Origin of the sequence: Pseudoalteromonas holothuriae (genome assembly GCF_945859825.1) — a bacterium.
In the GTDB taxonomy this organism is placed as follows: Bacteria; Pseudomonadota; Gammaproteobacteria; order Enterobacterales; family Alteromonadaceae; genus Pseudoalteromonas; species Pseudoalteromonas holothuriae.
Window position 1 is genome coordinate 1 of sequence record NZ_CAMAPC010000016.1, and the last position, 57,671, is coordinate 57,671.

The 57,671-nt window shown below is 39.9% G+C and carries 47 protein-coding genes (1 of these 47 running past the window's edge); 20 read left to right on the forward strand and 27 right to left on the reverse strand.

Annotation, left to right across the window (positions count from 1 at the left end; translation table 11 throughout):
* Nucleotides 1-5,782 (reverse strand): DUF6531 domain-containing protein (locus OCI93_RS16210; protein WP_261626829.1); only part of this gene is annotated, 5,782 nt, incomplete at its 3' end.
* A 204-nt stretch (nt 5,783-5,986) separates the two neighbouring features.
* Here OCI93_RS16210 and OCI93_RS16215 point away from each other — a divergent pair.
* Both OCI93_RS16215 and OCI93_RS16220 read left to right on the forward strand, forming a co-directional pair.
* Nucleotides 5,987-7,345 (forward strand): hypothetical protein, encoded by a 1,359-nt coding sequence (locus OCI93_RS16215; protein ID WP_261594506.1) that lies wholly within the window; start codon nt 5,987-5,989, stop codon nt 7,343-7,345.
* A 205-nt stretch (nt 7,346-7,550) separates the two neighbouring features.
* Nucleotides 7,551-8,336 (forward strand): prolyl hydroxylase family protein, encoded by a 786-nt coding sequence (locus tag OCI93_RS16220; protein ID WP_261626830.1) that lies wholly within the window; start codon nt 7,551-7,553, stop codon nt 8,334-8,336.
* Nucleotides 8,337-8,529: 193 nt separating this feature from the next.
* Here OCI93_RS16220 and arfB read toward each other — a convergent pair whose 3' ends face one another.
* The 4 genes from arfB to OCI93_RS16240 all read right to left on the reverse strand — a co-directional run bounded on the left by arfB (nt 8,530) and on the right by OCI93_RS16240 (nt 11,991).
* On the reverse strand, nt 8,530-8,943 hold the full coding sequence (gene arfB, locus OCI93_RS16225) for an alternative ribosome rescue aminoacyl-tRNA hydrolase ArfB (protein WP_261594504.1): 414 nt from the start codon (nt 8,941-8,943) through the stop codon (nt 8,530-8,532).
* A 66-nt stretch (nt 8,944-9,009) separates the two neighbouring features.
* A complete protein-coding gene (locus OCI93_RS16230) occupies nt 9,010-9,699 on the reverse strand; it encodes an ABC transporter ATP-binding protein (RefSeq protein ID WP_261594503.1) in 690 nt (229 codons plus the stop codon).
* Between the two features lie 13 nt (nt 9,700-9,712).
* Nucleotides 9,713-10,993, reverse strand: a complete 1,281-nt coding sequence (locus tag OCI93_RS16235) for an efflux RND transporter periplasmic adaptor subunit (protein ID WP_261594502.1) — start codon at nt 10,991-10,993, stop codon at nt 9,713-9,715.
* A gap of 179 nt (nt 10,994-11,172) precedes the next feature.
* Entirely contained in the window at nt 11,173-11,991 is an 819-nt protein-coding gene (locus tag OCI93_RS16240) for a coiled-coil domain-containing protein (RefSeq protein ID WP_261594501.1), read from the reverse strand.
* 102 nt (nt 11,992-12,093) lie between these two features.
* Between OCI93_RS16240 and OCI93_RS16245 the strand changes: the two genes are divergently transcribed.
* A complete protein-coding gene (locus tag OCI93_RS16245; protein WP_261594500.1) occupies nt 12,094-12,987 on the forward strand; it encodes a response regulator in 894 nt (297 codons plus the stop codon).
* 4 nt (nt 12,988-12,991) lie between these two features.
* Here the strand turns inward: OCI93_RS16245 and OCI93_RS16250 are convergent, their stop codons facing one another.
* Nucleotides 12,992-13,426 carry a hypothetical protein gene (locus OCI93_RS16250; protein ID WP_261594499.1) on the reverse strand — a complete coding sequence of 145 codons (435 nt, stop codon included), beginning with the start codon at nt 13,424-13,426 and terminating at the stop codon, nt 12,992-12,994.
* A 363-nt stretch (nt 13,427-13,789) separates the two neighbouring features.
* Nucleotides 13,790-14,095, reverse strand: a complete 306-nt coding sequence (locus OCI93_RS16255; protein WP_261594498.1) for a hypothetical protein — start codon at nt 14,093-14,095, stop codon at nt 13,790-13,792.
* Between the two features lie 124 nt (nt 14,096-14,219).
* Between OCI93_RS16255 and nhaR the strand changes: the two genes are divergently transcribed.
* The gene (gene nhaR / locus OCI93_RS16260) at nt 14,220-15,113 is read left to right on the forward strand and encodes a transcriptional activator NhaR (protein ID WP_261594497.1); all 894 of its coding nucleotides are present in this window, start codon (nt 14,220-14,222) and stop codon (nt 15,111-15,113) included.
* 4 nt (nt 15,114-15,117) lie between these two features.
* Here nhaR and OCI93_RS16265 read toward each other — a convergent pair whose 3' ends face one another.
* The gene (locus OCI93_RS16265; RefSeq protein WP_261594496.1) at nt 15,118-16,302 is read right to left on the reverse strand and encodes a histidine kinase; all 1,185 of its coding nucleotides are present in this window, start codon (nt 16,300-16,302) and stop codon (nt 15,118-15,120) included.
* Nucleotides 16,295-16,966 (reverse strand): response regulator transcription factor, encoded by a 672-nt coding sequence (locus OCI93_RS16270; protein ID WP_261594495.1) that lies wholly within the window; start codon nt 16,964-16,966, stop codon nt 16,295-16,297. Before OCI93_RS16270 ends, OCI93_RS16265 begins: the two co-directional genes overlap by 8 nt.
* A 71-nt stretch (nt 16,967-17,037) precedes the next feature.
* On the opposite strand from OCI93_RS16270, the gene OCI93_RS16275 reads away from it, so the two are divergent.
* Nucleotides 17,038-18,756: an amidohydrolase gene (locus OCI93_RS16275; RefSeq protein WP_261594494.1), complete on the forward strand. Its 1,719-nt coding sequence runs from the start codon at nt 17,038-17,040 to the stop codon at nt 18,754-18,756.
* A gap of 124 nt (nt 18,757-18,880) precedes the next feature.
* Nucleotides 18,881-19,816, forward strand: coding sequence for a class I SAM-dependent methyltransferase (locus OCI93_RS16280; RefSeq protein WP_261594493.1), 936 nt, complete (start codon nt 18,881-18,883; stop codon nt 19,814-19,816).
* Between the two features lie 6 nt (nt 19,817-19,822).
* On the opposite strand, the gene OCI93_RS16285 is transcribed toward OCI93_RS16280, so the two are convergent.
* Nucleotides 19,823-20,797 carry a hypothetical protein gene (locus OCI93_RS16285; protein WP_261594492.1) on the reverse strand — a complete coding sequence of 325 codons (975 nt, stop codon included), beginning with the start codon at nt 20,795-20,797 and terminating at the stop codon, nt 19,823-19,825.
* 165 nt (nt 20,798-20,962) lie between these two features.
* Between OCI93_RS16285 and OCI93_RS16290 the strand changes: the two genes are divergently transcribed.
* From OCI93_RS16290 to OCI93_RS16305, 4 genes are all read left to right on the forward strand, one after another.
* The gene (locus tag OCI93_RS16290) at nt 20,963-21,802 is read left to right on the forward strand and encodes a pirin family protein (protein ID WP_261626831.1); all 840 of its coding nucleotides are present in this window, start codon (nt 20,963-20,965) and stop codon (nt 21,800-21,802) included.
* A gap of 13 nt (nt 21,803-21,815) precedes the next feature.
* Nucleotides 21,816-22,796: a glutathione S-transferase family protein gene (locus OCI93_RS16295; protein WP_261594490.1), complete on the forward strand. Its 981-nt coding sequence runs from the start codon at nt 21,816-21,818 to the stop codon at nt 22,794-22,796.
* A gap of 197 nt (nt 22,797-22,993) precedes the next feature.
* Nucleotides 22,994-23,890 (forward strand): GGDEF domain-containing response regulator, encoded by an 897-nt coding sequence (locus OCI93_RS16300; protein ID WP_261626832.1) that lies wholly within the window; start codon nt 22,994-22,996, stop codon nt 23,888-23,890.
* The gene (locus OCI93_RS16305) at nt 23,891-27,331 is read left to right on the forward strand and encodes an ATP-binding protein (RefSeq protein ID WP_261626833.1); all 3,441 of its coding nucleotides are present in this window, start codon (nt 23,891-23,893) and stop codon (nt 27,329-27,331) included.
* 59 nt (nt 27,332-27,390) lie between these two features.
* Here the strand turns inward: OCI93_RS16305 and OCI93_RS16310 are convergent, their stop codons facing one another.
* A complete protein-coding gene (locus tag OCI93_RS16310; RefSeq protein WP_261594487.1) occupies nt 27,391-27,957 on the reverse strand; it encodes a DJ-1/PfpI family protein in 567 nt (188 codons plus the stop codon).
* A 185-nt stretch (nt 27,958-28,142) separates the two neighbouring features.
* On the opposite strand from OCI93_RS16310, the gene OCI93_RS16315 reads away from it, so the two are divergent.
* The 3 genes from OCI93_RS16315 to OCI93_RS16325 all read left to right on the forward strand — a co-directional run bounded on the left by OCI93_RS16315 (nt 28,143) and on the right by OCI93_RS16325 (nt 31,705).
* Nucleotides 28,143-30,296: a M3 family metallopeptidase gene (locus tag OCI93_RS16315; protein WP_261594511.1), complete on the forward strand. Its 2,154-nt coding sequence runs from the start codon at nt 28,143-28,145 to the stop codon at nt 30,294-30,296.
* Nucleotides 30,297-30,754: 458 nt separating this feature from the next.
* Entirely contained in the window at nt 30,755-30,940 is a 186-nt protein-coding gene (locus tag OCI93_RS16320; protein ID WP_261594486.1) for a hypothetical protein, read from the forward strand.
* A 306-nt stretch (nt 30,941-31,246) separates the two neighbouring features.
* Nucleotides 31,247-31,705 (forward strand): GNAT family N-acetyltransferase, encoded by a 459-nt coding sequence (locus tag OCI93_RS16325; RefSeq protein ID WP_261594485.1) that lies wholly within the window; start codon nt 31,247-31,249, stop codon nt 31,703-31,705.
* A 140-nt stretch (nt 31,706-31,845) separates the two neighbouring features.
* On the opposite strand, the gene OCI93_RS16330 is transcribed toward OCI93_RS16325, so the two are convergent.
* The 3 genes from OCI93_RS16330 to OCI93_RS16340 all read right to left on the reverse strand — a co-directional run bounded on the left by OCI93_RS16330 (nt 31,846) and on the right by OCI93_RS16340 (nt 33,954).
* Complete coding sequence (locus OCI93_RS16330) at nt 31,846-32,403, reverse strand: DUF3833 domain-containing protein (protein WP_261594484.1); 558 nt, start codon at nt 32,401-32,403, stop codon at nt 31,846-31,848.
* 9 nt (nt 32,404-32,412) lie between these two features.
* Nucleotides 32,413-32,925, reverse strand: coding sequence for a chalcone isomerase family protein (locus OCI93_RS16335; protein ID WP_261594483.1), 513 nt, complete (start codon nt 32,923-32,925; stop codon nt 32,413-32,415).
* 87 nt (nt 32,926-33,012) lie between these two features.
* Nucleotides 33,013-33,954: a LysR family transcriptional regulator gene (locus OCI93_RS16340; protein WP_261594482.1), complete on the reverse strand. Its 942-nt coding sequence runs from the start codon at nt 33,952-33,954 to the stop codon at nt 33,013-33,015.
* A gap of 58 nt (nt 33,955-34,012) precedes the next feature.
* Here OCI93_RS16340 and OCI93_RS16345 point away from each other — a divergent pair, with 58 nt between their 5' ends.
* Nucleotides 34,013-34,498 (forward strand): GNAT family N-acetyltransferase, encoded by a 486-nt coding sequence (locus OCI93_RS16345; RefSeq protein ID WP_261594481.1) that lies wholly within the window; start codon nt 34,013-34,015, stop codon nt 34,496-34,498.
* A 38-nt stretch (nt 34,499-34,536) separates the two neighbouring features.
* Here the strand turns inward: OCI93_RS16345 and OCI93_RS16350 are convergent, their stop codons facing one another.
* The 4 genes from OCI93_RS16350 to OCI93_RS16365 form a co-directional block, all read right to left on the reverse strand.
* Nucleotides 34,537-35,112, reverse strand: coding sequence for a uracil-DNA glycosylase family protein (locus tag OCI93_RS16350; protein ID WP_261626856.1), 576 nt, complete (start codon nt 35,110-35,112; stop codon nt 34,537-34,539).
* 889 nt (nt 35,113-36,001) lie between these two features.
* Complete coding sequence (locus OCI93_RS16355) at nt 36,002-37,645, reverse strand: hypothetical protein (RefSeq protein ID WP_261626834.1); 1,644 nt, start codon at nt 37,643-37,645, stop codon at nt 36,002-36,004.
* 70 nt (nt 37,646-37,715) lie between these two features.
* Nucleotides 37,716-39,611, reverse strand: coding sequence for a PhoX family protein (locus tag OCI93_RS16360; RefSeq protein ID WP_261594479.1), 1,896 nt, complete (start codon nt 39,609-39,611; stop codon nt 37,716-37,718).
* Nucleotides 39,612-39,791: 180 nt separating this feature from the next.
* The gene (locus OCI93_RS16365; RefSeq protein ID WP_261594478.1) at nt 39,792-40,319 is read right to left on the reverse strand and encodes a lipocalin family protein; all 528 of its coding nucleotides are present in this window, start codon (nt 40,317-40,319) and stop codon (nt 39,792-39,794) included.
* Nucleotides 40,320-40,420: 101 nt separating this feature from the next.
* On the opposite strand from OCI93_RS16365, the gene OCI93_RS16370 reads away from it, so the two are divergent.
* Genes OCI93_RS16370 through OCI93_RS16380 form a run of 3 tightly spaced genes read left to right on the forward strand, consistent with a single transcriptional unit; the run spans nt 40,421 to nt 41,826 of the window.
* Nucleotides 40,421-40,873 carry a YaiI/YqxD family protein gene (locus OCI93_RS16370; protein WP_261594477.1) on the forward strand — a complete coding sequence of 151 codons (453 nt, stop codon included), beginning with the start codon at nt 40,421-40,423 and terminating at the stop codon, nt 40,871-40,873.
* Nucleotides 40,870-41,397 carry a DUF6942 family protein gene (locus OCI93_RS16375; protein ID WP_261594476.1) on the forward strand — a complete coding sequence of 176 codons (528 nt, stop codon included), beginning with the start codon at nt 40,870-40,872 and terminating at the stop codon, nt 41,395-41,397. The genes OCI93_RS16370 and OCI93_RS16375 overlap by 4 nt, the downstream gene beginning before the upstream one ends.
* A gap of 45 nt (nt 41,398-41,442) precedes the next feature.
* On the forward strand, nt 41,443-41,826 hold the full coding sequence (locus tag OCI93_RS16380; RefSeq protein WP_261594475.1) for a response regulator: 384 nt from the start codon (nt 41,443-41,445) through the stop codon (nt 41,824-41,826).
* Here the strand turns inward: OCI93_RS16380 and OCI93_RS16385 are convergent.
* From OCI93_RS16385 to OCI93_RS16400, 4 genes are read right to left on the reverse strand one after another with little or no spacing between them, the layout of a single operon-like run.
* Entirely contained in the window at nt 41,798-42,463 is a 666-nt protein-coding gene (locus OCI93_RS16385) for a class I SAM-dependent methyltransferase (RefSeq protein ID WP_261594474.1), read from the reverse strand. The genes OCI93_RS16380 and OCI93_RS16385 overlap by 29 nt on opposite strands.
* On the reverse strand, nt 42,463-46,125 hold the full coding sequence (locus tag OCI93_RS16390) for an SbcC/MukB-like Walker B domain-containing protein (protein ID WP_261626835.1): 3,663 nt from the start codon (nt 46,123-46,125) through the stop codon (nt 42,463-42,465). The genes OCI93_RS16385 and OCI93_RS16390 overlap by 1 nt, the downstream gene beginning before the upstream one ends.
* Nucleotides 46,122-47,333 (reverse strand): exonuclease SbcCD subunit D C-terminal domain-containing protein, encoded by a 1,212-nt coding sequence (locus OCI93_RS16395; RefSeq protein WP_261626836.1) that lies wholly within the window; start codon nt 47,331-47,333, stop codon nt 46,122-46,124. The genes OCI93_RS16390 and OCI93_RS16395 overlap by 4 nt, the downstream gene beginning before the upstream one ends.
* Before the next feature lie 53 nt (nt 47,334-47,386).
* Entirely contained in the window at nt 47,387-47,626 is a 240-nt protein-coding gene (locus tag OCI93_RS16400; RefSeq protein WP_261594471.1) for a hypothetical protein, read from the reverse strand.
* 464 nt (nt 47,627-48,090) lie between these two features.
* On the opposite strand from OCI93_RS16400, the gene OCI93_RS16405 reads away from it, so the two are divergent.
* From OCI93_RS16405 to OCI93_RS16415, 3 genes are all read left to right on the forward strand, one after another.
* The gene (locus OCI93_RS16405) at nt 48,091-48,726 is read left to right on the forward strand and encodes an HAD family hydrolase (protein WP_410007641.1); all 636 of its coding nucleotides are present in this window, start codon (nt 48,091-48,093) and stop codon (nt 48,724-48,726) included.
* 88 nt (nt 48,727-48,814) lie between these two features.
* Nucleotides 48,815-49,540, forward strand: coding sequence for a YebC/PmpR family DNA-binding transcriptional regulator (locus OCI93_RS16410; protein ID WP_261594470.1), 726 nt, complete (start codon nt 48,815-48,817; stop codon nt 49,538-49,540).
* Between the two features lie 68 nt (nt 49,541-49,608).
* Nucleotides 49,609-49,968 (forward strand): cupin domain-containing protein, encoded by a 360-nt coding sequence (locus OCI93_RS16415; RefSeq protein WP_261626837.1) that lies wholly within the window; start codon nt 49,609-49,611, stop codon nt 49,966-49,968.
* 391 nt (nt 49,969-50,359) lie between these two features.
* Here OCI93_RS16415 and OCI93_RS16420 read toward each other — a convergent pair whose 3' ends face one another.
* The 5 genes from OCI93_RS16420 to OCI93_RS16440 all read right to left on the reverse strand — a co-directional run.
* The gene (locus tag OCI93_RS16420; RefSeq protein WP_261594468.1) at nt 50,360-51,094 is read right to left on the reverse strand and encodes a 5-oxoprolinase subunit PxpA; all 735 of its coding nucleotides are present in this window, start codon (nt 51,092-51,094) and stop codon (nt 50,360-50,362) included.
* Nucleotides 51,095-51,102: 8 nt separating this feature from the next.
* Nucleotides 51,103-52,896: a glycoside hydrolase family 3 protein gene (locus OCI93_RS16425; protein WP_261594467.1), complete on the reverse strand. Its 1,794-nt coding sequence runs from the start codon at nt 52,894-52,896 to the stop codon at nt 51,103-51,105.
* 127 nt (nt 52,897-53,023) lie between these two features.
* Nucleotides 53,024-54,352, reverse strand: a complete 1,329-nt coding sequence (locus OCI93_RS16430) for a sensor histidine kinase (protein WP_261594466.1) — start codon at nt 54,350-54,352, stop codon at nt 53,024-53,026.
* A 17-nt stretch (nt 54,353-54,369) separates the two neighbouring features.
* The gene (locus OCI93_RS16435) at nt 54,370-55,755 is read right to left on the reverse strand and encodes a sigma-54-dependent transcriptional regulator (RefSeq protein WP_261626838.1); all 1,386 of its coding nucleotides are present in this window, start codon (nt 55,753-55,755) and stop codon (nt 54,370-54,372) included.
* An 85-nt stretch (nt 55,756-55,840) separates the two neighbouring features.
* Nucleotides 55,841-57,671, reverse strand: the 3' portion of a protein-coding gene (locus OCI93_RS16440) for an ABC transporter permease (RefSeq protein ID WP_261626839.1). Its footprint extends 605 nt past the window's final position; only the last 1,831 of its 2,436 coding nucleotides appear in the window; its start codon lies beyond the right edge, outside the window; its stop codon occupies nt 55,841-55,843.

The window sequence follows — 57,671 nt, forward strand, 5'->3', positions numbered from 1 at the left end:
CTGCTGTTTGAATGCCCCCACTGACAACGGTATTAATTTGCTCGCTCTTAATGACTTCGCTGCCATGCTTGTTATGCTCAAACGTCGTGGTCAGCTTTAAGCCGCTTGGGTCAACAATACTAGCCGTAACACGGCCTACATTATCGTACTGGGTCTCAACTTGATTGCCATTAGCATCGGTGACTAAGTACACGCGGTTATTTTTATCGTACTGTTTATGTGACTGCACCTCATCGTTGAGTAACGTTTTGATGAGATTACCACTGGCATCATATTCAAACGCGCTGGTGCTCAGGGTATTACCTTGTGTATCAAGTTGTGTTACTGACGCTACTTGCCCTTGGCCGTTACGCGTGGTTTTAACTTGCGCGCCATTTGGTTGGAACACTGTAGTGGTATTCGTGCTGTCTTCGTACTCATAGCGCGTGCTATGCCCTGACGCATTTTTAACTGACAGTTTACGCCCTTGCATATCGTAGCGAGTTTCTATTGTGCGCGTGGCACCATCCACCACTTGTGTGGTACTCACTACCCGACCAATTTTATCATCGGTGCCATTAACGCTGTCACTGATATCAGTCTCATTGCCGTTGCCGTCAATGGTTTTGGTTAAACGACCAAAGGCATCGTATTCTTTATGAGTTGTTTGGGTAAGGCTTGCGGCGTTTAAAGTACTTGACGTTTGCAAGCCGCGCTTATCGTAACCAAACTCGGTATGAATAAGCGCCTTGCCAGCTTCATTGCGCTGTTTATTAAATAGCGTTGCATGGGTTTGTTGTGACTGTTTAACTAGCTGCGCAAAGGCATTGTACTCAAGGATGGTTTTATACCCTTGCGCATCGGTTTTTTCACTGACCAAGCCCCGTGTATCGTAGTCTAGTTGCTCATGAAATTGCTCACTATCGGCTAGCTTGTCTGTTAAATAAGCCGCAACTGTTTTTGTACCATCGCTGGTTTTGTTACTAACAAGGCCCCCAATCAAGCCCGCAGAGCTAATCTGTTCGGCACTTAATTGGGTATGATAACGCAGTACATCGGTACGTTGATTGAACGTGTTATAACGATACTCAGTCACTTGACCTTCGCCGTCAATTTGATAGCGCCTATTGCCTTGCGCATCATAGTAATAACGGGTTTGTGCCCCTTCGCGGTCGCTCGTTAGGCGAATATTGCCTAAAATATCGTATTCGGTGCGGGCACCTTCTTGAGCCGCTTTGCTGTTAATTTGTGCTTGGGTGGCATCCGCGCCAAGCTCTGCATTTTGACTGCCGTCTAAACTAGATACCAAACGCCCTTGTTGGTCATATTGGTAGCGCTCGGTGCTAATATCACCTCGCTTTGCGTCCTTTTTGCTAACCTCTACTAGCTGCCCCATGGCATCGTAGTGATAATGAGTTTCAGATGAATCAGCGCGGAGCTCTCGTTCAACCTGCCCATTGGCATTGTAGGTCCAACGGGTGGTGGTTTTATCCCCATCAGGCAGCGCTAAAGGCATGCCAATGATGTGGTTGCGCACTTGGTTGTGATAAGTGCTTTGTGATTGTTTTTGACCGTCTTTGTTGTAAGTGAAGGTGGTCAGTGCTCCATCCGCTGAGAGCGAGCCAATAACGCGACCTTGACCATCGTAAAAAGTGTGGTGAATGCGGTCGTGGGGTGACTCTATGATATGGCCCGGTAGGCCGGTGTTTTTGTAGCGACGCTGCGCAATTTCATTACCTGCTTTATCGTAGTAATATTGAGTTACATAGCCTTGTGGGTCGGTTTTATATTCCAGCTGACCCGCAGTAGTATAGTGAAAGTAGTCATCTCTAGATGCATCAGATATCGTCACCTTTTGCATATTTATGACACTGCCATTAGCGCCTTTTCTCGGGTTACCTAATGCTTTAAAGTAAACATCGCCATCCCATTGCTCATCAGTAACTTCAATGCGATGGGACCACGTTTTTCCAATTATTTCTGACTGCTTGTACACCTGTAAAGTAATACCATCCTTATCTGTTATCCAACGAGCGACTAAGGTATCATTTGCATTGTAGCTACCAAGATAGCGACTTATTGGGATCGCCTGTCTAGCACTACCTGCCTCGGTATACTTTACTTCCAACTCTCCAGAGTTTAACTTCAAACTATAGCGAAATCGATTCTTTAAAGTGTTATCAAGTGTCGCTAGCAAATAACTGTCTTCAGCTATATCTCCAATAGTAAAAGTAGTTTCTATTACTTTATTGTCTGATAATGAAAATCCTTGCAAGCTCTGATAGCTGGGCCACTGACTACTACTTGTTGCATCCCTTGTAAAAATAACTTGGTCACCCTCAACATTCACCGATTTATGATGACTTAGCTTGAAAGCATCACTAATATGTATATTTTCTATTTTAAATTGGCCGCTTGTTGCGCTTGGTGCTGGCCCTAATGCTTTAAAATAAGTACTGCCATACCAAAGTGTATCGGTTACTTCAATTGAGTGAGTTTTGGCTGTATGTGCACCCAACTCCTCATTATAAACTGTCAGAGTTGCTCCGTTTTGGTGCATATCCCAGCGTACAACAAGCTTGTCACCGGCACTATAATTACCTAAAGATTTATTGCTAACTTCCCTACTGTGATTGTAGTAACTTGCTGCTATTTCACCATCTCTTAATCGCAAACTGTAGCGGAATCGATTGCCACTACTCAACTTTTCAAGGTTGTCTAGTCCTGCCAATAAGTAGCTCTCGTTAGTATTACCAGTTATGCTTATTACCGTTTGAAATGAGCGTCCCTCCATTAATGAAAAAGCGTTTTTCGATGTCATTTCAGGCCAATTCGACTCTGCGGTATCACTATGGCGGAATACAACGCCCCCCGAATTATCCGCATGAAAGCCATCACCCTCTTTATAGTCGAACAGAGATATGCCAGTATCTGATGTTGAAGTTTGTCGTTCAACTGTCTGAAGTTCGCCTAATTGGCTCACTTTCATTTTAATAACGCTACCATTTGCGTCAGGTCTTGGGTTGCCAATAGCCTTAAAATACAGCGAATTTATACCTAAAGCACCTTCCAAATCTGCTGAATTTAGTTTATGAACAATTGCTGTGCTGGCACCTGTTGATTTATTATAAATGGACAGTTTGACACCTAAGCTTGATGTATCCCAGCGAGCAACCCAAGTTTGATTGGCTTGGTATGTGGCTACAGTCTTGTTGATAATTGATTTAGAGTTTTTGTAGTAACTTACCTGTATTTTACCGTCTGTGAAGCGAACGCTATATCTAAAGCGCTTATTGCTGCTTAGTGTGTGTGTATTGTCTAACCCCGCTAGCAAGTATGAGCCAGATGCTTCAGACCCTATTTCTAGTTCCGTTACAATAGTTTTGTTATCAGTCAATGAAAAGTTTCTATTAGAAACTAAATAAGGATATGTTGACCTGGATGTGTTTGCCCGCTCAAATACGAACTGCTCTTTCTCTTCGCGGGTGTGTGAATCGTTATTCTTTAAAGAAAAATGCCCATGAATATTGGGTGTTAAGAGTTGTGCTAATCGTCCTCTTAAAAAAGCATTTTCACTTAAAGGCGCTGCATGACGCTTGGTTGCTACTAGTCGGCCTGTTTTATTGTATATGTATTCTTTACCGTACCCTTGAGCATCTATTTTAAATGCAATCTTACCTGCTGATGTATAGAGCGTATAGCTACTTCGGTTTTCTGCATGATTGTCCTGCTCTTTAAGGTCGTTATCAAGTTGTGCGAGGGTTTTGACCATCGCGCCACCTGAGGAAAGCCACTGTGAGGTGTTGACCTTTTGTGCGTATTGAATGGTTTGTGTTACCCGACCTGCTTGGTCATAGTGTAGACGAGTGACTGCGCCTGTTTTGCTCACCGTGGCTGCTTTATTGCCCGACTCATCATATAAGGTATAGCTAATCGCCCCCTGTTTGTCTTTCGTGGCAACCGCTTGGCCTTCGCGGTTATAGTAAATACGTTCTGTACCATAAATGTTATTACCCAGCGAGGTGCCTTCAACATTCACAACCAATTGCCCTGCTTTGTCAAACACCTGTGTTTGCCACAAGCCATTAGCGTATTGTGTGCCAATGCGTTGGTTGGCATCATCGTAAGTGTAAGTGGTTTGCGCTTGATTGGCGTCGGTTTTGCTGAGCAAGCGCCCTAAGCCATCGTAGCTGTAGGTGGTACTAAAGTCGTTATCTGTGCCTTGGGTAATAACACCACGTGGGGTGGTTTCTTGTAATAACTTACCATGCGCGTCATACACATAGCGTGTGGTGTTGCCATCAATTCCTTGACCCTGGCTGTTTACGCTGTTGTAGCGGGTTACGGTGCTCAGTTGGCCTCTAAAGTCGTAGCTATAATCACTGCGTTGTTGGGTTTTATCTTCAAAGCTCATATAGCTCTGTAGTGCAGTCAGATCTCGTTCAGTACTGCTGTAGAGCGCCTTGGTGTATACATGTTGGCTAACGCGTTGGCCTAAAGCATTGTAACGATACTCTACTACGCTGCTGTCAGCACCTAAAGTAAAGCGCAGACGCTGATTGTTGTCATAAATAAAGTAGTTGGTATTGTCGCCCTTTTGTTCTGATATTAGTTGGTTATACTTGTTATAGCTGTTCGTAATTGTGACCCCATCCGCATCTATTTGAGTCGTTAGGTTACCGATATCGTCATAGAAGAAAGTCTTTTCTTGACCTAAGCCATTTTGAATTTCTATCACTTGCCCCGCGTTATTGTACTCATACTCTTCTCGTACATGCTGACCATCTATGACACGCTCAATGGCCGCGAGCCGCTTGTTTGAATTGAAGTAGTAGTCAATCTGCGAATTACCTAACGTTACACGCGTGTGTGAATCAGACACATATTGATAAGCAGTGGTATTGCCCTGTCCGTCTTGTAGGGTTTTAACGCGGTAATCATCACCATGCGCTTCATAGCCTATAGTCAGTGCCGTACCGTCTGATTGGCTAACAGTGCGAACGCGGTTGCTATCACCGTGGTAGGTGTATTTGGTTTCATACACCTTGCCATCGGCAATAGAATTGTCATCAGGAGTTAAATCGACTTTAACTGATGACAGGCGCTGGTTGCCATCATACCCATAGTACACCCGAGTTTGTGCATTGCTTGTGCCTGCTTGGGTTTGAATGCGCTCAAGTAACCCTTGGGCGTTATACTGGAGTGATGTTGTTTCAGTACCACTGTCTGTTTTAGTGGTAATATGACTTGCTCGGCCTTGTGCATAGGTAATTGTTGTTTCATGACCTTGCTGACTGAGCATCGCTGTTAAGCGACCTTGTGTATCGTAACGCTCTAATTGGTTTTGACCATCAATATTCAGTGTGGCACTGCCATCGCTGCTCAGCGTTAACGTATCATGAGCACCACTGCCCGATGTACTTACATAATGGCCCTTAGCCGCATCATAGTTAAAGCGCTGAGCAAAGCCATCCGCCGTCACCCGTGTAACCACACTGCCCGCTTGGTTCTTTGTGCCTTCAAGTGAGATTGACTTTAAAAACCCTAAGCGCCATTGGTCGTTATTTCCAAGCAAATTGTCACTATCAAAATGTCCCAAACTATTGTAGGTACGCATCACGCCCAAGCCTAAGCCCAGCCCTTTCACTTGTTCATCTTGATTTTGTAGAACTAAATTACCCGTGGCTGCATTAACAAATATATTCTCTGATGCTTGTCCGTGCGCCGCACGATTGTGGTGATCTAGGTGTGAAGAAGTGTTGTTGAAAAGACCTAAGCCTTCGCCTGAAATAATAGCGCTCATTAAATGCTCATTTTATTTTTATTAATCTAAATACCTCTTCCACGTTTTTTTTAAAATGTTTAATATAAATTTGGTTTTTTACGTTTTTTTTAACAAAATTGTATCTATCTGAACAACATGCCCTCATAAAAAGCTAAAAGTGATTTAACTTTTTTGGAAAATGAAGGAAGAGGTAGTAAAGAGAGTTTTAAAGTTGGATATTAAATGACACAGTTAACCACTGCCGTTTGCAATTGGGTTGATGATTGTATTGCACAAGGCGCTGATAAGGAGTTTATTTTTAAAGTGCTTAGTGACGAAGACCCTGACGCACTTTTTGCTTACATAGAAAGTGCACATACGAATAAATTGATGATAAAAGAGAGTGATGTCTCTGAGCATGAGCAAACTCATTTATATGATATTCCACAAAATATATTATTTTTACCGAATGCGAAGGAGTGTCTAATAGGCGACTGTAGATTACTGAAAGTGGATGGTTTTTTAAATGAGCTTGAAACAAATACATTATTAAATAGCACAAGAATGAATATGCTGAATAATAGCCTAGTCACTGAACTTAGCCATTGTGATGACTATAAAAGCACAAAGACCTATGATTTATCATTGGTGGGTGACGTATTAGTAAAAGATATAGATACACGAATTTGTAAGTTAGTTGGCGTTGATAGGGTATGCAGCAGCCCACTATATTTACAAACTTATGAGTGTTTTCAAAGTACACATCAACGTAATGCTATGTTAGACATGAGTATATTCTCTGTTGTGATTTACCTGTCACAAGATATGCATGCAAGAGCAACCCAATTTCCTCAACTTAATAGTGATCTTGTGTTTGAGCAAGGTGATTTTGTATTTTGGCAAAACAAGTTAGTGAGTGGACAAAGTGACGAACAGATGTGTTATTTGCACAACCCCAATCCGGGCAAACAGCAGCATATGTTGGTTAAATATTTTTACTCATATAACAATCGATTACTCTATAAAAAAACGTTAAATGAGATGGTAGAAAACTACACCTTGGATGGGTTCAAAAAAGTAACGTTAGAGGAAGGTTTTGTTAAAAAATTAACCGATTTTTATCATAATAACAAAGAGCTAGATGAAGAAGAGCTTCAAGGTGAAGGCGATTTTATTAAAAGCGAAGTTAAACATATATCACCAAGCCATTTGCTTAAATTATCCGACTCTATGTGTACATATATACATCAAACCATGCAGCCTTTATTGTCGAGTTGGGCGGGTGTAGAGCTTGAACCAACTTATGTATATGGTATAAGAACATATCATAATGGGGCAACTTTAAAACCGCATAGAGATCGCATTGCTACTCATGTTATAAGTTGCATCATTAATGTACACCAAGATATTGATATTGAGTGGCCTCTACAAATTGAAGATAACCTTTATCGAACTCATTCAATGATTTTAAAGCCAGGTGAAGCCATTTTTTACGAAAGCGCTAGGCTTGAACACAGCCGGGTTGAGCCATTGGTTGGAAGAGCGTACGCTAATATATTTTGTCATTTTATACCGACAGGTTATATTCCACCTCAATTGTAATTTGCATAACAGTAAAGTGTTATGCAAATTTTATTAAAACATTGATTATTCTAGCGAGCTAAATGACCCATGTAGAATAACTACATACTGAAACGTTTGCTGCCTAGTTACTAAACCATTTATCAGCCGCAATATCTGGTCATTTATTTAATGCAATTGGTATTACTGGATCCAATAATAATAAAGTGAATCGAAAAGCATAGATATGAGTATTGAAAATTATGAAGAGTGGGTTCAATGGTGCAAGGTTAACCTTCAACGAGGGTGTTGTGTTGAAGAGATGGTACAGCTAATTTGTAAAGAAGGTGTACCGCTAAATTATGTTAAAGAGTTACTAGGCGATGATTACCCTGATCACCTAGATTTCAATTTACTTGCAACTGTTGCTATTACTCGAAATCCAAAAGTAAAAAAAATTGATACAGATAAAGCCCAAATTTTTTGGGTGCCTCACTTTATGATCCCTTCTGAGTGTGAGCAGGTAATATCGATCATAGATTCTAAATTACGTCCTTCAGAAGTAACGGCATCAAATGGTGATGACTTATTTCGAACAAGCAGTACATGCTACTTAGAAGAGCAAAGTCATCCATTTATAAATGTATTAGATATGCGAATTGCTCAGACAATGGGACTACCCAGTTTTAACTCCGAGCCAATACAAGGGCAAAAATATGATATTGGGCAAGAGTTTAAAGCGCATACTGATTTTTTTAATGCGGGTGAACCTGATTATGGGAGGTACACTACACCTTTAGGTCAAAGGACATGGAGTTTTATGGTCTACCTAAATACAACACCTAAAGGTGGCGAGACATTTTTTGAAAAGCTAGACATGGAGTTTTCACCTCAGCAAGGCTGCGCACTCGTTTGGAACAATCTAAATACGTTAGGCTTTGGAAATTCATCAACGTTACATCATGCTAAGCCCGTATTAGAAGGGTGTAAGTATGTTATTACGAAGTGGTTTAGGACGCGTTCATTTGAATAAAATAAGGGATTGCTCATTCACTGTCAGGTAAAATCAAAACTGTATTTTGATATGGCTTTTGCAATGTCTTTTAGTCATTGTATTTTATAAAGAATATCCAGCTAGAACGTGATAACTTAATTTTAGTGAGTTGATGTCTAAACCGCGTATTTAATGTTTGCTCAATACATCAAGTGACGCTTAGTTTTCTGCTTTAAAACTGTACTTTCCCTCTGAGGTTTTTGGTTTGTCCGCGTTTTACTTTACTTTCTACTCGTTTACGTTTTGCGCTTCTCGTTGGTTTGGTTTCACGGCGTGCTTTTTGCATTTTTGTGGCCTCTAAGATGAGGTTTTTGAGCCTTTGTAGTGCCTCTTCTTTATTCATTTCTTGGGTGCGGTGAGACTGCGATTTTATGACCACAACCCCCTCTTTTGTAATACGATTATCGTTGAGTGCTAATAAGCGTTGTTTATAAAACTCAGGCAGTGAAGAGTTTCCGATGTCAAACTTGAGGTGGATGGCACTGGATACTTTATTAACATTCTGACCACCCGCCCCTTGAGCACGAATGGCATTGAGTTCTATTTCCCATGAAGCAATTTCAACATGGTTGGAGATGCGTAACATAATGAGTACTGAGTGGGTTATTCATGCGGTGATCTTATCATATCTAACATAGTGATAAAAATTTGCCTATGCGATAGCTTTTGCTCTAGGCTCGCACTCATCAAGGTAACCATCTTTTATTTGTATTATACGATTAGCAAGTGCAGCTTGTTCATTGTCGTGTGTCACCATGATAATACTGGTGCCTTGCGCATTTATATCTTTAAGTAAAGACATAATGCCATCGGCCATTTTTGAATCTAAATTCCCTGTCGGCTCATCAGCTAAAATCATAGAAGGGGAGCCTGCGACCGCTCGTGCAATGGCAACACGTTGTTGTTGACCACCTGACAGCTGCGATGGATAGTGACTTTTCCTCCCAGCAAGCCCTACTTGTTGCAAAGCTTGCATTATACGTTGGTCACGCTCACTAGCGGTAAATTTTCTATAGCGCAGCGGCATATCGATATTATCGTATAAATTAAGTTCAGGAATAAGGTTAAAGCTTTGAAAAATAAAGCCGATTTTTTCATTACGATAAGACGATTTCTGTTTATCTTTCATGTTAGAAACGTCGTTCCCATCAAGCTCATAAAGGCCAGCACTGTGATCTTCTAGTAAACCTGCAATATTTAAGAAGGTGGTTTTACCTGAGCCTGAGGGCCCTATTACACTGACAAACTCTCCTTGTTCAATGACTAAATTAAAAGGTTGTAAAGCCTGAGTTTTTACGCTGTCTGTAAAGAATGTTTTGGTAATATTTTGCATCTTCAACATACGTCGGTCCTTGTTATTGTAATATGCGCACACTTTGTGCGTCTTTAAAAATCTCTGTATCAGAAACTATCACGCGATCACCTTGCTTTAGACCTGAAATAATTTCTACTTGTGCCAAACTGCGTGACCCTAATTTGACTGGTGTTTTAATCGCTTCCTCGCCGTTTAATACATAAGCAAATTGACCGTTATGGCTATTAATAAACTGCCCTCTGGGTAAAAAAGCTGTATTGTTTTTTTGCTCAAGTATTATACGTGTAGTTAGGCGCTGATTTTGTCTAAGGCCGGTTAGCGTGTTATCTTTAAAGCGAACTTTACCCCTAACGGTCCCTTGAGATATTTCAGGAGAAATAGCAACAAGTTCACCGCTATATTGGGATTGATTAAGTGTGATCTGTGTTTCCATACCAAGCGCTAAGTCATCTGCGTAGCTTTCGGGAATTTGTATCTCTAATTCATATTGGGTGAGATCTATGACTCTTAAGAGTGCTTGATTTTTTGCTACGGCATTTTTTTGTTGAACATTTAAATTACCCACTATTCCTGTAACAGGTGACGCAATTTGTAAGCCATCTACTTGTCGTTTTAATTCTGTGACTTTAACTTTTTGTGATTCCAGCTCAAGCTCACGAGTTTGAATTTCAAATTTCTGGCTCTCTTTGAGTAGCGCAACCTCTTTAAGTACATGCTGATATTCACGCTTTGCATTTTGTAAATCATCTTTGGCTTTTTGATAATCTATATCACTGATTACATTGTCTTTCATTGCTTCTTCAGAGCGCCGCATTTCTCTTTGTGCGGCATTGAGTGCTACTTCAGCTTTGCCAATGAGGTTATCTTGCTGCAGGTTTGACTTTTTTACTTGAATTTTCTCTCGCTCAAGGTGGGTTTTTAATTTGGTTAAATTTGCAAGCTCTTGATTGTAAAGGCTTTTTAGCTCGTGACTTTCTATGTTTGCCAAAGCTTGCCCTTTTACTACGCTATCTCCAGCTTCAACAAGATACGTTACGGTACCTTGGGCAGGGCTATAAAGCACTGGACGCCTAGCCGCAATCACTTTTCCTTGTAATGAAAAGTCTTTGATGAATAGGCCTTTTTCTACTTGAGCAATTCTAAGCTTATCGAGTGCAATGGCACTTTTTCCGCTACTCCAATTTGCAAACGCGGGCGCAATAATAAAATAGGAAAATACAAGCAGCGCAATGAGCCCTGAGATGGTAATGAAGAGGGTTACTTTTGAGTGTTGTTTTTGTATTTGTGTATCTTGAGTGCTGGTATCTGATATATACGTCATATGTAATCCTTTTTCCCATTTGACGGTCAAACTATATTGGCTCTTATTTCAATTCATTTTTAAAATTACGACAGAGACATGATAAAGATATGTAACTAAAATACATTGTTTTTTAAAGTATGTCACTAAAGTTAATTTTTTGTATTGATTTTTTCATCATTCATTTATTTTTTGGAATGTTAGTCCTGATCTGATGATTTACCTCCTTTTTTCTTAGTCAATTCTAAATACCTGCTTTCAATGAATTTTTTCTCTTTTGTAAGGTGCTTTAAAGCTTGTTTTGTTTGTTCAAGCTCAGTTTTTATTTCGTTTAAATCTGTGCCTTCATGTGTGTTGTCTGCTTGCAAAGAAAGTTGCTCTAGCGCTTGGTTCTGTTCGGCAATTTGCTGTTTGTAACTGTTTATTATGTCAGTCATGGTTGCTTTCTCACGCTCAAAGTTTGTTGCCATTTTCTGAATACTTTCAGTGGGAGGCTCTGTTTGTGATTGGATTGCTTCATATTTTTCTTGTAATTGTTGATGCTCTTTTTGTAATGTTTCAATTTCATCATGCTGGCTATATAGCTTCTTTTTGGCATGTTTAAGTATGCCTGTGCTTTTATCTAGGTCGCCTTTTAATTTTCTAATTAGTGCATGAGATTGAATCAGTTTCTGGTTCAGAGCTTTGATAGAAGCTTCTTCTTTGGGCGTTATATGATCTTTTGTTGAGTTGCGAATTTCGTTGAGTTGCTGCTCTAAAGTGTTTTGGATAAGTGACAGTTGCGCAATCGTGTCACTATTATCGTTAACGTAATTGAGCGCATTGTCGACCGATTCTCTACAGATATTTAAAATGTCTTGGTTTTGTGTGTTAGGCTGTTGTTGGATCATGCCCGTTGCAAAGTGTCTAAATTCGCGCAGTATAAGTAGCAAGATGTAAAACCATGCTGCTAAAATGAGTAAACCAATGTTGATGGCGATATACTGGTAAACATCAGCGGGTAAATTGAAACTCTGCATTGTATTTTTTACTTACTTCAATTGGAAACTATTGTTCAGTTTAGTGATACATAAAAAATATGCCTATAATAAAAAACAAGTTTTTGTATAAAGTGGTTAAATGTGAAGATATTAATTGTTGATGATAGCCAAGCAACGTTAGAGATTGTGAGGCGAGCGTTAGAAAAGTTTGGTTATCGAAAGCTATTGATCAGAAAAGCCAGTAGCGTAAAAGGCGCTTTAAAAGAAATCGGCAACTGGCAACCTGATATTGTTTTAACCGACTGGTATATGCCTGATTTGTCAGGGCTAGCGCTGCTGCGAGCAATAAAAAAACGACAATTGAATATGACGGTTGCTATGATCACAACGGTTGATGAGAAGGAGCAAGTAGATGAAGCACTGCAGGCAGGTGCTCGATTTGTACTCTCAAAACCATTTTCAGATCAAGATTTACACGAGCAATTACTGCCGTTGGTTCAAGGCACTGAAGAAAGCCTAATTATGCTTGAGGAAGTCGAAATTAATGGTGAGCTTGCGCTACCAAAGCTTAATCAACTAGAGCGCCTAATTCATAAGCATGTTGATAAAGAGCTTGTTATTCAATCAATAAAACCACAATATTTTGATGAAACGAAAGTGCCATGTGTGATGGCCATGTACGAAGATAGAAATACGCAAAAAGTGAGAGCTGTTGGCTTATTAGATGTGTATGCCACTTGTATATTAGCCAGTAGCCATCATGATATTGATAAACAAGAAATTCACCAAGCAATTCATCAAAATATCCTTTCAAATGACATTTTAGAGTCTTGTAAGCACACTCTCAGTGCGACAGCTTATGCGTTTTTAGATAAGCGTACCCGCATGAGCTTACGTATAAAAGCGGTTAAGTTTATTGGTACCCCTTTTAGGAAGTTAGAATCTCTTTATGAAACGCAATTAGATAGCCGAATTGATTTTAGTTGCCAGCGCGATGGTATGGCACTTGGAAAAGTATTGTTAGTAGGCTTTTAGTTATTTAGGTAAGGACATCTACCAATTGACTGGGATCATTTACGCCGGACTTTTTGAGTGCATCTTGCAGAGCTCTTGATACGCTCAGTAGCTGTATTTGCAATTGCGCTAAGTACTCTGTTTGCTGCTTAACTAAATCTTGTTTTATTTGAGCGTCTAAGTCATTTCTAGATTTGAGGCTTTCAAGGATTTTTTGTTGTTCTTCAATTTGTTCTTTTAACTCTTTCTTCTGCTCTATTAGCGCTTCTATGTGTGCCGGTAATTTTGATTTACTTTTCCCCTTTTCTGATTGTTCAGTTTGTTGTGTTGATAATGTATTCGTATCACGTTGAGATAACCGTAATGGCTTTCCAACCTCTTTGGTCAGCAGGCTATTATTTGATGAGGTGTTTGATTTGGCACTCACTGCGGGTTGATGAATTGTTGGCGTTATTTTCATAATAAGGGAGTATTTAGCTACAGTATATGTGCTTATCGGCAGCGAGCGAAAAAACCTGAGTATGGTCTGTTAAATAGAGTGGCATCCATGCCACTGCAAGTGCTTGGGATGAATGGAACTGATGTAGCTGTAAAATACCTGCTAACGTGCTTACTTTCGCGCTTTATGGAAAAGCAAAAGTAACAAATTAAACGCGTTAACCTTAGTCCTGGATAAGCTATTTAGTCCTCTATCTGCTTTCATTTGTAATAGCTAGCTATGACTGCATAAAAGCATCTTGATATTGAACGAAAAATCATCATTGGATGATAAATTTGGGTATAACGTATTTACTATTTTTAAAACTTTTATCTAAACATGGTGTTAATTAGAAATAGCATATTTTTGTGCCAATAAAGTTTGGCTATTTTGTAGCGCACGTTTTATTGCTTGCAGCATATTGTTGCCTTTTGCTTTGAGCCTAATATCTGGCAGCCCTGGAAGCAGCAAGTTGATTCGACATTGCTTCATAATGCCATGCTGACGAGACTCAATATCGTCAATATGTAGCTCAACAGTGCGAATGTTTAGGGCATATTTATTTAACTGTGCAGCTATCAGTTTTGACAGCCTTACCCTCATTGCTGAGGTCATTATTGTTTTGTCTTTAATTGATAACTTTAGTTTCATAGCTAGGCTCATGTGTTAGTTGATTCAACTTATCGCACTGCAATTGCAGGTACTATGTAAATCTACTAAGGTATATGAAAAGAAAAAAGCTGATTATTTCTTACTTATTGGTAGGTATTAACGAATGATAACCAACATTAATTATAACCATCTGTATTATTTTTGGCAGGTGAGTCGCCATGGTAGCATTGCTGGCGCAAGTAAAATACTACATTTAACCCCACAAACAGTCAGCGCACAGATCACCAGCTTAGAACAACGTCTCGGCAAGTCTTTGTTTTTACGAGAGGGACGAGGTTTACGTTTAACTGAGTTTGGACAAATAACTCAGCAATATGCAGATGATATGTTTACGATTGCGAATGAGTGGCTTGAAACGACCCAAGGCGACATTGGTTCATTATCTCGCACGCTTAAAGTGGGTATATCTGATGCGCTGCCTAAATCATTGGTATCTAAATGGCTTGCTCCTTTGATTGAAAATGAACGCATTGCTAATTTGCATTGTATTGATGGTCAACAAGCCGAGTTACTGGCGCAAATGGCGACGCATAAGCTTGATTTGGTGCTAGCTGATAAACCACTAGATAGTAGCCTCCCTTTTAAAGTGTTTTGCCATGAAATAGGTAAAAGTCAGTTAGGTTTTTTTGGCGCAAGAGATTGGCAGCAAAAGCTACAAGCTAATTATCCAAATACGTTGGCGGATGTGCCAGTTGTATTACCTGCCAAAGCTAGTCCAATGACTAGCTCTATTCATTATTGGTTAGATGAGTTAGGCATTGAAATAAGCATTGCAGGTCATGTCGATGATAGTGCATTAATGGTTGCATTAGGTCAGCAAGGGTTTGGTCTCTTTCCTGCACCTTTATCGGTTAAAGGTGAAATTGAGCGTAACCGTGATGTGTGTTTTATAGGGGCTATTGAAAATGTATATCAGCATTACTATGCCTTTACGCCTGACAGGCTCATTAAAGACTCAATTTATTCTGAGTTTGTGCGCTATGCGCAAAATGCATAATATGTTACATAATTGCCTTGAACCTAATAGTAAGCGTGTACTTACTATTTTTTATTTCATAGCTATGATACCAATTTAATCGCTGGCATATTTGTTTTATTAATAAATTTCCTAGCCCAACGCCAGAAGATGATTTTGTATCTTTTGGCATAGCGTTTTGAAAAATCAACTGTTTAGGCTCTACCATAACAAACAGTGGTGAAGCTCCATGTTGCAGGGCATTTTCAATTGCCTGTGTTATCAGCAGTTCAAATAAAGCAAGGTGTATGGGCTTGATCACTTCAAAAGCATCCAGTGTTAGTTTAATAGGATGGCTGGTACTTGCATGGGTATTTACAACGCGAGTTATGATGCTTCGCAAATCAAGTTGCTGCTTGGCTACTTCATCTTGTTGCCATAACGCGAGCACGGCATTACTAGTTGAGGTAAGTCTAAGTTGAGACAGCTCTAGAGTTTGTAACACATCAATTGCTTCAAAGGGCATATTATCTAGTTGTTGCAGGCGTGATATACCATGTTGGATTTGTGCAAGGGGTGTGCGGACTTCATGGCTCAAATATGCCGATACCAATCGCTCTCGCTGCTGTGCAAATTGCTGCGCCTGGCGTGCAATATTCAAAGCTTGATAAAATGTGTGTAACTCTTCAAATTTACTGACTTGCTCAGTTTGTTTGTTGGTGCTTACAAACGTCTTTAGAGTATTGATTTGCTCTCTTATTTTAAGTGCACTTTTGATCACAATATAAAAAACCGGGATACTGAGTACCGTAATGAGGAGAACGAGCCACGGCATAATAGATAAGGTATCTTCTGAGTTAAAAGAATGTAGGACAAAAATAGGAACCGCGTTCGAGTTCAGTGGTTGCCAAGGTAAAATGTAGGTATCTAATGTTGCTTGATGCAATAAAGTGACTTGGTTTAGTGGTAGCAGCCCCGCACGCCATGCTTGTTGCACCGATAATGGCAAAGAGTCTTGCTGTCGAGTGACTAGCTTAAAGTCGTCACTAAATGGGAGCGTTATTAACTGTTTTTGCGCCAGCTGTGCATCGTAGTATAAGTAATGTTCGGCACTGTCATCAAGCGCAAATTCATAACCGTATTTAGCGATGCCCAACCAGCATACCATCAGTACTAACATCAGCAAGATAATGCGCATACTAAGGTAACGTATTATGGAGGTATTACGCATTAGCCACCCTTAACACAAGTCCTTGCTTTTTTAACGTGTGCAGTAAAGGCACCTCCTCATCACGACTTAAGTTGGTGCGAAGCCGAGTAAGTAGTGATTTATACATATTATTATTCGTATCTTCATCGGGCCAAATATGATTAATAATACAAGACTTGTTAACGGGGTTAGGATAGTGCTCAATGAGAAGAGACAGTAACAGCCATTGCTGTGGGGAAAGTATGATTACTCTTTGTCCTCTAGTAATGATTTTTGCTTGTAAGTCCACGCTTAGTGAGTCGAGTTTAAAGGTGGTACTTTTTTTAACTAAAGTTTTATTTGCCAATAGCTTAATACGAACTGCCAGTTCAGCCAAAGCAAACGGTTTTGTTAAGTAATCTAAGGCACCTAATGAGAAAGCCTTTAATTTATCATCAAGTTTATCCCGCGCACTGAGAAATAAAATTGGCTCATCGCGCGTGCCTTGCCAAAGCTTAGCTAAGCTGAGGCCATCTCCATCGGGCAGGTTGATATCTAATACTATGGCATCGTATTGTTGTTGCTCGCTAATAGCCTGAGCCTGCTTCACTGTGCTGGCATAATCTACTTCAATGCCCTCTTGTGCTAAAAAGTTAATACTGTGCGTTGCGAGCACGGTATCGTCTTCGACCAGTAATATAATCATAGTGTGCCTATACTGTTACCTTGCGGTTACCTCTACTTTGATAGTGTATCCCTAACTTAAAGGAGTCAACTATGAGTCATTCAACTATGTCATTTTTAACCTCAGTACTTTTATTAAGCTGTGCCGTGTCTGGGTGTGGGGATAGCTCTAATACACTATCGCAAACAACCGAAAACACCATCAGTCAACTTGAATCCACCAAGGTATTTGTCAATGGCCAAGTATATACCGTCAATACTGAACAGCCTTGGGCGCAAGCGGTTGTCATTCAAGAGAATAAAATTATTTATGTCGGTGATAATGATAAAGCGAAGAATTATGTGAGTGAAAATACTCAGATAATAGATTTACAAGATAAGATGCTACTGCCTGGTTTCCATGATGTACATATTCACCCTTTGGAGTCTGCATCAGAAGTAACGCAAGTAACTTTACCTAGTTATGCCAGTGAGGATGAATACATTGAATTGTTATATGAGGCAAATGTACAAAACCCAGACACCAGTTGGTTAATAGGTTATGGACATGAAATAGCGACGCTATTGGATATGCAAAGCAACCCATTATTTGTGCTTGACGAAGCGGTGTCAGATCGCCCCGTTATCATTATGGAGCAAACCTCTCATTCAATGTGGGTTAATAGTAAAGCACTGGCAATGGCAGGCATAACGCAAGACAGTAGCGACCCTATTGGCGGCGTACTTGGGCGAGATGAACAAGGTAATCTTAACGGCATTTTATATGATAATGCAGGTAACCAAGTGATGGAGCTTGCTATGCGCTCTCGTTCAGACGCTGCTGAGCAAGACTATTTGGGGTTGCTTGAATACACTATGCCTGAATTGAACAAAGTGGGTATTACGTCAATTAGTGATGCGCGAACATATTGGCAGCGTGGGCACTTACAAACTTGGCAGCGAGTGGCTGATGAGAACAAGTTAACACTGCGAGTTAGCTTAGGGCTTTGGGCTTATCCACAAATGAGTGACGAAAAACAATTAGCCAGTTTAAAGTCACTGTTTAGCCGCCCTGCTGATAGCTTATTGAAAGTGGACCAAGTTAAGTTTTATATGGACGGTATTTTGGTTAACAGTACCGCAGCTATGCATGAATCCTATGAGGTTAATTGGCTTAACCTATATGAAAATAAAGGGCTTAACTACTTTACGCAGTCGCGCTTAGAAAAATATATTAAAGCGCTTGAGCCAGTTGGTTTTGATTTTAATATTCATGGTATTGGTGATAGAGGCATTCATGAGGCACTTAATGCGGTTGAAAACGCATCAAAGGGTACAGCACGTCACCGAGTAACGCATTTAGAAGTTGTTGATCCTGTGGACTTCCCTCGTTTTGCTAAGTTAAATGTGATTGCTGATGCGCAAGTTGCAGGGGAGTTTAGCAAACCTGCTCATTGGCCTGAAAATATTCCGCTAATTGGCATTGAGCGCTCGCAAGACTTAGTGCCTATTAAAAGCCTGCAAAATGCCAGCGCAACCCTTACCCTAAGTAGCGATTGGAACGTGAGTACCTTTAATCCTTTTATAGGATTAAGCCATGCTATTTCACGTGCGCCGCAAAATATTACTTTGGCTCAGGCCATTGCGGCCTATACCATTAATGGCGCTTACGCGATGCGCCAAGAACATTTAGTGGGTAGCATTGAAGTTGGTAAGCGGGCTGATTTAATTGTTTTAGACAAAAACTTATTTGAGTTAGATGCAGAGCAAGTAAAGCAAGCGAAAGTGGTTATGACGTTGCTAGAGGGAGAGATTGTGTACCAATCTAAATAACCTTAACTTTAATTTTGGATAAGCAAAAGAGAGCTTGATGTTGGCACCGAGCGTGAGGGTGAAAGTGGTGCCAATCATAAAATATGCGTACAATGACCCGCCTGTTTACTACTAGTATTATATTATGAAGCCAACTGCCCTCCCCTTACTTGATAAACACCTTCGTCACATTGATGTATTACCCACCGAAGTTCGGCGACTATTTCATGGCCGTGGTCAGTGTTTTCCTGGCCTTGAGCATATTAGTGTTGATTGGTTGTCTGGGCAGGTTTTAATTTCGTTGTTCAAAGAGCCAGAAGTTGGTTTTATTGATGCGCTTAACGTGCTTGTTGCTGGCTGGTTGCAACTGCCTTTGTGGCAAAGCGAGGTGAAAAGTGTGTTATTACACCATAGAAGCCGAGATAATTGTGAGCTGCAAGTATTATGGGGCGCATTGTCTAACGAGCAAGTGGTACAAGAAAACGAACTGACCTATTTATTAGATTTAGGTAACAAGCAAAATAATGGTTTGTTTTTGGATATGCGCTGTGGTCGCAGTTGGGTAAAATCGCACGCCAGTGGTAAAAGTGTTTTAAACCTATTTGCCTATACTTGCGGCTTTTCAGTGGCTGCGATTGCGGGTGGCGCCAAACAGGTGGTCAATTTAGATATGGCTAAAGCGGCTTTAAGTAAAGGTCGAGAAAATCATAGAGCCAACAACCATGACTTAACTAAAGTGAAGTTTTTAGGCCATGAGTTATTTAAATCATGGGGAAAAGTGCGCAAATTTGGGCCTTATGATTTAGTGATAATTGACCCGCCTTCTTTTCAAAAAGGCAGCTTTGCATTGACTAAAGACTATAAAAAAATTCTTCGTCGTTTACCTGAATTGCTCACAGAACAAGGCCAAGTGCTTGCATGTGTGAATGATCCAAGCCTTAACGCGCAGTTTTTAATTGATGAAATGGCCGAGCAAGCACCTAACATGGTATTTGTTGAGCGTTTAGATAACCCGCCAGAGTTTGCTGATATTAACCCTGAAGCGAGTTTAAAAAGCTTGTTATTCACTCAGCGCGCTTAATGTCGACTAAGTGCGTTCTTTAATTGCTTTTGCTAAGTTATGCAGTGCTTCGTCCATCGATACTTGACCATTTATATAGGGTTGCCAGTGTTGTTCAAGCTCTTTTAAGTAATGCCATTTACCCTTATATAAATTGACCTTGTTTGCATAAGGCTGATAATCAGGATTAGCTTTGGCAATGGCTTGACGAGTCACCTCGCCAACGGTGAAAAATAAAATTGGGTGCCAAATACGGCTATGTTGCGCAATACCATAGTCACTAAACACTTGCTCAATATTGTGCTGCAACTGCTTATTTAGATAAAAGGGGACATGGCTTATTTCATGAAATAACAGTTCAAGTGCATACCAATCATTGTTAGTGGCTTGATATGAATTCATATGCGTTACAAACTGTCGCGCAGAGGTAAAGGCACCTTGGCGAGTAAAAGGACGGGCATGAATATAAACACGATGTTCGGGTACACTTATAAGCTCACCTAAAAATAGTTCACTTAGCCTTTGATTAATTTTATCGCCATACACGTCTAGTTTGTTTTGTAGTTGTGTTTGCCACTGCATGTTTTGTTTACAGTGAGTAGGCCAAATATGCGCTTTGTATAAGCCAATAGTTGCAAAATAAGACTGGCTCAGAGCTGTTGTATCTATCTCAACTAAAGGCTTATTGTTGCCAAACCACTCGGTCATGTGTGCTAATTCATTGTTATTAAACAACGGATGAAAACGTTTTTGTTTAGTGAAGGTTTGGTATTGTGTAACGGCGTTTTGTAATGATTGCTTATCCGTATCAGACAGTTGTGTGGTTAATTGGGGCAATGTTTCTGGTTTTCTTGCTGTGAAGGTTAAAAAGCTATGTAAGTTGACTTCAGCTTTATTTATAAATGTGAGGGTTTTCCATTTTATCGGCGTGGTATCACATGCCAATGTCACTGTACTGAGTGCACTAAAAATCAGTGCTGCAAATGACGCGCGTTGTATCATCTATCTGTTCCTTAAATATGTATATTCCTATCCTAGCTTTAAATATAAATAGGTTCAATCAGCTAGTCATTCTTTTAAAAAGAATGAAGGTTGCTATTTTTACTAATTTATATTCGTTTTAAGCTTTGATAATGTTTAGCTATTGAACAGCAACTGGAATGACCGATGAAAGTAATTCGCAGTCAAAAAGCTTACCCTACACGCGATGGCGCAGGGGTTAATATTAGTCGAATAGCGGGGTTTGATGGTAAAAGTCTTGACCCTTATTTGATGATCGATGAACTAAAATCCGATAATGAGAGTGACTATATGGGCGGCTTTCCGGCCCACCCTCATCGAGGTATCGAAACGTTTACTTATATTCGCAAAGGCGGGTTTGAGCATCAAGACCAGATGGGGAACAAAAAAGCTATTCGTGGTGGTGATGTTCAATGGATGAGCACCGGCCGTGGTGTAGTACACAGTGAAATGCCGTTACTTGATGAAGACAATGGTATGCATGGCTTTCAAATTTGGCTAAACATGCCGGCAAAAGACAAAATGCGTTCGCCTAAGTACCAAGATTCGCTTGAGTTTGGTATTCCTAAACTTACTAACAGTGAGCAGGCTGAGCTACGTGCTTTAGCTGGTACCTGGGTGATGGACTCTAACCGCATTGAGGGAGCAATCCAAGGTCTTGCGGGTGATGGCGCGATTGCAGATGTGATATTGCCCCCGTTAAGTGAAACGATTCTTGATGTATCTATGTATGGCAAAGTACTGGTGTATGTCCACACAGGAGGGTTATTAAACACTGAATTTACCGAAGGCTATTTATTGGAAGTGTTACCCACTGAATTGCTGACTTTAAAGGCATCAACAAAAGGGTTAGGAGTATTGGTTTTAGCAGGGCAGCCAATTAACGAAAAAATTGCGCATATGGGACCTTTTGTAATGAATACGCAAGCACAACTTCACGAAGCTGTGCGTGACTATCAACAAGGTAAGTTTGGCGATATTGTTTGAGTAGGAGGAAATTATGGGTTTACTCGTAGATGGAAAATGGCAAGATAAGTGGTATGACACCAGTAAAAATGAAGGTAAATTTGAACGAGAAGCTGCTAAGTTGAGAAGCTGGGTAACTCCCGATGGTTCAGCGGGCCTGACAGGTGATGCCGGTTTTAAAGCGCAATCTGGTCGCTATCATTTATATGTTTCACTGGCCTGTCCTTGGGCGCATCGAGCACTAATCTTTAGAGCACTGAAAGGGCTTGGGGATCATATATCAGTGTCAGTCGTTAGTCCTGATATGCTAGAGAATGGTTGGACCTTTGATACATCAAATGGTAGTTCTGGTGACGATTTATATGATTTTAATTTTATGCATCAGGTATATACGCTTAATGATAGTGATTATTCTGGTCGTGTCACTGTCCCAGTGCTTTGGGATAAGCAGCAAAAGAAAATTGTGAGTAATGAGTCAAGTGAGATCATTCGTATGTTTAATCACGCATTTAATGACATTACGGGTAATCATGATGATTACTACCCTAAAAGTTTGCGTGCAGACATTGATAAAATTAATGAGTTTGTTTATCAAAATATAAATAACGGGGTATATCGTTGTGGTTTTGCGACCACTCAAGACGCATATGAACAAGCCTACGATGCGCTATTTGCATCACTTGATGAAGTAGAAGCGATACTTCAAAAGTCACTTTATCTAGTGGGAGATAATATTAGCGAGGCAGATTGGCGTTTATTTACGACGTTGATACGTTTTGATGCCGTTTATTTTGGTCACTTTAAGTGTAACAAGCGAAGTATTGAAGACTACCCTAATCTAGCTAACTACCTTCGAGCGTTGTATCAATGGCCGAGTGTTGCAAACACGGTTGACTTTTCGCATATCAAAAGGCACTACTACTACAGTCACATGATGATTAATCCAACACAGGTAGTACCTAAAGGTCCAAATATTGATTACTGGTCTGCGCATAACCGTGGGGGTGTTCGATAAGTTTAACGTCTTTTAATGGGTAAGTATTGAGCATGCTAAGACGATTGCGGTGCTCAATATCTTTTAATTCAACTACTCAGAAAATGTTAGTAGTCAAATCAAAGCGTTCTGTTGTGATGCGCTTTTGCAAATCCCTCGCCGTCAACTAAAGTTAAATCAAACCTTCTCTATGATGATAACTTACGGAATAAGTTGCGATGCACGCTAATATTTTAGTGGTTGAAGATGATGATATAAATTATCTGGTGCTTCAAAAAATTCTCTCCATCGATTATACGGTGCAGCGCTGTGTCAGTGGTTTTGCGTGTATTGAATATTGTGAGTTACATCACCCTGATGTGATTTTGATGGATGTGGAAATGCCTGGTTTAAATGGCTTAGAAACATGCCAAGCGCTAAAGGCGCGATCAGATACTAAAGATATTCCCGTAATTTTTGTTACTTCTTATCATCAAGATCATGAACAAACAAAATGTTGGCAAGCTGGGGCAAGTGATTTTGTTATAAAGCCTGTCAATGCATTAACGCTGCGCCATAGAGTGGCTGCGCAGGTTAAACTAAAGAATCAGCACACACAATTAGAAGCCATGGCATTTGTCGATGGATTAACTCAAGTTTATAACCGCCATTATTTAAATTCTGAATTTGATAAGCGCCTTTCGTATGCAAAACGAAATGAAACTGCGTTTGCATTGGTCATAGCTGATATTGATTGTTTTAAAAAATATAACGATTTTTACGGGCACCTCAAAGGAGATAAATGTTTAACGCAAGTTGCACAATTAATTCAAAGCAATCTTTTTAGAGGTGAAGACGCCATAGTGAGATATGGTGGGGATGAATTTGTTTGCATTGTCCCTCAAGTCAGTATTTATGGTTTGGAGACACTCACTAATAAGCTACAGAGCCGGATAAAAGAGGCTTACATTATTCATGAAGGGTCTGAACTTGGCTATATAACGTTGAGTATAGGTGCTGTATATAGTGATGTTGTAATAGAGACAAATGGTCAAAGATGGCTACAAGCAGCCAATGAACTACTTTGCTTATCAAAAAAGAATGGCCGAAACTGCGTGACGATAAAGGAGCTATAAATGGTGGGATCAAAAAAACCTACTTATCGATGGATTAAGCGTGTACCTCTTTCTAGTTGTTTGATTATATTGATTATTATAATGGTTTCTGTCGTGTGGGTATATGATCGTAATATTAAAAAGCAGGCGCAGAACACCGTAGCAAAACAACTTGCAGAACTGTTGGTTGAGCAACAAGAGGTATTTGAAAATGAAGTAAAGATATATAGAAATTACATTAACTTTTTAGTTGATACTCCGCCAATACAAGGGATCTCGCGAGCACAGCGCAACCAAGGAATTGACCCTAAAGATGGCACGAAGACTGAGTTGTGGAAAAACCGTTTAGCGATGATCTTTAGCTCGATGATGTATACCTATGGTGAAATTAACCAATTACGCTTACTCGATGGTAAGTCAGGCGATGAGTTGGTGAGAACAGACCGCTATGGTGGTTTAGTTGCTGTGCAACCACACACTAAATTACAAAATAAGTTCCACAGAGATTACTTTACACAAGCTCTTAAGTTAACAGAGCGGCGAATTTATGCCTCTCAGATAGATTTAAATAAAGAGCATGGAAAAATTGTCTATCCGTTAGAGCCTACTTTGCGAATCGCAATGCCAGCTTATAATGAGCATAATGAACTGTTTGCTGTTTTAGTGGCGAATATTAACGCACAGGTGTTACTTGATAAGCTTAAACATGTATTACCAATAGGTATGCAAGTGAATTTATTAACACCTGATGGGCACTTTATTTACCATCCCAATGAAGCTCTGCGTTTTAGCAAAGATCTTAACCCACAGGAAAATTGGCAATCGTACTACAGCGAGCAACCTTGGTTAGTTAAGAATGTTTCTATTGTAAGCTCTGAAAGTATGGACTATTTGACACAGCGAGCAGAGTTATTTGCGTCATCTAATTCAGACACAGGTAGGGTAATAGGGGTTAGTTTAATACCGTATGCACAATACGAAGAAGCACTACAGTACAAGCGCTTAAGTGCTTATTCTCTAATTTTTATAATCGCGATTATCTTTACGTTAGGTTTGCTGGCTTTTTGGGCTTACTTCAGAAATAACCAGCAATTGTTAGAAGCCCGCTCTCAACTAGCGGATATTATTAATGGTGCATCAGACGGTATTATTGGCTTTAATAATGAACTAAAAATAACCAGTCATAACCATGCTGCGGAACAATTTTTTACCGAGCTAAAAGACATAACAAATGCTTCATATAAACGACTGAACCGTTATATCCCTGAAAACTATCTGCATGCCACCTTATACAATGTATCAAATAGGTTACCGTTAGAGGATTTAGAAATTAAAGTAGCGTTGGAAAATAAGGATTTAGATTTACACTTAACCGCATCACCTATTCACTCAGTGGATGGTCAATTACTTGGCTTTGCAATGTTTGTCACCGATATTACAGAGCAAAATAAAGTCCGTACTGAAATTGTTAAAATAAATGCGTCTTTAGAAGCGAAAGTTGAGCAAAGAACCTTAGAATTGGCGCTGGCTAAGGGCCGTGCTGAAGAGTCATCAAAGGTTAAAAGTGCTTTTATATCGAGTATTAGTCATGAGATGAGAACGCCTTTAAATGGCATTTTGGGCACCTTAGATCTTGTGCGGCGTGAAGCGCTCAGCCAACAACAATCTAATTATTTAGATATGATGAGCACCAGTGCAAAGACGTTATTGAGTTTAATAAATGATGTTTTAGATTTATCGAAAATAGAGGCAGGAAAACTGGAAATGGATCGCCAGCCTTTTAATCCAATTCAAATGTTAGAGCATGTTGCCAGCTCAGTAGGAATAAAAGCACAGCAAAAGCATCTTGAATACCTATTAGATGTTACTGACGTAAGATACCTCACTCTTGAAGGTGATGCAGGGCGTTTAAAGCAAGTACTTTATAATTTGATTAGTAATGCAATTAAGTTCACTTCTTACGGCGGTGTTTTTATTTATGCTAAAACAAAAGAAGATGATAAGCAGGTATGGTTGGAAGTATCAGTTAAAGACACCGGAGTGGGGATTGCAAAAAATAATTTTAATCGCTTATTTGAAGCTTTCAGTCAAGAAACACAAAGCGTGTCAAATGAGTATGGCGGAACGGGGCTGGGGTTATCTATATGTAAACAGCTATGCGAATTAATGGGTGGCAATATCCAATTTCAATCAGAAAAAGATAAAGGCAGTACGTTTTCATTCAATATTCCCTATGCTCGTCGTAATTCAAAAAAATTGAATTTGATTCCTATTTTAGATGGTAAAAAGATTTTTTTAGCGGCTAAAACTAAACCTGAAGAAACATACTGGAAAAAAATTATAGAGTTATTTGGTGCCAGTATTTGTGATTTGGATCATGCTGATTTTTGGTTGATTGATTTTGGTAGTGAACTTGGACAAAACCTCTCTACTGGACCAAGTATAGGAAAAAAAGCATGCTTTATTTATGACCCAATCACAGATCCGACTCCTCCCAAATGTGCTTTAGCTACTATTAGCAAACCTGTGCGTTATATTGATGTACTTGCGGCCTTTAATAAAGCTGATACTCTGACGCTTTTTGGCCTTGCTAATACCCATGGTGAAAGTAAAAACTTTGCTAGTCGGTTTTCTTTACTCAAAGGGCATACGGTTATCATCGTAGATGATAACCAAATTAACTTAGAAGTCGCAAAAGGAGTATTAAGCGCTCACCATATTACATCAATATTGGTGCATTCAGGTCATGAGCTCCTTGAGAAGCTAAAAGGATATGCACTAGAGCAACTAGAAGTGCTTGCCATTTTGATGGATTGTAATATGCCAGTTATGACAGGGTATGAGGCAACGGCAGCTGTTCGCTCAGGCGAAGGGGGAGAGTTTTATAAATCAGTGCCTATTATAGCACTTACGGCAAGTGCTATGCACGGAGAAGCTGAGCGTTGTAAATCGGTTGGTATGAATGACTATGTTACTAAACCGATAGATGCTGAAAGATTATTTAGTACGTTAAGTAACTATGTTGACAAGGCAGCAAGTGTGAAAGCTTCACAGAGCATACAGCTCAGCAATTCCCCTGATAGGGATAATAAATATCAGGCCCCTGTTGATATTCCATCATTAGATAGTACAGCAGCGCTAGCACGTTTAATGCATGATAAAGATTTATACACAAAGATTTGTCAATTGTTCAAAGAAAGCGCGAATGCTCGCTTAACTGAATTGACAGATGCAATTGAGCAAGTTGACGAACAGGGAGTAAAGCAGGCAGCTCATGCGCTGAAAGGTCAAGCGGGCGATGTTGGTGCTAAGCGATTGCATCATCTAACAAATCAACTTGAAATATCAGCACAAGATAAAGAGCAAAGCGAAACACATCGAGCACTGTACGTTGATATAAAAATTGAGTTAGAGCAAGTTTGCGCACAAATTGATCTTGAGGTTATTAATACTGCAAGATAATAAAAATATTGCGCTAGATGTGCATTGGTTGCAAAGTTGATTATGATACTTGGTGTGGTTCATCCCAAGTATTCCATTTGTTGAGCCGTTTGCTTGGCGACTCTTTCACCAAATCTTTTTTTCAATAGGGCTAAGCTCATGTCTATACCCGCAGATACCCCTGCTGAGCTAGTAAAATTTTGATCCATAATATAGCGAACGTTGCCAATAACATGAAGTTGTGGATATTGATGCTTAAGTTCATCTATATCTTGCTGGTGAGTCGTCACTTTCTTTTCATCAATAAGCCCAGCAGCTGCATATAAAAACACACCAGTACAAACAGAAGCACAAGAACGCGTATGTTGAGCTGTTTCTGCTAGCCACTGCAAAATAGTTGGGTTTTTAACTATGCCATGATGTTTTCCACCTGCAACAATGAGTAAATCAAAATGTGGGCTTGCATAGATACTGTAATGGGGGTTTACACTCATACCACCTCGTGTTCTTACTGGTGACTGTGAGGGGGCGATTAAACTGATATTTATATGTTCGTCAACAAAACGGTTTGCCGTTGAGAACACTTCATATGGTCCTGTAAAATCAAGTACTTCAACACCATCATAAATGAATATGCCAATGTTCATAATGCCTCCGCTAGTTGCATTAGAGTTTTAACTAAAATTTTAGTTATAGTGATCATAAAATAATAACTCAATTTTACTTTCACCGCAGTATATGTATTTTTACCGCTTTAATGTTGCAGTTTTTTGTTCCCGATTTAGACTGAGGTTTAACTGACGATTATAAAATAAAAATCTGAGAGCATATGATGATAAAACCAACAATTACAGCTTTGAGCGCGGCAATCGTACTTGCCCTATCGGGCTGCACTGCAATGTCAAATAACGAGCAAATAATGACTCAACAAGTCGTACAAAGTAATCCGCTATTACAAAAGTTTAAAGGTCCATATCAAGGTGTTCCCCAGTTTGACAAAATGGACTTAGCAGATTTAAAGCCCGCTTTAGAGGCAGGTATGGCAGAGCAGCTTGTTGAAATTGAGGCTATTGCAAACAACTCCGATGCACCCACATTTCAAAATACTATTGTTGCTTTAGAAAGAGCAGGTCAAACACTTGACCGTGTTTATACCTACTATGGCATTTGGAGTGCAAATAAATCTAGCCCTGAGCTAAGAGAAATCCGTAGTGAGATGGCGCCAAAACTATCTTCTTTTAACTCCAAGATAACACAAAACAGCAAACTTTTTGAGCGTGTAAAAAGTGTGTACGAAAGTGAAGAATTGAAAAACTTAACGCCAGAAGAACAGCGTATAACTTGGATGACATATAATAGCTTTGCTCGCAACGGCGCTACGCTAACTGGTGAAGCAAAAGCACGCTACACAGAAATAAACCAAGAGCTTGCATCTTTGTATACTCAGTTTTCTGCAAATGTGTTAGCCGATGAAGAAAGTTATGTGGTGTATCTCAAAGAAGAGCAATTATCAGGCTTGCCATCGTCATTTATAGACGCAGCAGCAGAGGCCGCAAAAGAACGTGGTAAAGAGGGGATGTATGCAATTACAAATTCACGCTCTTCTATGGATCCATTTTTAACGTACTCTACAGAGCGAGCTTTAAGAGAACAAGTTTGGAAAAACTATTACAACCGTGGTGGAAATGGTGATGAATATGATAATAATGCAATTATTAAAAATATTCTGACTTTACGTCATGAGCGTGTAAATTTGCTTGGCTATGAAAATTACGCGCAATGGCAGCTTGAATCACGCATGGCAAAAACACCTGCTAATGCGATGGAGTTGATGAATAAAGTATGGCCTGCTGCAACCGCAAGAGTAAAAGAAGAAGTTGGCGATATGCAATCTATTGCAAATAGAGAAGGTGCTGACATAACGATTAAACCTTGGGATTATCGTTTTTATGCTGAGAAAGTTCGTAAAGATAAATATGACTTAGATTCAAATGAAGTGAAGCAGTATTTGCAATTAGATAAACTCAGAGATGCAATGTTTTATGTTGCTGGCAGATTATTTAACTTCGAGTTCATAGAAATTCCCACAGGTGAAGTACCTGTTTTTCACCCAGATGTGAGTGTTTGGGAGGTAAAAGATAAGGTGACTGGTAAGCATATAGGTCTTTGGTATCTTGACCCATTTGCTCGAAAAGGTAAGCGTTCAGGTGCTTGGGCAACCACTTATCGAAGCTATACAACCTTTGATGGTGAAAAAAATGTACTTAGCTCAAATAATTCTAATTTTGTAAAAGGTGCTCAAGGCAAACCGACTCTAATTTCTTGGTCAGATGCTGAAACATACTTTCATGAATTTGGTCATGCTTTGCACTTCTTAGCTGCAGATGTGGTATATCCAAGCTCTCATAATGGCGTTAGAGATTATACCGAGTTTCAATCACAGCTTCTTGAGCGCTGGTTAACAACCGATGAGGTAATCAACAAATTTTTGGTACATCAAGAAACCGGTGAACCTATGCCTAAAGAGTTAATCGCAAAGATAAAAAAATCATCGACTTTTAACCAAGGCTTTGCTACCACAGAATATATGGCGTCGGCAATAATGGATTTACTATATCACAGTACCGATCCCGCACTTATTGACCCTGCTAAGTTTGAAAAAGAGCAGTTAGAAAAGTTGGGTATGCCAAAAGAGTTGGTAATGCGTCATCGCAGTACACATTTTGGTCATGTATTTTCTGGCGAAGGTTATGCTGCTAGTTATTATGGATATCTTTGGGCTGAGGTATTAACTTCTGATGCAGCAGAAGCGTTTGCAAGTGCCCCAGGTGGTTTTTATGACTCAAAAGTTGCTGCGCGCCTAGTCGAGCACCTTTTCTCAGTAAGAAATGCAATTGACCCAGCTGAGGCATATCGGTTGTTTAGAGGTAGAGATGCCGATGTAAGTGCACTAATGCGTGATAGAGGTTTCCCAGTCAAAAATTAATAGCTGAAAACAGAGAGGGCATTGCCCTCTCATACTGTAAAAAGGTTATAAAGCGTTTTACTTTGATGTATTATGACGACATGAATTTAGCTTTTGCAAAAGAAGTCAGTTAAGTTTGTAAAGGGGGTTTACGAAAAGAGTGTTAATCATATAGTTAGTTTTCTTTGAGAATACTAAAATAGTGGTATGCAGTAATTATTTATACTTTATTGTGTTATTTTTAAGCTGGTAAGATGAGTTTGTTATCTACTTAATATTTAAAGATAATTTACTATTTTTTAGTTTTTTTGTATGGTTCTTTTCTTTTATTCTAGTTACTTTGTTTGAGTTTTTTCAATCTGTTTGTTATAAATACTAATACTTTATTAAGACAAAGTTCATTTAGTCGCTACTACTGATAGAGTTTCATGCAAGGATGTTGTGCTTTTTGTTAGCTAGTTTTTATTGAGGAGCGCATCATGGCATTATTTCGTACTTATAGTTTGGATTCAGAGCAACAGCTAACACTGCCTATTACTATTGCTATCACATTATTATTGTTAGCACTGACATTGTTTACCTTTCCAAGCCAAGCGGATGGCGTAAAACACTCGACAGTTAAGCAAACACAATGTAAAAAGAGTGAGTGTGAACAAACGCCTTAGGCATCTTTTTATTGTAGTATATCCATTATGGGCGCAGTCAATGTGTTAAGTAACTTAAAACGTTTTTAACTTGTTACTTTTATAATGAGTTATGTATCGTTATTGATGCACAATGACTGTTTTATAGGCACATCTCTAGTTCCTTTTTGACAACCTATGACACAAAGCATTTAACTTAATTACTTCTTTCAAAAATGAATTAGTCAAATCTTTTCGATAATGGGATAAATAGACTTGTTCATTTATTTCAACTCGGTATAGTTTATTATTCGCCAAAATAAGTATGCACATTACTGAGAATTATCTATGCAATTAGTCGATTTAAACCCTGACGACCCAAGTGTTATTGAAGTATTTTCTGAAATCGACCGACTTATGAACACCTTGTATCCAATCGCCAGTGATCAGTCCTTGAGTCTTGAAGAGCTTCGTAAGCCAAACGTATATGCAGTAGGATTGAAAAATGAGGATGGGATCGTTGCATGCGGGGCAATTGTAAAACAATTTAATAATACTCTGTATGGTGAAATTAAACGACTGTATGTGTGCCCAAGTTACCGAGGTAAAGGTTTATCAAGGCGTATTATGCAAATACTGCTGTATTATGCTGGTGAAGCGCAAATCCCAGTGATCCGTTTAGAAACTGGCAGCCAGCAGACAGAAGCAATTAATTTATATGAGAACTTAGGGTTTAAACGCAGGGCATGTTTTGGTTTTTATCGAGATAACCCATTAAGTGTATTTATGGAACTATCACTTAATTAGGTGGGAAGTTGATAGACGTAACATGTTCATCGCGTCTATCAAATGAGTTGTATATTAAATTACAGCTTTTTACGTCTATGTTGTTGTGTATTAAGTTATTGAAAGTAAGTTTTATTTTAAGGATGAAAGGTTCGGTTAATTTACTTTACAGTGACCGATTCTAGCGGTATCTGCTGCATAAAAATAGTAACTTCGGCCATGGTAAGACCGAATTTTTTAATATAAGAGCGGTTGACAATCGTGCTGTCATTAAATGACCAAATCCAATCATCGAACTCAACTTTATAACTAGTGTCGTCAACGGGTAAGTCCATCGTATACTGCCAACGCATTGCGTTACCATATAAGTTGCCCTCAGCAAGTCCTAAGATATCACCTGCACTGCCTTGTAGCTTATTATTACCTTCTGATGATATTTTCCATACTCGATGAGCCACCCCCTCCCCTACTTCATAATGAAATGTTTCGTCCAATGTTAGTACATTGCTACTATCAATTGAGCCGTCAATATCAACAGTAAAGCGTTGTACAAGATCCCCTGAGCGATTTTGTACAATACCCCACGCCTTAACTTTGCCATTGAAAAATATATAGGGATCAAAAGTTGGAGTGATTGTTTGATACTTATCTGCATTAATACTGGTGCCACATCCACTGATAAGTGTAAGAACGGTTATGAAAGTTATTACTTTGAACATGGTAGTCCTCTATTTTAAGTTCAGTAGCGCTTTGCGCATATTGGGTTCTGATGTACTCTTGGCAAGCCAAATAGCAAAAAATTTTTCTGTAAATAGAGTATCTTCAACTTCACCAATGAAAGAATCTCTTAAGTAAAAGCGGCTTGTACCTTGCTGTGTTCGTTCACCGTACAACTCTGTTCCATCAGTAACATCAGGAAAGATAGCTTGCATTTTATCAAGCCACATGGAAAGTCGTTGTTTGTCTTTAAACCCTTGCTTTTTTATTTCTTCAATCGATCGAGCCGCGATGTCTTCGCCTTTTAAATCACGCAAATAATGCAGTTTAAGCACAAATGGCTGTGATATATCAAATTCTCCGTTTGGCGCATATAAAGTGGCTTTGTACACATCCCAAAACAAATAACTTAGTGTGGGAGAGCCGCCTACAGGTTCGGATGACAAAAGCAGTTTTTGAGATATAGAGGCTTTAGTAAAAGGCGCTAAAAGCAAAAACCCTATTAGTAGTAGCTTGATGTTCATACTTTATCCATAAGTCGTTACACATTTCACTTATACGGCTAAAGTGACATTTTGGATCGAAAATCGAGCTGCTTTTGTAAAGGGGTGTTACAGCTTAATAAATTTATTGAATTGTTCAATAAACCACTTTAATTTTGGATCGTTCTGTCTGGTTTTATGAAAATACAACTTGATTTGATAGTCTGGTATAGCTAGTGGTGGGGCACGTAATACAAGGTTGAGTTGTTGTGCAATTTGTTCTGCATATGCGTTTGGCAACGTAAGCAAGTGATGGGAGTTTTGTAAGTAATATGGGGCAGTTAATACATGTGGTAATGTTATTGCAACTTTTCTGGCTTTTTTCATTTTTGCTAGCATGGTATCTACAATCCCTGTTGTTTCGTTCCACGGTGCGATAAGAATATGTGAGTATGTTAAAAAGTCAGTAATGTTGAGGGTTTGCAGACTGGCTAGTGGGTGCTGTTTAGATAGCGCTGTAACGTATTTATCTTTAAACCATAATAGGTCGACGATACTTTCACTCTTCTCTTGCTGATGAGCAAAACCACAAGCGAAATCAAGAGTATTATCTTGCAAAGCTTCTTGAGGAATCCGTTGTTCCAATGATACAAACCTCAGGTTTACATTAGAAAATGAGGTATTAAAGTTGTGTATTAACGGTTTTAGACACCAAGCAGTGTAGTCGGTTGTCGCTATAGTAAAGGTAGTGTCGTTGTTTATATCAAAAGGCTCAAATGGTTTTAGCCCGTCAGTAAGCTGTTGTATAGCAGGTAATACATTGTGTGCGATTTGCTGAGCGAAAATAGTTGGCTCCATTTTATTTTCAATACGGATAAATAATTCATCACCTAACCTTTGTCTTAGACGTGTAAGAGCGTGACTACAGGCTGATTGACTGAGGTTTAAATCTTGTGCTGTTTTACTGACAGAGGCTGTTTGATATAAAGATGCAAATAGTTTTAGTAGGTTTAAATCTATGTTGGGTAGCATGTATGTATCTCCTGCATCTAGCTGCTGCATAATATGCATTTAATTCATGTTGTATTTTATCATACACTAATGTTTTAAAAGTAAAATGGAAGTAACCATGAGTATTCAAATACGTTCAGCAGAAAAACAAGATGCAGAAACAATACTAAATTTTATTAATGAGTTAGCTATTTATGAAAAAGAACCCGATGCTGTATTAAATACAGTATCAGAGATTGAAGCGAAATTGTTTTGTGAGCACGCTCGCGCACATGCATTGATATGTGAACAAGATGGAGAAGCAATTGGTTTTGCTGTGTATTTCTACAATTATTCTACTTGGTTAGGAAAGCATGGCTTGTACCTCGAAGATTTGTATGTTTCACAAGACAACCGAGGTAATGGGGCTGGTAAAGCAATCATGCAATATTTGGCACGGCAGGCATTAGCTAATGATTGCGGTCGTTTTGAGTGGGTTGTTTTAGATTGGAATAAGCCTGCAATTGAATTTTACGATAATATTGGTGCTAAAGCGCAAAGTGAATGGATAATTTATCGTTTGGCTGGTGATGAGTTAAAATCTTTTGCAGAGCAAGGAAAGTAAGGTTACGAGGTCATATACCTAAAAATGCAGCGATAATTTTATGAGGATATAAGCGCATAGACACGCTTTTGAAGCTTTGGTATTACGTCTGTTTGAAACCATGGATGGTGTTTGAGCCAAGCTTGGTTTCTGGGACTTGGGTGAGGTAATACTATGCGTTCAGGCAAAAGTGTTTGCCACTCTTTAACTTGCTCTGTAAGCGACTTATTTGGCTCCAAATGATAGCGCTGTGCGTGTTGGCCAATGATAATTGTTAGTTCAATATTGTTTAGCTGCGCTAGCAACTTTTGGTGCCATATTTTTGCGCACTCAGGCGGTGGCGGTAAGTCACCGGTTTTCCCTTTACCTGGATAACAAAACCCCATAGGCACAATAGCAAAATAATCTGGATTGTAAAATTGTGCTTCGTTTATATTGAGCCAGCTTCTTAAACGCTTGCCACTGGCATCATTGAATGGCAGTCCTGTGTTGTGAACACTTAGACTCGGCGCTTGACCGGCAATCAGTATTTTTGATTGTTTACTTGCTTGCACTACAGGCCTTGGACCCAAGGGCAGTGAGTGCTCACATATTGTACACATCCTTATTTGGTCAAGTATTTTCATTTGGTTTATCTAAAGCGCTAAAAAACCAAGACTAACACAGCTTTACATCTTGATTCATCATAGCGTGAATAAATCAAAAAATTACTAACTGGATAACTCAAATAGCATTTGCAGTTATATGAGATCAGTATTTTACTGACTAAGTGTTTTTTTGGCTGGTATTTTAGCCAAACAAATACCTCGATGATGCAATTTCGAGTATTTATCGAACTCAGATCATATTTTTACCAACTACACTTAGTAAAAATTTGATCTAAGAGTGCTTAATTCTAAAAATCGTTAGTAAAAATCTGATCCCAATGACTTATAGTTAGTAAAGATCTGATCCCTATGACTTATTGTTAGTAAAAATCTGATCTGAGTACATTATAAGTTAGTAAAAATTTGATCTCTTTAAAAAACAAAAGTTTGTGTTAGTAAAAATCTGATCTCATCAAGCAAAAATAAATAAAATTTGACTCGTTTATATCAATTCAGTTAGTAAAAATTTGATCTCAATAATAACAATACACTAAAGATTGCTTGTCAGAGTCAAAGCAAGTTAGTAAAAACTTGATCTTGTGGATAGGATTGAAGCATTGATAATTCAATTACTATAGTAAGTGTTTGTTTTTATTATATTATGGTTATTTTAAATTCAAAGTGTGAAGAAGAGTAAGTGAGTCGTGAATAATACGAATATTACAATCAAGCTTGGTTAAATCCTGATCTTTATCAACTACTATATTGAAAAGCGTGTTGTAGGCCGCTCTCATCACAGTAAAATGCAGATTGAAACGCAATATAAATGTTAATATCACTTAATAACTACGCTGATATTGCCTTAGTAAAAGCACAAGCCTGTTAGGCTCTAAGTTAGTAAAAAGCTGATCCCATAATGGATCAGCTTTTTATCAAGTTAAAGATTTGACCAATCTAGTTGCATATCCCATACATAGCGGTGTTCTGGCTTTAGTGGTTGTTGCGATTCGTCAACATGCTGTAGCACGTTGAGAGCTTCAACAAGGGTTGCGTCTCGACCAAATAGGTAGCTCTGTTCTTTTACTATGGTCAAATATGCTTTGTTGAGTGCAATTGCGCGTTCAGCTGAAGGAGTAATTAACTCGTATAGGTCTTTGGCACTGGCTACTTTTTGTTTATCAACATGCCCTTCGTCGTTAAACCAGCGCATCAGCATTTCTTTGTTTTGACGGAACTCATCGCCACCGCCAACACGCTCCATATATGTTAAAAACTCTCCTTGTTGCTCGCCTTTGTTTGGCACATCTTGCATTCCTTTTAAATTTATATAACCCCACCCTTTCTCTCCTGTGACTTTTCGGGCAAATGAAAAGGTCTGATCATAGGTTGAGCCAATGGTTTTATGGCAGCCATTGCAAAAAGCTAACTCTTGCTTATGCTGTGGCCTCAGCTTGCCTTGCTTGTCTTCAATATAGCCATTAATTATCCAGCCAAAGGTATTGTTTACTCCCTGATCGCCTAAATAAAGCGTTTGCGGTAAGTTTTCAAACGACTTCTCTTTTGCCTCACGATAATAAGATGATGCTAAAGCTGCATTTGATTTAAATTTGTGCTTTTTCATATAGCGAACTTCTTTCATTCGCGGTGCATTGTAAATCTGGCCATTGTTATCAACTCCGATATACCTTACTGTATGTAAAAATTCAGTACCTTCAGGGTAAAGCTGATAAGCTAGCGTATCTTTGGCATCGCCAACATAATGACTCTGTTTGTTTAGGTGCGAAATTTTACTAAGTTGGCCATCATTGTTCAGGTCGGTCCCAATACGTTGCTCATCTATGGTCGGAGTAGATACGCTTTCAAGTCCTTTTAAAGCGGTTTCAACTAAGCTTAGGTTTGCCAGATATACATCTTGATTGTATACACCTTGGTGTGTTCTAAATGCTTCTGGCAGTCTAATCATTACATCACCCGTCGAGCCATTTGTAGGCCAAAAGGTGCTCGGAAAAGGTTTATAGTTAAATGCCACCCAGCCACTACCATCTTTGGCAAAACCAAGTTTATCAAAGGCTTTTTCTGGATAAGCTAAGTTTTCTATAGGCGTGATTTCACCTTGCCAATCTTCTTTAACTTTTTGCTGCGCAATAAATTCGCTGTAATTGTCTTGATTAACCCATTCTAAAATTTGTTCATTTGAAATGTTTTTAACTAGTTCAGTTCGGTCTATAAATAGGTTTTTCCAGTGGTTTTTTGTGCCTAAATCTGAAAACTCATAGTTACCCTGTAGGTTGCCATCAAACATTTGATTTGGTTTGTTTTTATCACTTTTGTCGGTTTGGTGACAGGCATAACAAGGGTTATTAATGCCGTCTGTTTTTGTATAGCATTGTGGCGGTATGACTGATTCAGCATTATAAACTTCATCATGCTCCATATAGGCTGTAGCGGGAATATCGTCATCGACACTATAAGGCGCATTGTTGGACGAAACATTTTGTTGTGAGAGCTGAAGTTGTGGTTTTTCATCACATCCGATAAGTAAACCAAACGCTAATAAAGCGACAAAAGTAGGGTATTTCATTTTTATGACTTCCATATTTTAGGCAAAAAAAACGGCGGCTCGCATTGAGCGCCGTTTTATTTCAGTGTTGTTATTTAGACTTAGGGTCGTATAACCACAATGTATTATTTTCTTGGAAACCGTCTTCGCCAATAATGATACGGCCATCATTCATAACAATAACGTTGTCAGGTTGAGAAAGCTGATTAACGTCGCAGCGCTCTGCACCGGTTAAGCTAGAGCGATAAGTGGCCCCCATTACAACGGGTTCAATACGTGTTAAGTTGTAGCTGTTATCGATAGATGCGCGGTATACACCACCACAATCTTTCACGCGATTAGAAAGTTGAATATCACCTTCGCCATCAATCATGGTGTTATCAAGATCAGCAATACCAATGTACATATAAGCTTTATCAACGATTTCATTGGCAATAAGGTCTTGACCTGTGACAGCTTCAAGAACACGGTCATGATTGATACTAATGCCTTCGAGCTTACGCCACTCAGCAGTTGCACCTTTCAAACGTGCAGCTTGACGAGATTCTAGGAATGCCACACGGTCATCCATAGGCTTTCCTGCCGTTACTGGACTACCGCCTTCGGCTTCAGTTGGGTAAGTTGCTTTACCGTCTGCCCAAGCCTGTACATCAGCCATAGAAATGTAGCTGGTTTTTCCATCAACAAAATCTGCTGTAGAAATATTGTCGTATTGAGCAACCCAAGTTTCGATGTTGGCATTGCTGCCCGTTGCAAGTTCTACCCATTCAATATCAAAACCAGTAACCGCAGGGTCATTAAGGCCTTCATCTTGTTTTAATTTAGCACCATAAAGTGTTCCTGAACTCAAATCTTCTGGTTGGTCTGCAATAAACTTAAATAGTACACCACCGGTGTCATCTTGAGATGAGTAAACAGTACGTCGGTCAGGCATAACGACTGAGTTTTCATGCTCATAACGTCCAATGGTGAAGTGTTTCACCACATCAGGTGATTCAGTTGTTGGATTTTTTATTTCAGCAATATAACCGTAGCGATACGGGTTAGGGAAATCTGGAGATACTAATGCTTCAATACCGTCTGTGCGGGTATTTGCAGGGTCGTTCCAGCTCGCATCAGTGGTTGTATCAACCCTTGAGTTAACAATCCACTCTTCAGATGTAAGAGGTGTGCCCCAAGGAGATACTGAACCAAAGCAGTTAGCCGCTGTGCCTTGAACTGAATCAAAGTCGACCATCATAGCTTCTGTAACAGACCATGTGCCCTTGGTATCTTTGCTCATTTTCAAGCGACTCATACCACCTGGGTATGATTCCCAGTTAGTGAATAAGAATCCTTCATTGTCAGAAGTTGCAATAAAACCGTTAAAGTCAGGGTTATCGTTTTTAATTATTTCTTGCTTTGAATTGATACCGTAATGCACACCAAGTCCACCTGCAAGACCGTTTTCTCCAAGGTCAGAAAATATATCGCCTGTTTGGCCTAGTACTTGGTATTGTCCAATTGCAGACATAACAATTTGTGTTTCTTCTGTAGATTTAGGTACTGGTGAGTTCACAATATTGCTAGGTAGGTTGTTAAAATCAACACCTGTTAATACGCCCACAGTCCCTTTATTAAACATTTTGCCATTTATTTCAACTGAATTGCTATCGGCTGGATGTTGAACGTTAAAGAAGAGATCGCCTTTTTGAGTTAGAAATAGACCAGTAACTTCCGCACCATTTGGTACAGTTGCAATACGCACCAGACCAGCGCCAGCGCTTTTTCCGTCTTGACCGTCTGCGCCATCGTTACCATTGTTACCATTGTTACCGTCTTGACCATCTACGCCGTTATTACCATTTTGACCGTCGCTCCCAGATAAACCCTGCTCACCTTGGGCGCCCTGCTCGCCTTTAAGACCCTGCGCTCCATCATCACCATCACATGCTGTGAGCGCAAGTGTGACGGCACATGCGATCAAAGAATAGGCTAAACGTTTCATATTGTTACTCCAGTTTACAATTTCTAATTGTTGTTAAGGAGGCAATAGCTTGGTTTGTAGGTGTTACAGGCACCTGACAGTAATGTTATAATTTTTATACAGTTATAAGACGTATTGTATTTTTAAAAAACAAACAAGTCATAAAACTGTAAAGGGGGTTTACAAGTCGGATTGATTATCTTATTGAATATCATTATGTTGAACATAGATTAGTTGCTCTACGGCATAATCATATTGTTGCACAGTTTGAACAAAGTCATCAATGATTGACTGTTCAACAGTTGGTGTGCGAGCCAATAGCCACAAATATTCTTTATTGTAACTAGTAACATAAGCATATTGATAATCTTCTTTGTCTAGCTTAAAAACCACGTAGGACCCATAAAAAGGACCGAAAAACGATACTTTTAAGTGACCTTCGTTAGGACTGCTTACAAATTTTGCGGTCCCGTTAGCTTGTTGCCATTGGTTATCTTGTGTGTTGTAACCTCTATTGATTACTTTGATTGAACCGTCTGAATTGAGTGAATAAGTAGCTGTTACGTTAGTCAGATCTTTTTCAAAGCTATGGTTAAGCCGAGCGATTTCATACCACTTTCCTTTATATTGGTCTAATTCAAAATTAGAGACTGGTTTAATGTTAGTTGGTAAACCTGTGCATGCTGTTAGCAAAGTGATGAATGAGAACAGCAGAGTAAGATGCTTCATGTTAGCCTTATGATTATTTTATCTAAATAATAGTAGGTTACGAGAGTAAGAACCGTTAAGATCAACTTTATACTAAGTTATGAAAGAGGTGAATTTAGAGTATGAAAATTTGGGTCGATGCGGATGCTTGTCCAGCCGTTATTAAAGAGATTATATTTCGTGCTGCTGAGCGCACGCAAACAACTACGACATTAGTTGCTAATCACGCTATGCGAGTGCCTGCCACTAAATATGTAAGCCTTTTACAAGTAAATAAAGGGTTTGATATTGCAGACAATGAGATTGTAAAGCGTGTTGAAGCAGGTGATGTGGTGATAACGGCTGATATTCCTTTAGCTGCTGAAGTGGTTGATTTAGGTGTGTTAGCTATTAACCCTAGAGGTGAGGAATATACTAAGCATAATATAAAGTCTATTTTAAATATGCGTGATTTTATGGATACCATGCGCAGCAGTGGCGTCGAAATGAGTGGTGGGCCTGCTAAGCTTTCAAGCGCCGATAAGCAAGCATTTGGAAATGCGCTTGACCGTGTACTTAGACAAGCCAAGTCATGAAAATACTAACTAATGGGTTTGGTCAAACTCAAGGGTTGGTAGCTATTTATATTGAACACTGTCCTCCTATGCAAGAGTACAAAAAACTAAAATCAATTCATAGCCTTAGCATTGGTGAAGTGAATATGATAAACCAAGCATCAGGGAATGGTTGGCGAAAAATTTTTAATGTTTACGCTAAAATATTAGGGCAACTACGCCATTCAGATCATAATTTTACTAGCTATGATAGCTGGCAAGATTATCGTGATAAGTGCTTGTTACAGAGTCATAGTCAAGAGGCATTGTTATTTAGCCCACCACAGTTGGGTGATGACAATTATCGTTACCATGTTATTGCTGGGCGTACTTATGCTAAACAGTTACTTAGAGATCATATTTTTACTAACTCACTAGTATGGTTAGATGAGGAGTTTGCAGTTGATAAAAGGCATAATTTAGTCGTATGTCCATTCTTGGATTATCGGCAGTTAAGCAACATAAAAATCAGTAAATTATGTGACATATTAAGCGCTCTACACTAACCTAAATAGTACTCATAAGAGTCGTTGCTAGGGATGCAATAAGGAATGAAAATACTCGTGGTTGATGATATGCCACTGATGCGCCATGTTATGTTAAACATGCTACGCCGCTTGGAATATACAGATGTTAGTGAAGCAACTGATGGTGAACAGGCCATTGAGTTACTACAAGCTACAAAGTTTGATTTATTAATCACAGACTTAAATATGCCAAAAATGAATGGGCAGGAGCTAATTGATAAAATAAGAGCTGAGTTAAAGCAGGCTAACTTAGCGGTTTTAGTCGTGACATGCGATGATAATAAACAAACTGTACTTAACTTAATTTCGGCACAAATTGACGGCATGATGGTTAAGCCTTTTACTCTAAACACCTTAAAACGACAGTTACAACTTGTTTTTAGTCGGCGCGACAAACCACCCCAGTAAACCCTAATGCTTTGAAGTAGTAATGAGGTGTAGCAAAGCCAGTTTGTTCAAGCAATTCAGCTAAACGCATCCTATCTAGCGGATAAAACTCGTTATGTAAATTGTAACGCATACGCTGCTCCCCTACTTCGGTTAAACCTAGTTGTCGACATGCTAATAGCTGAGATTCACGTTCAAACTCTGTTTCTGGTGCCATGAGGTCGGCTAAAAATAAAGGAGCTCTGTTAGGCAGTTGCGCGCGAATAGTGTTGAGCAAATCTTGCTTCTCCCCGCTATCAGACAAAAAGTGTAATACTAGCAAGCAAAGTGCTGCATCTATATGTTCACTACATGATGTGATAGCACCCTGCATAATAGTTACTCTGGCGCTTAAGCCTAAGTTAGTAAAATTTTGTTCTGCAATAGCAAGCATATCTTCAGAAATATCTTGCGCAATAAAGTGCCAGTGAGGGTTTAGTTGCGCAAGAGTTATAATATCTTTACCCGTCCCAGCTCCTACAACTAAAATTTTTGCTTCATCGGGTAGTAGCGTTTTTAATTGTGCCGCAGTTAAGTCGTGCAGCAGATCATACCCAGGAATGAGTCGAGTAATTCGTTGTTCGTAATTTTGCGCTTCATCTGCTTTAAAAGTTGGCATTAAGTTTGCCCTTTAATTTGAATATTTGAGTAGCCACCGGGCTGCTTTTTAACGTGTATTTGTGTTGCTACACGCTCAGTCATTTCGCTGACGTGTGAGATCACACCGACTTTGCGACCTTGTGCTTGCAATGAGTCTAGTGCATCTAGCGCTACACTCAAGGTTTCTGGGTCTAAGGTGCCAAAACCTTCATCAATAAACAATGAGTTGATCTGTACTTTATTTGCTGACAGAGATGCTAAACCAAGTGCCAAAGCCAATGAAACAAGAAAAGATTCGCCACCGGATAGGGTATTAACTGAACGTTGTTCGTCGGCCATATCCCGGTCAATAATTGCGATATTAAGCGAATGACCAATTATTGCTAGTTGATAGCGTTTAGAGAGACTTGCTAAGTGTTGATTGGCATATTGTAGGAGAATTCTTAATGTTTGTGTTTGCGCTATGTTACGTAGCTTTTTACCCGTGGCATCTCCTAATAGCTTATCGAGTAAATACCAATGCTCATATTCGCTCTGGACTTGCGTTAGTTTTGATTGTTGCTCAGTGCGCTTTGCCAAATTCTGTTTATGTTGTTGTAACGCAGTACTACATTCTAGCCAGCGTGATTGCGTTAGCTCAATTTGCTCTATTACTTGTTTTAAAGCGGCTTCTACTTCGGCTTGAGAGCTTTTTGTTCTGGCCTGTGAAGTATGTTGGTCCATTTCCTCTTGCAAGTGATTGAATCGCGCCAGTGCTTGAGCATACTGATGCTGTTGCTGTTGGTTATCAGCTAGAATTTGCTCGTATTCTGAAAATGGCTTAGATAGTAATTGTTTGACTAAGTGTGTATCCAGCTCTGGGTAATGTTGTTGTTGCGATTGTAGCCATTTATCAAAGCGCTGTGTCACCTTAGCCTGCTGCTCTTCATTGTCACTTATTTGTACTTGTAAATGATTGAGCTTGATTGCTTGCTGGTGCTTTTCGTGCTCTATGTGTGTGAGCTGCGCCTTAGCATCATTTAATTGTTGGGTTGTCTGTTCACATTGGCTTTGTAGTGACTCGAACCAATCGTCAACACTGTGCTCAAGCGCTAAAAGGGCGGCACGTTGTTCATCAAGCGTCACGAGTGTATTTTGATGTTGTTTGAGTTGAATTTGCAACTTGTCGAGCTGATTTTTATGCTGATTATGGTTTTGCTCACTATGGCTAAATTGTGATTGCAGCTGTTGTTGAGTATGTTGTAGTTCGATTAATCTCTTTTGCCCGTTATCGTATTGTTTCACCTGCTCAGAAAGTGACTCAATGGCTACCTGTGCGTTTTGTGTATAACTTTGCCACCACGCCTCATCTGGAAAAAGCTGCTGTGCTTTTTGTTGCTGTTGCAACATCGCTTGTTGGGTTGTTTGTTGCTGCTGTTCAGTGGTGGCAATAAGGCTGTTTAAATGCGCTATTTGTTGCTGTATTTGCGCATGTTGTTGGCGTGAATTGTTGAGTGTTTGTTGCATCTCTTTTAAGGCTTGCCACACTCGTTGCTGTTGCTTACTCAATTCGCTGTATTGAGTTAAACCTTGCTCAATCTTGCTTAATTGCTGCTGTGCATCGTTAGCATCAATATCGTGCTCATAGCCGAGTGATTGCAATTGTGTATTGAGCTTATGTTGTTGCTCTTTGAGTTGTGCTTGTCGCTGTAACGATACTTGTAATTGAGCATTTGCTTGCTCCTGAGCCACCACCTGTTCATTGTATCGTTGTTGTGATTGTTGTTGAGCTAGTGCTGCTTTTTGTTGTTGTTCTGAGAAGTCGGTTATTAACGTTTGCCAGTGATCATCGATATGTTCAACACCATATGGGTGTTCTGTGGCACCACACACCACACATTCTTCACCTGCACTGAGCTGTGCGCGCAGTGCACTAATGCTATCACTGGCTCGCAGCTGTACTTGTGTTAGGTTGTCTTGAGTGAGTTGTGCACGCTGTTTGTGCAATTCAACCTGCTGTTGAGTATCTTGTAATTGCAACTTGAGTGTTTGCTGCTGATGACGGTATTTGTCAAGGCTGGCGGTTAATTGCAATAATTCGTGCTCGCATTTTTGGTTTTCTTGCGAGACGTTAAGAGCCGATTTTAAGTTGTAGTGCTGCTTTTGCAATGTTTCATAATCTAGCACTTCAAGTTGCTGCTGCAGTGTTTGTTGCTGTTGCTCTAGCTCTGATAACTGATGTGTTTGATGTTTAATTTGAGTCTCTAAAGGAGCCACTTTTTGTGTTAGTTCGTGATGTGTTACAGATTGCTCTTGACGTTGTTTTTGATCATGGCCAATGCGCAAAGTACAGTCATTAATATCTTCAAATAGACGTGCTAACTGTGACCAATTTTCATAGGCTGAAGCAAATCTTGCTTGTTGTTCAAGTTGAGACTCAAGTGCAGCTTGGGCTACTTTATTTTCAGTCAGCTGGGTATCTTGGTTTTGCAGCTCAACATGGCTTTTTTCATATTGAGCTTGGGCGATATTTCGTTGTTTTGTATTATCTGATAGTTGCTGTTGTGCAACTAAACGCTGGTTATCTAGTTTGCGTACTTGCTTTATTTTAGGTTCATGTTCTAGCAGTTGCTCGGTTGCTTGTTGCTGAGCTATTTGAACCGTTGATAAGTGTGCTTGTAGGGTAATTAATTGTTGTTCATAATCTTGTTTAGCCAATTGTGCATGCTGTTGTTTGTATTGACCATGCTGGTAATTAAGAGAATCTACTTGCTGGCGATTATCAGCTATTTGTTGAACTTGCTGTGCCAATTGAGCTTGCTTAACAGCTGAAGCTTGCGTTTGCAATTGTGCTTCAACCTGTTGGAGTTGTTGCTGATAGTGTTGGCACTTTTGTTGTTGTTGTTGGGCAATATCAAGCCATTGAATATCGAGTTGGTAGGCGTTACTTTGTGTTTTTAATTGGCTCAGTTGATTTTCATTATCGGCTAATTTGGTGTTTAATATCTTTAAGTCGTCATCGGATAATAGCTGATAACTAGCCAGAGTTTGTTGTAATTGTTCAAGTGTCGCTTTCTTTTCTTTGTGGCGCTCAAAAATAGTTTGTCCTAAGCGGCTAAATTTATCTGTACCAGTTAGGCATTCAAGCAGCTGGGCTCTCTCATCGGCACTGGCTTTTAAAAAGGCTGCAAATTCGTGTTGAGCAAGCAATGCCGCACGAGTGAACTGCTCGAAACTTAGGCCAATTAATTGCTCGACTTTATTGATAGTTGCACTGCTAGATTGCGTGATGAGTGATTCATCGCTAACGCGAATAAGCTGGTGCTCAGGCCTTTTTAATTTTCCATCGATCTTTTTTCTAGCACGCTCAATTTTCCAGCGAGCAATATAACGCTCACCATCTTGACCGATAAACTGCACTTCAGCGTGACCTTGTGCACACCCTCTGCGCAATAAATTTCGAGGATCATTGAGTTTTATCTCATCCCCATTAAATGCAACGGTATTTTTTAAGTCATTTTTTAGGCGCGCTGTTTTTGCGTATAGCGCTAAACATATGCCATCTAGCAAGGTGCTTTTGCCAGCTCCCGTATCGCCTGTGATAGCAAAAAGTCCGCTATGACTCAATGGTGCTTGCTCAAAATCTACTTCGGCTGTGGTTAAAGATGCAAGGTTTTTTATGCCTAGACTAAGTAACTTCATATGTTTGCTTCTTCATCCATTGAATTAATAACAAGTGCTAAACAGTCTTTTACTTCATCAGGCACTGCTTCATCAGTATTTACCTGTTGAGAAAAAGCCAATGAAAGTAACGTCATAGGGTCTAGTTGTTCAATGTTACCCAAATCACTAAAGTGTGGTTCATCGTTTGTTTGCTGTTGGTTTACTCTTTCAATACCACAAAATAATACCGGTTTATCAGCGAGGGCTTCATCAATAGCGGTACGAAACTGACTACTTGTTTCACTGGCATTTAAGCGCAGGCGAATATAACAGGGTGCTTCTTCAGGGTTGAATGTGAGTGCATTTACAAGCTCACACAAATGATTAAGAGTTGTCCCGCCTTTTTCTGGAAGCAGTATCAGTTGTTGGTGACGGGGCACGTAAAGGGGCTTTACAGCTGTTAGTTTTTTACCTTCAAACTCTGCGATTAATACTTGGTGTTGGTAATTTTTCTCTGAAAAAGACATCGGCAATGGTGTGCCGCTATAGCGAATGTGTTCGCTTTTTGCAACGCATTGTGCTTTGTGCAAATGCCCCAATGCTACATAATCAGCACTTTGGCTGAAGATATTTGCGTTAATGGCTTCAAAGCCACCAATGGAAATATTTCTTTCTGAGTCGCTAGAAATATCCCCTCCTTTAGCGTGTAAATGTCCCATCAAGATAAGAGGCGCTTGTGTTGCTAAAGGCTTTGCATGATCTAGTGCTTGTTGATAAGCCTGCGCAACGGCTTGTTGATAGCTTGTATCAGCTGTCATCGTTATATCTGCGGCTCTTAAAAATGGCATTGCAACGACATGCGCTGTGCCATTTTTAGTTGTTATAGATTTAACGACTTGCTCTGGGGCGTGTTTATTGAAGCGACCAACAACATGTGTATCACACAACTGCAAAAGCGGCTTTGCTGTTTCAATACGATTAGCTGAATCGTGGTTACCTGCAATGATCACAATGTGTAAGTTGGGGCAAAACTGTTTAGCTTGTTTGATAAAGCTATAAAGCTGTTGCTCTGCGCTTGCTGGGGGCGTAGCTGTATGATAGATATCACCTGCAATGAGCAATAAGTCAATACTTTGCGTTTGCAATATATTGATAAGCCAATCTAAAAATACTTGTTGCTCTTGCGCGCGGCTGTGTTCATAAAACTGTTGGCCCAGATGCCAATCAGATGTATGCAATACTTTCATTCAGCGTTTCCTTGATGGTAGAAACGCTAATATATCATTGTCGGTGTGCTTGGTTAACGGCTTATTTGCATCCAAGCAAAAAGAATTATAGGTAAAACAAGTAATAGCAATAAAGCAGGCGCTTTAAAAGCTTTTACTTGCTTGGTTTGCAAACGTTTTAAAGCCGACTTCTCATTACATGCTGCTACTTTATCAACATAAAAATAGCCATCATCTAAGTATTCTTTGCAATTTTGCTCATCCGCTGGAATGGCAACAAGTTTCTCTTGTTTTTTTAGGATGTAAAAATCCATACTGCTCACCACATTTCTTTTTGCTAAACGGGTTTATTTATACGAGCAAAAGTGAGGCCAACTTTTTATGGCATTTTTGCACGAAATAAAAAAGTGCGCGATTTTAAAGACAAATCCACTCAAATATCAACAAAAAAAAGTGTTTTTTTTATTTATTTATAAAATAGAGACAATAATTGAGAAAAATATCAGGTTGGCACGCCAATTTATAGGCGCTTTGAAGCTAATGAGCATTTATTTTCATATATTTTATTGTATTTAGATATAAGAAGGGGAGTGAGTTTTTTTTGCAATTACGTGATAATGCAGCGCTTATAGCGGTTGCAAATAGGCTTTGATTATTGTTCTAAGGGTAATAATTGGGGTTAAATGAGCTTGCAAATTTCATATCCATACACAGTTGCAAGATGATTGACTGTGACCTATGGTTTAATAACATTCGCCACTGATTGGCAGGGATAATAATGTTACAACTCAATGCACAAGTGTGCTCATATAGTAGTACTATGATCCAGCAAAAAATAAAAGGTATTATATTTGATTTAGATGGCACCTTGGTGAGTTCTGAACTGGATTTTCAGTTGATCAGAGCTCAAGTAGGTTGTCCTCGAGAGCAAGACTTGCTCGAATTTATTGCACAACTTCCATCTCCCTATATGCGCCAAGAAGCGATGAACATTGTTCATCAGCATGAAATGTTAGATGCACAAAACGCGCAACTCTTACCTGGTGTGTCGCACTGTCTTAAACGTTTAAGCGATATGCAGATACCGATGGCAATTGTGACACGAAACTTTAGCCGTGCTGCAAAGCTTAAAATTGAACAGTGCAATGTACCGATTTCATTGGTTTTAACACGTGACGATGCGCCTGCTAAACCAGATCCTAGTGGCTTACTTGATATCGCCAAACAGTGGCAGTTGTCGCCTCCTCATTGTATGTATGTTGGTGATTATTTGTATGATATTCAGGCGGCTCACAATGCTAAAATGCGCTCGTGCTTGTATGTGCCTGAAGACATGCCACACTTCGCAAGTGAGTCACACCACATAATACGCAATTTCGATGAACTTCCTGAGCTTGTAAAGGCTTTTACCTAGGTGACAATAGCAATCCCATCAAACGCTAGCCCAATGGCTCGAGTCTTGTTAAAATCTCGTCAATTTAATCTATAAAACGAGAATTAAGATGGGCAGAGCATTTGAAGTCCGCAAAAACGCCATGGCAAAAACGGCGGCGGCAAAAACCAAAGTAAACTCAAAATATGGTAAAGAAATTTACGTAGTCGCAAAAAACGGTGGTGCTGACCCGGAAACAAATTTGTCTTTACGTCGTTTGATGGACAAAGCAAAGAAAGATCAAGTTCCAGCACACGTTATTGATAAAGCAATTGAAAAAGCAGCAGGCGGTGCGGGCGAAGATTATTCTACAGCGCGTTACGAGGGCTATGGTCCGGGTAATTGCATGGTGATTGTAGATTGCTTAACGGATAACCCTAATCGTACTATTAAAGATGTGCGCTTACCATTTACTAAAACAGACTCAAAAATTGGTAACCCGGGCTGCGTGGCACATATGTTCGATCACTTCGCTATTTTAGGGTTTGATGGCGATGATGATGAAGCAGTATTAGAAGCGCTGATGATGGCTGACGTTGATGTTACCGATGTAGAACTTGAAGAAGGAAAAGTATCGGTATTTGCGCCTCACACAGAGTATTACAAAGCCAAAACAGCACTGACAGACGCATTTGAAGATATTAACTTTGAGATAGACGAAATTACATTCGTACCGCAAACACACATTGATATTACAGACCCTGATGATATTGCTAACTTTGAAAAGTTCATTGGCATGCTAGAAGACTGTGATGATGTGCAGAATGTGTATCATAATGCGATTGTAAAAGATTAATTTCAATACTAATAGTTTAAGCCGAGCAAGTTGCTCGGCTTTTTTATTGTGTTTTTGGGGTAAATAGTATGAGCAAGATAGTAAGCATGGATAACTCAGAGCATTATAAGTGGGGTGATGTGTGCGATGGCTGGCATTTAGCCACGACTAAAGGGCTCAGTGTGATTCAAGAGCGATTACCACCTAACGCACAAGAAGTCAGGCATTTTCATCATTTTGCAGAGCAGTTTTTTTATATTTTAGATGGTAAAGCATGGCTAGAAGTCAATGGTGAGCAATTTATATTACTCAGTGGGCAGGGTATGCATGTGAGTGCTAACACCCCACACCAATTAAAGAACACCAGCCTTGAAACCTTAAATATGTTGGTGATCTCTACACCACCCAGCCATGGTGATCGCACCATAATTGAAGAAAAAGACGTGTGATCTATGCATACTAAGTTAGTAAAATAATGATCGCTATAATTTACTGCGATACCTGCCTTATTGCTACCAAGTACGCGAAGAGCTTTTTTGAGCTAGCTACTTGTGATTGATGCTCAAATAGCAAACAAAAGTCATCGATATATAAAAATTGTATCTAAGTTATTGATACTTTTGTTGCTCGAATAATGCGAGGAATGATCTTATTTCAAAAATAACAGGTTATGTATCGATAACTTGGTCACCAATACTCAGTCAGATGTTTGATTTTATAACCCATTATGTAAACGCCAGTGTCTATTGATTTATAAGGCTTCATTAAGAGATTCTAACCTTCGTCAGGAAGACGGCAGGCGTATGTTTTGGTACTGCCGTGTTCTTAACTATCTGTGGCTTACTTACTCTGACTTAGTAAAATACTGATCTCTTTAATTTGTGCAATGCTAGCTTCATTGTCACCATGCACACATAAAGTGTCTGCTTGTAAAGGTAGTTGCTTACCAGAGCTGGTGGTTACACAGCCGTGCTGTACAAGTTGTTTAACTTGAGCCATAAGCGCTGTTTTATTATGTACTGCATTTGCTTTAGTTCTCGAAGTAAGCAGCCCTTCATCGGTATAAAGCCTATCGGCAAATGCTTCAAATAATAGTTGCACACCCAATTTAGCCGCTAACGTTCGATGAGCTTGTTGCTGAGCGCTTGCTAGTATCATCAGCTTTAACTCTTTAGGATAACTGGCAGTGGCTTTAATTATCGTGGTTAGTAGTGTTTCGTCCTTCATCATGTCGTTGTAGAGTGCGCCATGTGGTTTGATGTAGGTAAGTGAAAGCCCTTGAACTTGTGCCATACCATCAAGTGCTGCAACCTGATAATGAATGAGATTGGTTAATGCGTCTGGGCTTATATTCATTGAACGACGCCCAAAGCCTTGCAAGTCAGGATAGCTTGGGTGCGCGCCAATCATAACTTGATGTTGTTTCGCAAGTTTTAGTGTGTTGCTAATAACGTCTGGATCACCTCCATGAAACCCACAAGCGATGTTAGCGCAGTCAATGACTGCCATAGCTTGTTCATCAAGGCCTACTTTCCAAGCACCAAAACTTTCTCCCAGATCACAGTTTAATAGCATGGTTGTTCCTATTTTATGGTTACAGGTAATGCGCCATTAGCAGGTGCTAAACCCAATATCACTTTTGCTAAAGCGGTAAAAGCAGGGCCTTTAACGTGTTCATCATTATCAACATCAATGTTGTAAGCATAACTTGCTAATACAGCATCACTGACAGGGGCAAATTGCTTTATCTCATAAGGCGCACGCAAACTAATAAATAAAGTTGGCTTGTGCTGCTTTTTGGCCGAACTTAATAGTGTCAGCAGCGCTTGAGGTTGCTGTTTGCGAGAAAGAGAGAACTTTTCTAGCCTGGTAACATCTTCCATGCCCCCAATTTCTACAGCGCTTTGTTGTGGGCTGGCATGTGCAGCTATCACTACATCAGCGCTAGTAATATGTTGTTCGGCTACTTTTGGGTCAAAACCTTGCAAGCTGTTACAAGTTATCTGTAAAGGGGCTTTACTAAAGGTGTTAAGTGCTCGGCGCATGGCTTCACACTTGCGCATATCAGGCATAATTAAATGTAAACGTTGATGGGTTGCTGCGTTTAAAGGCAGTAATTGTTCATTTTTAACTTGGGTAATGGCTGCCAGCGCAAGTTCTGCTTCTAGTTTTCGATGTCCGGGGTTACCTAATGTGGCTTGAGCAATCGCGCTTGAATGATTGCTGGTATTTTTTAAATGACGTTGTTTAAGTCGGTTAATACGTGCCGCAGAACGATTAATTTCTTCACCATTGAGTTTGCCTTCTTGCACTGCTGAAGTCAGGGCATTTAATAGTAGGTCTAACTGCTTGATATCATCAGGTGTACGAATTGCAATTGGCATAAGCGCAATATCTACACCTGCTTTGAAGGTTTCAATCACAGCAGATGTGGAATCAAAAAAGTCACTAATACCAGCCATATCAAGTGCATCGGTGATCACAACGCCTTGATAGTTTAACTTAACACGTAGCAAGTCATGCATAATAGCGCGCGACATCGTGGCGGGTTTTAGCATTTGCTCACCATGTTTGTTTGCTAGCGTACTACTATCAAGTTCAGGATACTGAATGTGTGCCGTCATGATCATACCCGGCGCATTGGTATTTATCACCGCTTGAAAAGGCGCTAAGTCATTTTTCCAAATAGTGTGTTTATCATGGTCCACTCTTGGCAGTCCAGTATGGCTATCAACGTGCGTATCACCATGGCCCGGGAAATGTTTTAGCGCTGAAATAACATTTTGTTGTTCAAAGGCTTTAACTTGAGCGGCTCCTAATTTTGCCACCGTGTCTGGGTTTTCAGAAAAGGAGCGTACATTGATCACTGGATTGTCAGCGTTCATATTGACATCAACCGTTGGCGCAAAATTTACATTAATACCAAGGCTATTGAGTTCTTTACCGATGACAGTTGCAACGCTGCTGGCATAGTGTGTGCCATGTTTTGGATAGGTCGCACCAATACTCATATTACCGGTAAATGAGGTGGCTTGTTCACGATTTATACGTGCCACACGGCCACCTTCTTGATCGATGGCAATAAAGAGTGGGTGAGGGTATTGGGCTTGTTTTGCTGCATGTTGCAGTTGGTTGTTTAAATTAACAATTTGCTCAGTATTGGCGGTATTTTCTGAAAATAGAATAACCCCGCCGATGTGATATTTACTGATCACGTCAGCCAACTGATTGGGTAATCGGGTCATGGGTTCACGACATGATTTACTCTTTCCTTGGCTGCAAAAGTAGCGAAAGTCTAACATTAACTTTTGGCCTAACTGAACTTCTAATGGCTGTTCTGAGCGTATTGAAGCCGCTGATGTATTGCAAATGGTCATGGCGAAAAAGATACCTAGTGGTTTTAAAAGCCTAAAGCACGTCATATAAATTAATAGTTATTGTCTTTATAATGGCTAATTTAGCATTAACCGCAGGTGATTGATAACCTAAGGCGATGATCATCACTTACTCCACGTTATACGGTAATGCTAATAATGCACAGCAACCTGTTTGTTGGGGTCTATTATGCAAAGATAAACGGCCATTGTGTGCTTCTGCTATTTGTTGACACAACACCAAACCAATGCCTGAACCATGCTGTTTTGTGCTGTAAAATGGTACAAATAAATTATCAGAATTACCAATGCCAGCGCCATTATCACACACTCGAATTCTAATTTGCTGGCCAACAAACTCCCACTCAATATCAATTTTACACTTACGCTCACTTTGCTGTGCAGCGTCTTGTGCATTCTTAAATAGGTTGATTAGTAGCTGCTCTATTTGTACTGCGTCAATGTGAAGTATGACATCACTTTTTAGTATTATGTTAAATTCACAGTTATTAAAAGGTTGTTGGCAATTGCTTAGTAATTTTTGTAATGAGCAGGGCTTACAATTTGGCTCGGGTAATCTGGCTAATTGATTGTAGCTTTCAATAAATTGCCCTAAGTCGCTTGCGCGTTTGCCAATAAATTCTAAGTTATCGGTAATATTACTTTTAAGCGCTATATCACTTTGTTTGTTGATTATTTTGATCAAGGTCTGTGAAATAGATGCAATGGGAGAAAGTGAATTGTTGATCTCATGGCTCATTACTTTTATCAATCGTTGCCATGCATTACGTTCTTCGTGTCTGAGCAGCGAATGAACATCTGTTACAAATACCAACTTATACGTTTTTCCTTCACTTAAGTAGTGCTCCACATGTAAGTTAAAGCGTTTTGATTGTAACCCCATTGGCAGCTCAATCACTTTATTTTGGCCTTCGCTAAGCGCATTCACGGGTACTAGCTCTTTAGGTAACTTAATGAATGAGTTATTGCTATCAAGCGAAAATAATTTTTGTGCTGCTGGGTTATATAGCTGAACATGTTGTTGCTCATCAATGGCTAAAATAGCGACATCAATGTGTTCGAGTACGGTTTGCACCAGTTGCTGCGACTCGACCGACTGCCAGCGCTGCGCGCTTAGTCGCTGTGCTAGGCGGTTAATTGCGCTAAAAAGCGGTGCTAATTCATGCTCATATTGCCCAGCTCGTGCTCGTAAGCTGTAATCACCTTGTGCGAGTGCCTCTATAAGGTTAGTTTGTGTACGCAGTTGATACACGACTTTTTGCCTGATATGAACACCACTCCAAATGATCATAATGGTGCCAAGTAAAGCGCATAATGCAATCAGCCAAACTGAGATGTCTGTGTACAGCATAGTGATTATCAGCAGCAGCAACAAAGGTATTGCAGTTGCTAGATAAATCATACTTAGCTGAGTTTCGTAGGGGGTGTGTTTAGGCATTATGAATTTCCTAGGCGTTATTTACCCGCTTTATTTAAACGACGATAGAACGTGCTTCGGCTTAAGCCCAAAGACTGTGCTGCAGCGACGGCATCCCCGTCATAAAATGCCAGCCTTCGCACCAGTGCATCTTGCTCTATTTCATTCAAAGTAAGGTGTGCAGTATCCACAGTACAATATGGATGTATTTCTACATGCTTTGGTTGTTGCACTGGCGTTAGGTTTAGGTGTTCGGCATCTATGTGCTCTGTTGGCGCTAAAATATGAGCGCGCTCCATAATGTGTGCTAACTCTCTCACATTCCCGGGCCAGTGGTAGTCTTGTAATGCACGCTGTGCTTGAGCGGTTAATGTACGCCCCTGCGCGGCATATTTTTCTATAACGCGGCCTAAAAAATAATGCGCTAAAGGCAAAATATCTGCTATTCGTTCACGTAAAGGTGGAATATGTATTTGTACGGTATTAATACGATATAACAAGTCTTTACGAAACTCCCCCGTTGCAACAGCATGGGTGAGGTCAGCGTTCGTTGCGGCAACTAACCGTATATCAACTGATTGAGTTTTACTGGCCCCTACTTTTTCAAACTGCTTTTCTTCAAGTACGCGTAATAATTTTGCTTGTTGTGAGTAGGGAGTGTTGGCTATTTCATCTAAAAATAACGTTCCTTCGTCGGCTAATTCAAACCGGCCAATACGCTGCGATTTGGCATCGGTAAAAGCGCCTTTTACATGGCCAAACATTTCACTTTCAAACAAACTTTCACTGACTGCACCCATGTTAACGCTGATCAGTTGCTCTTCTTTGCGTGTTGATAGGTCGTGCAAATAGCGAGCAAACAAGCTTTTTCCTGTACCATTTTCGCCAGTAAGTAATACGCTTACATCGCTTTTAGCCACTTGCGATAGTGTGGCGAGCACTTGTTTTATTTGTACTGAATGGGCAATTAACCCTGAAATAAAACCCAGTTCGTTTTGCAGTAGCTGATTATGTACAGCCAGTTTTTGGCTGCGCTTGTTGGCTTTAGCCAATTGTAATTGTGTGCGCACAATCGTGATCAGTCGTTCGTTTTCCCATGGTTTTTGCACAAAATCATTGGCACCGTGCTGCATGGCTTTAACTGCTATTTCAATGCTGCCCCACCCTGTAATTGCAAGAATGGGCAGTTGCTCATCATCTAGTCTTAATTGTTGAATGAGCGCCAAGCCCTCTTCAGCCGAAGTGGTATCTTGGGTAAAGTTAAGGTCGGTGATCACCATACTAAAGGTATGACTTTTTAACAGCTGTTTGGCGATGATCGGGCTATTTGCTTGTAAGCTGGGGTAGCCTTCTTCCATCAGCAATAGACTTAGTGCATGCCTTATGCCTTCATCATCATCAATAATTAAAATTGGATTGCTCATAAATATTTGTTAATCACGCGCTTAGATGAGTTTAGTGTACGACAAAGCGCAGCAAATATAAAAACTACGCTGTGTCGGTATGTTGTTATTGATTGTGTAAAGCGTATGCTGGTTCGTTCACCAGCGCACGCTTGGTTGGCAAGTAAGTAGCCAGTAAAACCACCGCTGATAACAGTGTTGTGAGTACAAATGCCGCAATCACAATATCGCTAAATTCAACGCCAATAGGCACCGACATTGCATACCCTAAACCCAAGCCAATCGCTAAACCCGGTACTGCGCCTAGCAATAGCTGTTTAGTTCCTGAGATAAGAAACTCTTTACTTATATGCTGCTCGCTTGCGCCTAATGCCCGTTTTACTCCAATCTCTTGATTGCGTTGTGAGATGGTATTGGCCATCACGCCATAGATACCACTGGCGGCAAGTAAGAACGATGCCAGTCCAAATAACATTAACACACCACCCACAAATCTCAGTGGTGCTACGCGTTGGGTTAAGCGCCCATCTAAGCTATCGATATTAAAAATAGGTAACTGCGGAACCACTTGGTTGATAGCGTTTGTTAGCGCCTCTTTTGCAAGGCTCATATCGCTGTGGATGCTTGCTGCTATATACATCGATGAGCGAGGAGACTGTGCAAACGGCACATAAACCGACGGCGTTTTTGATGCTCTATCTCGGTTAGGCATAGTTTGCACGATATGTTTAACCACACCCACAATGGTAAGCCAAGGGCCTTTACTCGAGTCTTCATTAATAAATTGAATTCTTTGACCAAGCGGTTGTTCAGTGCCCATATATTGCTCTACAAAACTATCGCTAACAATAACAGTGTGTTTGTCTATTTTGTTATCTGAATTTGTAAATAATCGGCCTTTTACCAATTGTGCCTCTAAGTGGCTTAAAGTACCTGGGAATACGGCGATTTGATTGGCCCTTGGGTAACTAGATAGCCCTTGTTTGGCATATTCTTGCCCGGCAATGGCAACTGCTGGGCGTTTATCACCAAAGCCGGGTAAAGCTGAGGTGATGATAGTGTCTTGTAATATATTATGTGTTGCTAATTGTGAGTTGAGTGCCTGTACAAACTGAATTTTTTGTTGATCAGTTTGGTATTGTTCTTCAGGAAGTGTTATTTGGCCGGTGAGCTTATTGCGAGTATTAACCCCATAGTCGGCGTAAGTTGCTTTAAAGCTCCCGGTGATCATAACCGCCGCGACAATTAAAATGGTAATAGATAAAAATACTTCGCCAACCACTAGGGCTTTATTTAGTTTACCCGCATTTTTGCCCAGTGCGCCGCGTGTACCATCACGCAATACGGCGTTAAAGTCGCCATTAATATTGCGCCATGCAGGTAAAAAACCAGTCACAAAAATAGTGCTCACCAAAAAGGCAAAAAAGATTTTAAGCGAATAGGCATCAATACCAAAGTTCCACCAAAATGGCGGCCGATCAGTAAAAAACTGATTAGTGACGGTTTGTGTTACTTCAAGCCCCCAACCCATAACCAATAAACCAATTAAGCCACCCAAACCACAAATTAAAATGCTCTCCCAAAGCAGCTGGCTTAACAAGCGGCCAGTGGGCGCACCCAATGCAACACGAATAGCGGTTTCTTGAGAGCGCTCAACGGCTCTGGATAATAGTAAATTACCCACGTTAACCGACGCTAAAATGAGAATTAACACCGCAGCTACGTGCATGACATAAACGACGGGCATGCCGCCATCTGCGGTAGACATATGCATAGTGAGAGCGTAGGCACCTAAGCCAGAGTTGGTTTTTGGGTAGCGCTGTTCAAGGCGCTGCATAATCAAGCTTAGTTCATGATCTAGCTGTTCAATACTGGTGCCAGGTTCCCTAAGCGCAACACCAGTAACTTGGCTATTTTGCGTGCGTGTTACTTGTTGG

Bases quoted from the DNA above. Each gene is read 5' to 3' on its own strand.
- OCI93_RS16330 (WP_261594484.1), bottom strand. From the start codon at position 32,403: ATGTTCAAAGTAATAACTTTCATAACCGTTCTTACACTTATCAGTGGA.
- OCI93_RS16410 (WP_261594470.1), top strand. From the start codon at position 48,815: ATGGGCAGAGCATTTGAAGTCCGCAAAAACGCCATGGCAAAAACGGCG.
- OCI93_RS16215 (WP_261594506.1), top strand. From the start codon at position 5,987: ATGACACAGTTAACCACTGCCGTTTGCAATTGGGTTGATGATTGTATT.
- OCI93_RS16315 (WP_261594511.1), top strand. From the start codon at position 28,143: ATGATAAAACCAACAATTACAGCTTTGAGCGCGGCAATCGTACTTGCC.
- OCI93_RS16400 (WP_261594471.1), bottom strand. From the start codon at position 47,626: ATGGATTTTTACATCCTAAAAAAACAAGAGAAACTTGTTGCCATTCCA.
- OCI93_RS16300 (WP_261626832.1), top strand. From the start codon at position 22,994: ATGCACGCTAATATTTTAGTGGTTGAAGATGATGATATAAATTATCTG.
- OCI93_RS16220 (WP_261626830.1), top strand. From the start codon at position 7,551: ATGAGTATTGAAAATTATGAAGAGTGGGTTCAATGGTGCAAGGTTAAC.
- OCI93_RS16255 (WP_261594498.1), bottom strand. From the start codon at position 14,095: ATGAAACTAAAGTTATCAATTAAAGACAAAACAATAATGACCTCAGCA.
- OCI93_RS16430 (WP_261594466.1), bottom strand. From the start codon at position 54,352: ATGCCTAAACACACCCCCTACGAAACTCAGCTAAGTATGATTTATCTA.
- OCI93_RS16320 (WP_261594486.1), top strand. From the start codon at position 30,755: ATGGCATTATTTCGTACTTATAGTTTGGATTCAGAGCAACAGCTAACA.
- OCI93_RS16365 (WP_261594478.1), bottom strand. From the start codon at position 40,319: ATGAAGCATCTTACTCTGCTGTTCTCATTCATCACTTTGCTAACAGCA.
- OCI93_RS16405 (WP_410007641.1), top strand. From the start codon at position 48,091: ATGTTACAACTCAATGCACAAGTGTGCTCATATAGTAGTACTATGATC.
- OCI93_RS16250 (WP_261594499.1), bottom strand. From the start codon at position 13,426: ATGAAAATAACGCCAACAATTCATCAACCCGCAGTGAGTGCCAAATCA.
- OCI93_RS16285 (WP_261594492.1), bottom strand. From the start codon at position 20,797: ATGATACAACGCGCGTCATTTGCAGCACTGATTTTTAGTGCACTCAGT.
- OCI93_RS16360 (WP_261594479.1), bottom strand. From the start codon at position 39,611: ATGAAACGTTTAGCCTATTCTTTGATCGCATGTGCCGTCACACTTGCG.
- OCI93_RS16385 (WP_261594474.1), bottom strand. From the start codon at position 42,463: ATGCCAACTTTTAAAGCAGATGAAGCGCAAAATTACGAACAACGAATT.
- OCI93_RS16290 (WP_261626831.1), top strand. From the start codon at position 20,963: ATGAAAGTAATTCGCAGTCAAAAAGCTTACCCTACACGCGATGGCGCA.
- OCI93_RS16310 (WP_261594487.1), bottom strand. From the start codon at position 27,957: ATGAACATTGGCATATTCATTTATGATGGTGTTGAAGTACTTGATTTT.
- OCI93_RS16415 (WP_261626837.1), top strand. From the start codon at position 49,609: ATGAGCAAGATAGTAAGCATGGATAACTCAGAGCATTATAAGTGGGGT.
- OCI93_RS16335 (WP_261594483.1), bottom strand. From the start codon at position 32,925: ATGAACATCAAGCTACTACTAATAGGGTTTTTGCTTTTAGCGCCTTTT.
- OCI93_RS16270 (WP_261594495.1), bottom strand. From the start codon at position 16,966: ATGATTATATTACTGGTCGAAGACGATACCGTGCTCGCAACGCACAGT.
- OCI93_RS16375 (WP_261594476.1), top strand. From the start codon at position 40,870: ATGAAAATACTAACTAATGGGTTTGGTCAAACTCAAGGGTTGGTAGCT.
- OCI93_RS16240 (WP_261594501.1), bottom strand. From the start codon at position 11,991: ATGCAGAGTTTCAATTTACCCGCTGATGTTTACCAGTATATCGCCATC.
- OCI93_RS16230 (WP_261594503.1), bottom strand. From the start codon at position 9,699: ATGTTGAAGATGCAAAATATTACCAAAACATTCTTTACAGACAGCGTA.
- OCI93_RS16370 (WP_261594477.1), top strand. From the start codon at position 40,421: ATGAAAATTTGGGTCGATGCGGATGCTTGTCCAGCCGTTATTAAAGAG.
- OCI93_RS16395 (WP_261626836.1), bottom strand. From the start codon at position 47,333: ATGAAAGTATTGCATACATCTGATTGGCATCTGGGCCAACAGTTTTAT.
- OCI93_RS16420 (WP_261594468.1), bottom strand. From the start codon at position 51,094: ATGCTATTAAACTGTGATCTGGGAGAAAGTTTTGGTGCTTGGAAAGTA.
- OCI93_RS16390 (WP_261626835.1), bottom strand. From the start codon at position 46,125: ATGAAGTTACTTAGTCTAGGCATAAAAAACCTTGCATCTTTAACCACA.
- OCI93_RS16235 (WP_261594502.1), bottom strand. From the start codon at position 10,993: ATGACGTATATATCAGATACCAGCACTCAAGATACACAAATACAAAAA.
- OCI93_RS16355 (WP_261626834.1), bottom strand. From the start codon at position 37,645: ATGAAATACCCTACTTTTGTCGCTTTATTAGCGTTTGGTTTACTTATC.
- OCI93_RS16295 (WP_261594490.1), top strand. From the start codon at position 21,816: ATGGGTTTACTCGTAGATGGAAAATGGCAAGATAAGTGGTATGACACC.
- OCI93_RS16345 (WP_261594481.1), top strand. From the start codon at position 34,013: ATGAGTATTCAAATACGTTCAGCAGAAAAACAAGATGCAGAAACAATA.
- OCI93_RS16275 (WP_261594494.1), top strand. From the start codon at position 17,038: ATGAGTCATTCAACTATGTCATTTTTAACCTCAGTACTTTTATTAAGC.
- OCI93_RS16340 (WP_261594482.1), bottom strand. From the start codon at position 33,954: ATGCATATTATGCAGCAGCTAGATGCAGGAGATACATACATGCTACCC.
- OCI93_RS16305 (WP_261626833.1), top strand. From the start codon at position 23,891: ATGGTGGGATCAAAAAAACCTACTTATCGATGGATTAAGCGTGTACCT.
- OCI93_RS16435 (WP_261626838.1), bottom strand. From the start codon at position 55,755: ATGAGCAATCCAATTTTAATTATTGATGATGATGAAGGCATAAGGCAT.
- OCI93_RS16425 (WP_261594467.1), bottom strand. From the start codon at position 52,896: ATGACCATTTGCAATACATCAGCGGCTTCAATACGCTCAGAACAGCCA.
- OCI93_RS16280 (WP_261594493.1), top strand. From the start codon at position 18,881: ATGAAGCCAACTGCCCTCCCCTTACTTGATAAACACCTTCGTCACATT.
- OCI93_RS16265 (WP_261594496.1), bottom strand. From the start codon at position 16,302: ATGCGTAATACCTCCATAATACGTTACCTTAGTATGCGCATTATCTTG.
- OCI93_RS16325 (WP_261594485.1), top strand. From the start codon at position 31,247: ATGCAATTAGTCGATTTAAACCCTGACGACCCAAGTGTTATTGAAGTA.
- arfB (WP_261594504.1), bottom strand. From the start codon at position 8,943: ATGTTACGCATCTCCAACCATGTTGAAATTGCTTCATGGGAAATAGAA.
- nhaR (WP_261594497.1), top strand. From the start codon at position 14,220: ATGATAACCAACATTAATTATAACCATCTGTATTATTTTTGGCAGGTG.
- OCI93_RS16380 (WP_261594475.1), top strand. From the start codon at position 41,443: ATGAAAATACTCGTGGTTGATGATATGCCACTGATGCGCCATGTTATG.